Genomic DNA, 56,328 nt, shown 5'->3' with positions numbered 1-56,328 from the left:
AACTGCGTTATCACAGCATCATCATCATGACCGATGCCGACGTCGATGGCTCGCACATTCGTACGCTGCTGTTGACCTTCTTCTATCGTCAGATGCCGGAAATCGTTGAACGCGGCCACGTTTACATTGCACAGCCACCGCTGTACAAAGTGAAAAAAGGCAAGCAGGAACAGTACATTAAAGATGACGAAGCGATGGATCAGTATCAGATCTCTATCGCTCTGGATGGCGCAACGCTGCACATCAATGCCAACGCACCAGCCCTTTCAGGTGAGTCGTTAGAGAAACTGGTTTCTGAATACAACGCGACACAGAAAATGATTGGCCGTATGGAACGTCGTTTCCCGAAAGCGCTGCTGAAAGAGCTGGTTTATCAACCGACGCTGCCAGAATCCGATCTGGCTGATGAAGCGAAAGTTACGGCCTGGGTTTCCCAGTTGGTTAACGTGCTTAATGAAAACGAAATGCACGGCAGCACCTGGAATAGCTTCGTGCGTAAAGACGCTGAACTGAACCTGTTCGAACCGGTGATCCGGGTGCGTACCCACGGTGTCGATACTGACTATCCATTGGAACATGAATTTGTGACCGGTGGCGAGTACCATCGTATTTGTACGCTTGGCGAGAAGCTGCGTGGGCTGATCGAAGACGATGCGTTTATCGAACGTGGCGAGCGTCGCCAGCCGGTTGCCAGCTTTGAGCAGGCGCTGGAATGGCTGCAGAAAGAGTCTCGTCGTGGCCTCGCTATCCAGCGTTATAAAGGTCTGGGCGAGATGAACCCGGAACAGCTGTGGGAAACCACCATGGATCCGGAAAGCCGTCGTATGCTGCGCGTTACCGTGAAGGATGCGATTGCTGCCGACCAGCTGTTCACCACGCTGATGGGCGATGCCGTTGAACCGCGTCGCGCATTTATCGAAGAGAACGCCCTGAAAGCGGCGAACATCGATATTTAAGCCAATCTGTAGGCCGGATAAGGCGGTTTACGCCGCCATCCGGCAAGACGTTGTATTGTGCCTGATGGCGCGTTGCTTATCAGGCCTACAAACGACAACCAATCTACAAAAAGGGGAATCTCGATTCCCCTTTCTATCCCCCTTTTCGTAGCTGTTTTTTGAGCGGAATCGCGTTAGCATGAGGACGGACTCATTTAATCCGGGGAACTCATGGCTATCAAACTTATTGCTATCGACATGGATGGCACACTTCTGCTACCCGATCACACCATTTCACCAGCGGTCAAAACGGCGATTGCCGCGGCACGCGCGCGTGGCGTGAATGTGGTGCTGACCACGGGACGCCCGTATGCCGGCGTTCACAGCTATCTGAAAGAACTACATATGGAACAACCCGGTGACTACTGCATTACCTACAACGGTGCGCTGGTGCAGAAAGCAGGGGATGGCAGTACCGTGGCGCAAACCGCGCTGAGCTATGATGATTATCGTTACCTGGAGCAGCTCTCCCGGGAAGTTGGCTCGCATTTCCACGCCCTCGATCGCAATACGCTGTATACCGCGAACCGTGATATCAGCTACTACACGGTACACGAATCGTTTGTTGCGACGATTCCGTTGGTGTTCTGCGAAGCCGAGAAAATGGATCCTGCAACCCAGTTCCTGAAAGTGATGATGATTGACGAGCCGGAGATCCTCGATAAAGCTATCTCTCGTCTACCTGCGGAAGTAAAAGAGAAGTACACCGTGCTGAAAAGTGCGCCGTATTTCCTCGAAATCCTCGATAAACGCGTCAATAAAGGGACGGGCGTAAAATCGCTGGCCGATGCGTTAGGCATTAAAGCCGAAGAGGTGATGGCGATTGGCGATCAGGAAAACGACATTGCGATGATTGAATACGCAGGCGTGGGCGTTGCCATGGATAACGCTATTCCATCAGTCAAAGAAATCGCCAACTTCGTGACGAAATCTAACCTTGAAGATGGCGTCGCCTGGGCGATAGAGAAATACGTCCTTTCCTGATGCGTGTTATGCCTGGCCTCGGCTGGGCATTAACATTAAAATGTTATAAAACATATATTTATATTATCAGATGTGAAACCGCACATTAATACCTCCACATAGTACGTAACTTCTATACTCTCCCTTCTTCTTTTATATCTGGGCAATTCCTGCCTGCTACTAAACTTTCTTATGACAAACACAAGCATCCGCGTGGTGTTGATAACGTCTTCCTGTCTGGTTTTTCATGCCAGTGCCGCGACGGATTCCAGCTCAACTATTACACCTCTCTTTGGCTATCAGGATGACGGTCTGTCTGCGCCTGTACCGGAAAAAACGACGGTTAAACCTGCCGAAAACCACACCATTTTGCCCTTTTTAGGCGATGAAGCGCGTAAGCGCGGATATGAACTACCGGCACCGTTTGGCGTGAATATTAACTACATGAATATCCGACAAAATATTAATGTGGATAGTATTAACTTCAACGGTCTTTCCCTCGGTGGCCGCTCACTGGATAACGCGTTTAAAATTAGCGTCGGCAATACGCGTGAACGCAGTAAAACCGAAACGCTGAAGCTGGATGCCTGGCTGCTGCCGTTTATGAATGTCTATGGCTTGATTGGCTATACCGATGGCCACTCCGTTTCGCAAATAGGCGTCGGGATAAAAGGCCCCCTTAAAGACCGCACACCAAGCAGTTTGCAGAATCTGGCGTTTCAGCTCGACTTTAAAGGCACCACCTACGGCGTAGGGACGACGCTGGTTGGCGGTGTAGGCAACTGGTTTACTGCTTTTGATGCCAACTACACCCAGACGCGGTTCGATATTCTGGATGGGAGTATTGACGCCTTAACCCTTTCTCCGCGCATCGGTTATCGCTTTACCACCCCCGGTGTGGATGCGCTGCACCTGCCATCCGGAAAGTTGAATCTATGGGTTGGCAGTATGTACCAGGACGTGCAGCAAGAATTTAGCGGTAGCCTTAACGACCTCACCATGCCGTCTGAAACGCTGCAAAGACTCGTTGATATTGCCAACAAAGACGGTAATGGTCGCTTTGACGTTAAACAGCATCTCCAATCCCCCTGGAACGTGCTGGTGGGCGCACAGTATGAAATTACCCGGAACTTCAACGTCACGACCGAAATCGGCTTTGCTGAACGTAACAGTTTCTTCATGGCGGGAGAGTATCGCTTTTGAGCCGTCTTACCCTCTTCCTGCTGTTCAACCTGCTCTCCTGTACAGTGCGGGCAGCGTTGCCGAGCCGAGGCGAAGTTGACGGTTGGCTAAATAAGTTGGGTGCCAGTGATAGCTTTGACGCCAGCAAAGGCATTGACTGGGGCGTAATGCCGGGACCGTTTTATACCCCGGAGCTGGGGTTAGGGATCGGTACAGCGGTGGTGGGGATGTATCGCCCTGACCCGAATGATACGGTAAGCCAAAACTCGACGCTGACGCTCAGCGGCTATTTTAGCTCAACTGGCGCATTCGGTATCACGATGCAAAATTACGCATTTTTTGCCGACGATCGGTGGCGATTCTTTCTCAATGGCGCATTAACGGATACTCCAACCTACTACTGGGGGCAAGGTTTTAGCGCTGGGGATAAAGATAACCAAAAACAGCAATACACCGCTCAGGTTCTGGAGTTGCGTCCAACGTTGTATCGCCAGTTGGCACCCAATGTTTATCTGGGGCTTGGCTGGTCGCTGAACGCCCAGCACGCTACCCAAATGGACGATAACGATCCGCCCAACATTGAGCATACCGGGCAGGGGGCGTCGGTTCTCAGCTCCGGAAGTAGTGTCGAACTCAGCTGGGACGATCGTGATTTCGTTCCCAACCCGCGTAAAGGACAGTATGCCGATGTGCGCTATACCCGATTCACACCAGAGGTGGGAAGCGATACGCGATTTGATGAATATCAACTGCACTACAGCCGCTATCACTCGCTGGACGAGAACAATGTGCTTGCCTGGGAGATGGACGGCGCGTTTACCCAGGGCGATGTGCCGTGGAGCATGATGCCGCTGCTTGGCAGCAATCAGCGTATGCGCGGTTATTACGAAGGGCGCTACCGGGATAAAAACGCCGTCAGCGGGCAACTGGAGTATCGGCGGAAACTTGACTGGCGGCATGGTGTGGTTGGTTGGCTCGGTGCGGGCACGATGGGACCCTCTTTTCATGCGCTGGACGATGGACGCTGGTTACCGTCCGCCGGTGTGGGCTACCGCTTTGAATTTAAGCCCCGGGTGAATGTGCGTCTTGATTATGGGATTGGCAAAGGGAGCAGCGGTTTTTATTTTCAGGTTGGAGAGGCATTTTGATCAATAAGGTGGTGTTAATAGCGCTCTTATGGCTGGCAACGGCGATAGCCCGTGCGGCAATACCTGTAACTTTGCAGCTCGTTTCTACAGAGGATAAGGCCCAGGGTACTGCCTGGCCGGTAGTTTCGCCCCTCCCTGCACCTCAGGGATTACGTCCGTGCTGCGCGTTTGGCTACGACCTGCACGCACAGGTACTGCATATGCCGGTGCCATTTTATGAACTTGATAATGTTGTCACGATCGATAGCATCGGCGAGCACCGCTATAACGATAGCCTACTGTTAGGGCTAGCGAATCTGGCAGGGATCGGGCATGAGAATAACGGCATAGTGTATACCGCTCGCGGTGGCTTCATTGATACCGCACATGTCCGTGATACCGCAGACATGACGGCCTGGCTCTTTAGCCATCTTCTTCCACGGCTTGGTCAATCATTTACGCTGCGTCTGGATGATGAGCTTGCGCAACGGCATGTCGTATTTAACGCTTTCACACCCCCCACAGAGCCTGCTGATCGTTATGCGCTGGCGGCATGGATGGCCGCGCATCTGGCGTTTCAGCTCGCTGCCTGGCATGAAATTGCGCAATGGTATGGTTTTGAGTCTGTTCCAGGATTTTCGGAGGAGGTTTCTGCATTTTCCCCGGAAGATCTCTACTCAAATTTGTTGGGTGCCAGAATTGCGGTATCGCTGATCCTCAATGGGCAACTGGCAACAACGGAAATGTACGATGTGGCGATGAACAACGCGCTGCGCCAGGCGTTGATGCAATTGGGGGCAAAACCGGAAAAAATCACCCGCTTTCAGTTTGATATGCTGGATGGCAAATGGTGGAATAGCCAGCGCCGGGTACCAGAGAAATATTTGGTTCTGCACAGAAACTATGATGTGAGTGACTCGCGTTTACCGACGTCGGTACCGGGTGAACAAGCCTCGCCATTGAGACTGATGTTGCCACATCACTGGCGAGAATATTCCCTTGATGCGTTGGCACAACTCGAACTTTGGCCTGGCCGTACAATGGAGCGGCTGCCTACGCCAGGTTCCTGGTACACCGTCGCCAACTTTCCCGCGCTGGCTACAGTGGCACAAGGCCGTGACAGTGAGGTGAACTCAGTCCCTTAAAAAAACGCGCCATAATGTCATAGCCATACTACGTTTTCTCTCACGTTTTTCTTTCGCTGGCGGGCGGCTTTCTGATTTTGCCAAGGGAATATGCGCAACGCCGCTGCGCATAATCCATTTACGGGAAAATGCCGACGTCAGGGCCCGGCTTTTCAGGATTTTGCCATACAGTTTGAGACGTAACTTGTGGGTGGCTTTACGGTAAGCGTGATTCATATCTGGCGTATCCCGCAGCAGTACCGATTTGAGGATCTCCGCGCTGTCCAGCGCATAGCTAATCCCTTCCAGCGAGCTGGCGCTGATAAAACCGGCCGCTTCACCAATCAAAAATGCGTTGTCCTCGCCGCAGACGAAGTCTTTCCAGCGTGAGGGGAATAGCACCGTACATTTTTCACTTTTCACCGGTTTGCCGAACTGGAAATGGAACGCTTCCAGCTTCTCTTTCAGCGCGTCAAAGCGTGCCTGTCCGTCCTTCATGGGGTAGGCGCCACCAAAGATAAAATAGCCATCTTTGCTGATACTCCAGGAATAACAGTCAGTTGCATCGTTATCAAAAATACAGGAATAGAACGGTACGGGATGCTTTTCCGCAAACCATTGTTGAATAGCGACATATTTACGGATTTGGTGCTGTGGATAGAGATGACGGCGCACCAGTGAGTTCGCACCGTCTGCCCCCACCAGATAACGTGCAGTGATCTGCTGCTCCCAACCGTCGGCGCGGAAGATAACATGCCATTTATCGCCCTCGCGCCAGATTTTCCGACACAGGCTGTCGTGATACACCTGCACATCATCAGGGATGAGAGATTTAAGCCATAAATCAAAAGCATGGCGGTTGATATTAATGTAGCTGCGCTGGTAGTTACGCGTCAAAGAAGCGGCAACATCAACCGTTTTAACGCTAAAAATCTGCGGGTTGGCGATAACATCAACGGGTAAGGTTATCCCGTCGCGGATAAACGAACGCTGGGCGTCCGGGGCCAGCAGACCGCCGCAGGGTTTAGTGAAACCTTCGTTGCCGCACTGGCGTTTTTTATCCAACGCAATCACGCGCATTTTTCCGCTCAACTGTCGCGCCAGCGCTGCGCCTGCCGGACCTAAACCGATAATCGCTACGTCAAAATGTTCCATCTTTCTGTCCGCAAAAATGAAGATGGCGATACGCTAAAGCCTGAAAGTGAAGTGCTTGTGAAGTATGATTGTTTTAATCGTCTTGTATCAGGGCATCCCATGAAGCAAATCACCTTTACGCCGCGTAATCATCAGCTTACCAATATCAATACCTGGACACCGGACAGCCAGTGGCTGGTCTTTGATGTGCGCCCTTCCGGCGCCTCTTTTACCGGTGAAACAATTGAGCGCGTCAATATCCATACTGGCGAGCTGGAGGTGATTTACCGGGCTACTCAGGGATCGCACGTTGGTGTGGTGACCGTTCATCCAAAGTTGGAAAAATATGTCTTCATTCACGGGCCTGAAAATCCTGATGAAACATGGCATTACGACTTCCATCATCGTCGTGGGGTGATTGTCACGCAGGCTAGGGTGGAGAATCTGGATGCAATGGATATTACTGCGCCCTATACGCCAGGTGCGCTGCGCGGCGGGAGTCATGTGCATGTCTTTAGCCCGAACGGTGAGTTTGTCAGTTTCACCTATAACGACCATGTACTGCATGAGCGCTCTCCGGCGCTCGATTTACGCAACGTCGGTGTGGCTGCACCGTATGGTCCGGTGAAGGTCTCCGCGCAGCATCCGCGTGAATACAGTGGCAGCCATTGGTGCGTGCTGGTGAGCCAGACGACACCAACGCCAAAACCGGGTAGCGATGAGATTAACCGCGCCTATGAAGAGGGCTGGGTTGGAGAAAACAGGCTGGCGTTTATCGGTGATACGCTATCAGCCACTGGCGAGAAAGTACCGGAGCTGTTTATTGTTGATTTGCCACAGGATGAAAGTGGCTGGAAACAGCCGGGGGACGCGCCTCTGGAGGGGACTGACATGACCATGCCTGCGCCACCATCCGGTATTCGCCAACGCCGTCTGACGTTTACCCATGAGCGCGCCTTCCCGGGGCTGGTGAATCAGCCTCGCCACTGGGTACGCAGTAATCCAAAGGCATCAGAGATTGCGTTTTTAATGCGTGATGACAACGGTATTGTACAGCTTTGGCTGATTTCCCCACAGGGTGGAGCGCCGCGTCAGCTTACCCAGTGCGCTACGAATATTCAGTCAGCCTTTAACTGGCACCCATCGGGGAAATGGCTGGGATTTGTACTGGAGAACAGAATTGCCTGTTGTGATGTTCAAACGGGCGAGATTGATTTTTTAACGGAACGTCATGATAACCCGCCGTCGGCCGATGCGATCGTCTTCTCCCCTGATGGTCGACAGGTTGCGTGGATGGAAGACGTCGAGGGTTTCCGCCAGCTGTGGGTGACTGAAACCGGGCGTTAATTTATGGAGCAGACATTTCTGCCGGGGGAATAACGGCGTTCGTGGCCTGGGTTCTCTCCTCGCTCTTTTCTACGCGGGATCTCACCGAGTTATCTTTGCGAAAGAGATCCCAAGGTAGCAATACCGTATCGAGCACCGCGGTAAAAGGCATATCCAGAATCGCCAGCGACTTGGTTCCCCAGTTTGTATCACTTTCGCTAATCATTGTGGCACTGGCTCGCGTGCCAGGATACGTCCCTTCTTTACCACCTGTATGCGACATGATGCTGGAACAACCGCTTACAAACGCCATCCCACTACACATCGTCAGTGTTACCAACATTTTTTTAATCATCATTTATTCATCTGTATTTATCGTGTTTGCATGGTGAGTTAAAGCGATCCGTTGCGAAAATAACATCACCATTTCGTCGCACTGTGGCGGCCATCGCGATTTAACGAGAACAACTGCTCCCCCCAGTGTATGCAATAGACAACAAACTGCAAAAAAAGTGAGATGAATACGCTTGAAAAGTTTGTATTAAGACCCATTTTTAGAGTGTAGACAAATGAAGGGCATGCCTGATGGGTGTCCTGGCTACCTGACCTGTCCATGATGGAAGGTCAATATTCTCGCTGATTTCAGGAGCTATTGATTATGCGTAACTTTGATTTATCCCCGCTGTACCGTTCTGCTATTGGTTTTGACCGTCTGTTTAACCTGCTGGAAAACAATCAGGGCCAGAGCAATGGCGGCTACCCTCCGTACAACGTTGAGCTGGTAGACGAAAACCATTACCGCATTGCAATTGCCGTTGCCGGTTTTGCTGAAAGCGAACTGGAAATTACTGCCCAGGACAATCTGCTGGTGGTAAAAGGCGCCCATGCGGACGATCAAAAAGAACGTACTTACCTGTATCAGGGTATTGCCGAGCGCAACTTTGAACGCAAGTTCCAGTTAGCGGAGAACATTCATGTTCGCGGCGCAAACCTGGTAAATGGTCTGCTGTATATCGATCTTGAGCGCGTGATTCCTGAAGCGAACAAACCGCGCCGCATCGAAATTAACTAATTCTGTAGGCCGCTTCAGGCGGCCTTGCTAAGTCATCGGCTTGCCGTCAGGGAGCCGAAAGGTACCTACTCGCTTCTTAGAAGGAGATTATTATGCGTAACTACGATTTATCCCCACTGCTGCGTCAATGGATCGGTTTTGACAAACTGGCCAATGCCTTGCAAAACACCGGTGAAAGCCAGAGCTTCCCGCCTTATAACATCGAAAAGAGCGATGATAACCACTACCGCATTACCCTTGCGTTAGCCGGTTTCCGCCAGGAAGATCTGGATATTCAACTGGAAGGCACGCGCCTGACCGTGAAAGGTACGCCGCAGCAGCCGGAAAAAGAGACCAAATGGTTGCATCAGGGGCTGGTCACTCAGCCGTTCAGCCTGAGCTTTACGCTGGCTGAAAATATGGAGGTCTCCGGCGCAAGCTTCACTAACGGCTTGCTGCATATTGATTTGACCCGGAATGAACCTGAAACCATTGCTCCACAACGTATCGCCATCAGCGAACGTCCTGCATTAGATAGTTAAATAGCTCCATGCCTTTGCCCCGCCAGAAATGACGGGGCTTTTTTGTGCTTTACCACCCATACATTGCGACTGTACTCTGCGAGAATCCATTTACTTAATGATGTTATTCACAGGGAACAGGATATGAGTGATATAGCATTGACGGTCAGCGTTCTGGCATTAGTGGCAGTTGTCGGGTTATGGATCGGCAACATAAAAATACGTGGCGTGGGTTTTGGCATTGGAGGCGTGCTGTTCGGCGGTATTATCGTCGGGCATTTTGTCGATCAGGCAGGGATGACCCTGAGCGGCGACATGCTGCATTTTATTCAGGAATTTGGCCTGATTCTTTTCGTCTACACCATTGGTATTCAGGTGGGGCCGGGCTTTTTTGCTTCTCTGCGCGTTTCGGGCCTGCGGCTGAATCTGTTTGCTGTGCTGATTGTCATCATGGGTGGCCTGGTCACCGCGATCCTGCATAAGATTTTTGCCATTCCTCTCCCTGTGGTGCTGGGAATATTCTCTGGAGCGGTCACCAATACCCCGGCGTTAGGTGCGGGGCAGCAAATTCTGCGAGATTTAGGTACGCCTGGCGACGTAGTTGACCAGATGGGGATGAGCTATGCCATGGCTTATCCTTTCGGCATCTGCGGAATTTTACTGACCATGTGGCTGATGCGCCTTATTTTCCGCGTTAACGTCGATGCTGAAGCCCAGCAGCATGAATCCACGCTGACCAACGGGCACGCACTGATTCAGACGATGAACATCCGCGTGGAAAACCCAAACATCAACAATATGGCGATTCAAGATGTCCCGATTCTGAACAGCGACAAAATCATCTGCTCGCGTCTGAAACGTGACGAGACATTGATGGTGCCGTCGCCAGGGACGGTTATCCAGATGGGCGACCTGCTACACCTGGTCGGACAGCCTGCTGACCTGCATAACGCGCAGGTGGTGATTGGGCAGGAGGTAGACACATCGCTGTCTACGCGAGGTACCGATTTACGCGTCGAACGCGTGGTGGTGACTAACGAGCAGGTGCTGGGTAAACGTATCCGCGACCTGCACTTTAAAGAACGTTACGACGTGGTGATTTCCCGCCTGAACCGTGCGGGTGTTGAGCTGGTAGCCAGCAGTGACGCCAGCCTGCAATTCGGGGATATCCTCAATCTGGTGGGACGTCCTTCGTCCATTGATGCCGTTGCCAATGTTGTGGGTAACGCGCAGCAAAAACTGCAGCAGGTGCAGATGCTGCCGGTATTTATCGGTATCGGGCTGGGTGTTCTACTGGGTTCAATCCCGCTGTTCATCCCGGGGTTCCCGGTGGCGTTGAAACTGGGGTTGGCCGGCGGGCCGCTGATTATGGCCCTGATCCTGGGGCGTATTGGTAGCATCGGTAAGCTGTACTGGTTTATGCCTCCCAGCGCTAACCTGGCGTTGCGAGAGTTGGGTATCGTGCTGTTTCTTGCGGTGGTGGGACTGAAGTCAGGCGGTGATTTTGTCGATACCCTAACACAGGGAGATGGTCTGAGCTGGGTGGGCTACGGTATTTTCATTACCGCGATTCCGCTCATTACCGTGGGCTTGCTGGCGCGAATCTTTGCCAAAATGAACTATCTGACGCTGTGCGGCATGTTGGCTGGCTCAATGACCGATCCCCCGGCTCTGGCGTTTGCTAATAACCTGCATGCCACCAGCGGGGCGGCTGCGCTCTCCTACGCAACCGTTTATCCGCTGGTCATGTTCTTGAGGATTATCACCCCGCAACTGTTGGCGGTGCTCTTCTGGGGATTAGGTTAAAACTGACTTATCCGGCCTGCATCTCCTGTAGGCCGGATAAAACGCAACTCTCCATCCGGCATTACAAACACCCTCTCTCTTTCCCATTGTCTCATCACCCGACTCGCCCTCTCGTTTGAGAATCAGGTTCATACTCCTTAACTGTTCCGGTATAACGACCAGACAACAATATTTAAGGAGCTGTCATGAAGATTTCTCGCCTTGGAGAAGCACCGGATTATCGCTTCTCGCTGGCAAATGAGCGTACTTTTCTGGCGTGGATCCGCACCGCGCTCGGATTTCTGGCGGCGGGGGTTGGCCTTGATCAACTGGCCCCGGATTTTGCCACGCCGGTCATCCGTGAGGCGCTTGCCTTGTTGCTGTGTCTGTTTGCCGGCGGTCTGGCGATCTACGGCTACCTGCGCTGGCTACGTAACGAAAAGGCGATGCGACTGAAAGAGGACTTGCCCTACACCCACAGCCTGCTGATTATCAGCGTCATGCTGACTATTGTGGCGGTGATTGTCATGACGCTGGTGCTGTATGCCGGATAGCCGCAAATCCCGACGCATCGCTGACCCGGGGTTACAACCGGAGCGGACTTCACTGGCCTGGTTTCGCACGTTGTTGGGCTATGGCGCGTTAATGGCGCTGGCGATTAAGCACAACTGGCACCAGGCGGGAGTGTTGTTCTGGATATCGGTAGTTGTGCTGGCGATAGTGGCGATTATCCTCTGGCACTACACCCGCAGCCGTAATCTGATGGATGTGAGTCATAGCGATTTTTCTGAATCTCGCGCGGTGCGTGACAAATTTATGATCTCCCTCGCGGTGTTATCCCTCGCAATGCTGTTTGCTGTAACGCATGTTCGCCAACTTATCGTATTTATCGGGAATTTTGCATGACAGGATGTGAGAACATGGATGTTAGTGATGATGTTTTAAACGTGGTGATTGACCATCAGAAGTGTTTACAACCGGTTGAAGTGTACCGTGGTTTGCAACAAGGAAATGTTCGCCTGGTACAATTTATTCCGCTGGTTAAGCACGATGGTTCAGGTCATCTGACAGACGAATCGGTTACGTCTGAGGCATGGGGCCGATTTTTAATTACGATATTTGATATCTGGGTACGTGAAGATATTAATCAGATATCTATCCAGCTTTTCGATAAAACGCTTCGCCAGTGGTGTGGTCTGACGGCACAGATTGAACGACAGACCATGTCATCAATGAATACGCGTTGCCAGACATGCTCATTGTTTCAATATTACCACGGTGATTGTCCTGCGTACTGCGAGGAAAATGGAAAGGGCGTGCTGTGTGCAGGCTATCAGGCTTTCTTCAGCCATACCGCGCCGCATATGCGCGTGATGCGTGACCTGCTTAAGCAGCATCGCTCACCGATGGAGCTGATGGCGATGCTGCGTTAAGCTCAGCTGTATTTAACGTCCTTTGGCCAGATACTGCGCCATTTCATCTTCCGGGACCATTCCACCGCCGGTCGCCCACACCAGGTGGGTGGCGTTATTGAGCTGATCCGCGCTGAAGCCGTGCATGTGCTGATAGTCAGCAGAGGCGCAAACGTGTTGCGGACCGGCCATCCCTGCCAGCGCTGACGGTTCGAGGCGAATACCTTCTTCCTGCGCCAGCCAGCCCAGCATATCGTACATCGTCTGATCGTCCAGAGTGTACAGACCGTCGAGCAGACGTTCCATTGCCCGGCCAACAAAGCCAGACGCACGGCCGACAGCCAGCCCATCAGCCGCCGTCAGGTTGTCGATGCCAATATCCTGCACGGAAATCGTATCGTGCAGTCCGGTATAAATCCCCAGCAGCATGCACGGTGAATGGGTTGGTTCTGCGAAGAAGCAGTGCACGTTATCGCCAAACGCCAGCTTCAGGCCAAACGCCACGCCGCCAGGGCCACCGCCGACGCCGCATGGTAGGTAAACAAACAGTGGATGGTCTGCATCCACCACGCGCCCCTGCTGGGCAAACTGCGCCTTTAAGCGCTGTCCGGCCACCGCATAGCCTAAAAACAGCGTGCGGGAATTTTCATCATCGATAAAGAAGCAGTTTGGATCGGACTCCGCCGCCTTACGGCCCTGTTCAACCGCCACGCCGTAATCTTCTTCATACTCCACGACCGTCACACCGTGACTGCGCAGTTTGGCTTTTTTCCATGCGCGGGCGTCGGCCGACATATGCACCGTCACCTTAAAGCCGATACGGGCGCTCATAATGCCAATCGACATGCCGAGATTACCGGTGGAGCCTACTGCGATGCTGTACTGGCTAAAGAACTGTTTGAATTCGGGCGAAAGCAGAACGCTGTAATCGTCTTGTGTGGTCAGCAGACCGGCTTCCAGCGCCAGTTTTTCCGCGTGGGTCAGTACTTCATAAATGCCACCACGGGCTTTAATCGAGCCAGAAATTGGCAGGTGACTGTCTTTCTTCAGCAGAATTTCGCCATTGATGCGCTGCCCGTACTCTTTCTCCAGCCGCTTTTGCATGGCCGGAATCGCGGCCAGCTCAGATTCAATAATGCCGCCGGTGGCCGCGGTTTCCGGGAATGCCTTTGCCAGGTACGGCGCAAAGCGCGTCAGACGGGCGTGAGCATCCTGAACATCGTGTTCAGTCAGGCCAACATACGGTAAACCTTCCGCAAGAGAGGTGGTGCCAGGGTTAAACCAGGTTGTCTCCTTGAGAGCAACCAGATCTTCCACTAAAGGATACTGGGCGATAAGTGTTTGAATGTTTTCCATAGTCAGTCTCTTTGCGCTTAGATAATAAAGGAAAGCAGGAATGTGCAAGCCAGTGCAATCACGGACGCGATAAATGTCGCGGTCGTATAGTATTTAAACGTTTCATTCAGGGTGGCACCGCAGTATTGCTTCACCAGCCAGAAGAGGGAATCGGTAACGATCGTGCAGCCAATAGCGCCGGAACCGATAGCAATGGCGATGATCTCCGGGCTGACGTTGGGATAGAGCGGCAGCATCGGTGCAACGATTGCCGTGGCGCCCATCATTGCCACCGTGGCGGAACCCACCGCAGCATGCAGGATTAACGCCACCAGCCACGCCAGCAGAATCGGGTGCATATGCATGTTCGAGAGGATCAGCGCAAGAGTATCCGCCAGCCCACTGCTCTTGAGGATAGCGTTGAATGCGCCGCCTGCGCCGATAATCAACAGAATGTTAGCTATGGAGCCAAAACCGTTTTCAGTGTGGGTCAGCAACGTACCCATACCGATGTGCTGACGCAGGCCGAGAATGTAATAGGCAACGAAAACGGCAATAAACATCGCGGTGATCGGGTTACCAATAAACTCCAGCAGCGTATATACCGTGCTGCCTTTCGCCATGTTCAGCTCAGCGACGGTTTTTACCAGCATCAGGCCAATCGGCAGCAGAACGGTAAACAGCGTAGCACCCAGCGACGGCAGCGTACTTTCGTCACGCACTTTAAGGTCAGAAAACTCAGCCGGAACCGGTTTAAACGGCAGACGGTTACCCAGGAATTTCAGGTACAGAGGACCGCCGATCAGCGAGGCCATCAAGCCGACCAGTAAGCCGTAGACAATCACGGTGCCAATGTCTGCGCCCAGCTTGTTCGCCACGAACAGGGCAGCCGGATGCGGTGGTACCACGCAGTGCACCGCCATCAGCGCCGTACACAGCGGAATCGCCAGCTTCAGTAATGAAGTATTGGTTTTCTTGGCAATTGAAAAGGCCAGTGGAATCAACAGCACCACGCCGACTTCAACAAACAGCGTGATCCCGCAAATCAGCCCAACCAGAACCATAATGACGTCGGCGGATAGCCAGCGGCAGCGCTGCAGCGTCAGGCCAATGCGTTCGGCTGCGCCGGACACTTCCATCATTTTGCCCAGAATGGTCCCAAGGCCGATAACCGCGGCGAGGAAGCCCAGCGTACCGCCGATGCCACTCTCAATGGCATTGACCATATCCAACGGCCCCATGCCCATCATCGTACCCACGAAGAAGCTGGCTAACAGCAGCGCCAGAAACGGGTGGAATTTGAACTTCACGATGGTCAAAACGATTAACACGATGCTTATCAGCAGCGTGCTCACAACCCAGATTTGAGAGTGCATAACTCACCTTGCCCTGTGATTAATATAGGGTTATTGGACAAAAATAAGGCATGGTCTGACAAACGATATAAATCCCCATTCACATGAGCCAGATTGCATCAAATGAGTGATTTATGTCTAATTGCGCTTTGTTTATGCGATATGGTTCACTCTGATTCACCTTTGAGCTGATTTTTACAGCGAACTTTTTTACACTCCAGCGTATGAATCAGAAGGAAAGGAGGTGAGAATGGATCCCCTACGCGAAGTCAGAAACCGGCTGCTCAACGGCTGGCAGCTGTCAAAGCTGTATACTTTTGAAGTGGCGGCCCGGCATCAGTCGTTTGCGCTGGCGGCAGACGAGCTGTCATTGAGCCCCAGCGCCGTCAGCCATCGCATAAATCAGCTTGAAGATGAGCTTGGTATCCAATTATTTGTTCGTTCTCATCGCAAAGTGGAACTCACTCATGAGGGCAAACGGGTATTTTGGGCGCTGAAGTCGTCGCTGGACACGCTCAACCAGGAGATTCTTGATATTAAGAATCAGGAGCTCTCGGGGACGCTCACCGTCTACTCACGGCCTTCTATCGCCCAGTGCTGGCTGGTTCCGGCGCTCGGCGACTTTACCCGTCGCTACCCGTCAATTTCGCTAACCATGTTGACCGGGAACGACAACGTCAATCTACAGCGTGCGGGTATCGATCTCGCCATCTATTTTGACGATGCACCCTCCGCGCAACTCACGCATCACTTCCTGATGGATGAAGAGATCCTGCCGGTGTGCAGCCCGGACTACGCCCGCCGCCATGACCTTACCGGTTCGCTGGTGAATTTGCCGCACTGTACGTTGCTGCACGACAGGCAGGCCTGGAGTAACGATTCCGGGACCGATGAATGGCACAGTTGGGCGCAGCATTTTGCGGCGAATTTGCCGACATCGTCGGGGATTGGTTTTGATCGTTCGGATTTAGCAGTAATTGCGGCAATGAACCATATCGGCGTGGCGATGGGCCGAAAACGGCTGGTGCAAAAACGCCTCGACAGCGGAGAATTGATTGCGCCTTTTGGCGATATGGCACTGAAATGTCATCAGCATTACTACATCACCACGCTGCCCGGCAGGCAGTGGCCGAAAATCGAGGCGTTTATTGGCTGGCTACAGGAGCAGGTTAAATAAGCGGGTCGCGAATATTTTTTACGCTTTCGCTCTACACGGAAAGTGAAAAAGCGTGCTAAATACGTGATATCACTCCTGATGATTTGCGTAAGGACGACCGTGTTAAAGCCGATTGTTTCCCTTTTACTGTTGGCCAGCGCCACCGTGTGTGCCGCGCAACCTGCGTTGACGGCGGCGCAGTATGTGCAGCAGCTTGGGGTTGGGATGGACGTAGATTGGGCGCGTACCGATCGGGGCATCCGTGAATTCGATCCGCTGGTGGTGCGGGATTATAAGGCGAAAGGGTTGACCCACGTGCGCATTCGCGTGGCGGGTGAGCCTACGGAGGCGCGGCTCATTCATCTGCGCAAGCTGGTGGAAGCCTGCGAGCAGTATGGCGTGATCCCGATAATCGCCTATCAGGCTGACGAGTATAAAAAAGACCCCAGTGCCAGTAACGAAAAAGAGGTGGTTAACTGGTGGGTGGCGGTGGCGCATTACTTTGGCCAAAGCTCGCCGTTGCTGGGTTTCGACCTGATTTATGAACCTGCCGATAAGCTCAACCATAATCAGGCGTCGCTCAATAGGGTGTATGACAAAACCATCCGTACCATCCATGCCATCGATCCACAGCGAATGATATTTATCGCGCCGAAACTGCATGCCGCTCCTGAAGATTTGCCCAACCTAAAGTTGCCGCCGCAAAGTCAGAATACCGTGCTGGCACAATGGCATATTTTCCCGTGGGGGCCGCTGAAAAATAACGGTAAATACCCGTGGACCTCAGGGACAGCGGCAGAAAAGGCCGCCATTCGCGCCCGTATCAATACCGCCATTCACTGGCAGCAGAAAACCGGTCATGTTAGTTGGGTAGGAGGCTGGTCGCCGGGAGAAACCATCAGGAATGCGCCTTCTGCCTCGCAAATGGCGTTTGCCCGCTTTATGGCTTGCGAGCTGAAGAAAGCGAAAATTCCCTATGCTATCAATGCGGATACGCAGTTCTATGATGGTGAGGAAGGGGCATGGAGACCGGCGCTGGAGCCGTTGTTGAATACCATGATTGCCCCTGAGTGTGAAAAGCCCGGCGAGAAGCCGGGCCATCATACGCTTAAACCGCCTGTCCCTGATGCGACACGCGTGACGCCAGCGGAAGCCAGCAAACAAAAATCAACAGCCCCATAAGGGTCATCAGCAGGCCCAGACTGGCTTGCCCGGTCTGCGGCAGCATGGCAGAGAACCACGCCAGCACGCCGGAACCAATGTTCTGTAATCCACCAACCAGCGCACCAGCAGTACCGGCCAGGAACGGGAAAGGCTCCATTGCGCCGCTGGTTGCCAGCGGAAACAGCATCCCGGCGCCGAAGAAAAACAGTGCGGCGGGAACCAGTAGCGTCCAGACGTTCATCACGTCGAACAGACCAGGGATCCACATCATCAAACCGGCGACCAGACAGCAGATAACTGACTGCCACATTAGCGTCGAGAAACGCTTATTCGGGCGACCGGCGAACCAGGCACCAAAAAACGCCGCCGGAATGGGCAGAATAAACAGGATACTGACCACCATGCTGCTTAAGCCGAGACGCGCGCCTAACAACACCCCGGAACAGGCTTCGAAGACCGCAACGCCCGCCAGGCCGCCGATCAGCATCAGCACGTAACAGGTGAAAGAGCTGTTGCCAAACAGCGTTTTGTAGCTGGCGATAAGCCGTGGACGCGGCGCACCTGCGGGGCGCGTTTCCGGCATCCAGCGCGCCATGCTAAACGTAACGCCTGCGCACAGCACCAGCAGGAAGATGTAACAGGCACGCCAGTTCCACAGGGTATCCAGCATACCGCCAATCAATGGTGCCAGCAGTGGGCTGACTAGAATCCCCATGTTTAACAGGCTATTAGCGTGGCGTAACTGCGTGCCTTCATACAAATCGCGCGGTAACGTTCGCGCCATCACGCCGCCGACGCCCGTTCCCATCCCCTGGATTGCGCTGGCGATAATCAATACCGTCAGGCTGTGGGTGGTTATGGCGACCAGCGTAGCCAGCATAAAAATGGACATCCCGGCGAGGATCACCGGGCGGCGGCCAACGCGATCGGAAAGTGGGCCGTAAATCAGTTGTGACAGGCCGTAGGTCAACAGATAGGCGGCCATCACGCTTTGCACCGCCCCTTCGCGAACGTTCAGTTCACGCGCCATATCAGCAATCGCGGGGATATAAATGGTTTGCGCCATCTGACCTACCGCCACCAGTAATACCAACATCAACAACAAATTGACGCTTCTATGCCTTTTCATTTCGCTGATTACTTTTCAAAAAGTGAAAAAATAAGAATAAGGTGCTGCACTTTCCCGTAAATGCGCGTGGAATCTACCACAACAGAAAAAGAAGGCCAGATAGTGGGCTGGAATGTTTAAACGATGAACGGCAGGAAATGTAAACAAAAAGCGGCAACAAATGTTGCCGGATTGCATCGGGTTTACAGAGGTCATGATAAGCGTAGCAAAACTGCGCCTATGGCAATGCCTCCAGCCGCAACAAGACGTATTCCGGCAACCTTCTCTTTCAGTAGCAGCCACGCGAGCAGCGCGCCAAACAGGATGGAAGTTTCACGCAGCGCAGCGACTACCGCCAACGGAGCCTGAGTCATGGCCCACAGCGCCAGACCGTAAGAACCCATTGTGCCAATCCCGCCAAGAATACCTTTCTTCCACTGCTGTACCAGATAGCGCGACGCTTCCCGGCGTCGGGCAATCATCGCCCAGCCCAGCAGGCAGGAGCCGTTCAGAAAGAAGGTCCACAGCGTATAACCCAGCGCGGTTTCTGATAAACGTACGCCGGTGCCATCAACCAGCGTATATCCGGCGATAAAGCAGGCGTTAATGAGCGCCAGCACGATCCCGCGTTGCGAGCTGCTGCGTCCGTTAAACGCCATGCCGAGGATCGCCAGACAGATCGTGGCAATCCCCACCCAGGCTAGAACAGAGAGGCTATCGCCAAGAAACAGGACGCTGATAATTGCGACCAGCAGCGGCGCTGTGCCGCGCATTAACGGATAGGTCTGGCTCATATCCGAAACCTGATAGGTTTTGGCGACCAGGACGGTATATACAATTTGCAACGCAGTTGAGACAGCTAAAAATGGCAGGCTGGCGGCGGAAGGTTGCGGCGCAAAGGGTAAGAAAATCAATGCCATAATTGCGGCAGAACCGCTGACACCGATCGCTGAGTACAGTTTATCGTTTCCAGCTTTAACAATGGCATTCCAGCTGGCATGCAGCAGCGCGGCGAACAGCAAAATGCAGAAAACAGAAAGCGTCATGGTGGAATTCTTCCCTGAGAATGTCATAAAAACGTAACATATTGGCGCGACACAAGCACCAGGGAGAAGGTGAAAGGGGAGCGGAGTGTTACCCGCCCCCCTTAGGTGCGACTTGAATCCGAATTACTTAACGTATTTCAGAACGGCATCAAGTAGTTGCAGTGCTGCAACAATGAGTTTGAGGATAAGAATAGCGATATCCACGAGGCTCATACGCTCTCCTTTTGGTACAAGGAGCACGGTGCTGACGTACCTCGCCGCTGCCTGTTGCCAGCACCTTTGTTGACATAACACAGTGTGCTCACACGGGGGTTAAGGCGCTGACGGCACCACCCGTTTCAGCCAGGACTTTGATGCGCCGGTTTACGATGCGGCCCCCGCATAACACATTGCGTACCGAGACATTATAGATAAATACTGTATAAATTAACAGTATTTTATGGACGTTACGCTATTCATGTTCCATACTCAAAACCATCAAAATTCGTGCCGAAATTGCGTGTTCTTCGCAGAACGCGTATACTTTTTTCGTTGACATAACACAGTGTGTTCGGCGGCTACCAACCGCACAGCACTGAAAAAAACCTCGCTCCGGCGGGGTTTTTTGTTTTTCAGCAATGCACAACGAAATGTGATCGTTGACGCATTTTTATGCAGATGAAAATTTTTCCATTGTCACGCTGAAAAACCTGTGTTTGTATAAATCCAGTTAATCAACAAACAGACAGGTCCCTAATGAACCCTTCCATGCTGACTGCGACCCTACTAAAAACTGCGCCATCTCGCGCAGCGGTCGTCGTGCGTGTGGTGGTGGTCGTCGGCAATGCGCCGTAGGGTCCGAATCAACACACGATTCCAAAACCCCGCCGGCGCAAACCGGGCGGGGTTTTTCGTTTCAGAGACCTGCCCGGAGCAAAGGCCCAGAATAAAAGGACTGGAGCATGGCAAGTTCGGGCATAACATCCAAGCGTACGCGTTTTACGGGCGCAGAATTCATCGTTCATTTCCTGGAACGCCAGGGGATTCAGGTTGTTACCGGTATTCCCGGCGGATCGATTCTTCCCGTCTATGACGCCTTAAGTCAAAGCACGCAAATCCGTCATATCCTGGCGCGCCACGAGCAAGGAGCAGGGTTTATCGCGCAGGGAATGGCGAGAACCGATGGCAAACCCGCCGTTTGTATGGCCTGCAGCGGACCGGGCGCAACCAATCTGGTGACCGCCATTGCCGATGCGCGTCTGGATTCCATCCCGCTGGTGTGTATCACCGGGCAGGTTCCGGCTTCAATGATCGGCACCGACGCCTTCCAGGAAGTCGACACCTACGGCATCTCTATCCCCATCACTAAGCACAACTATCTGGTCCGCCATATCAGTGAATTACCGCAGGTCATGAGCGATGCGTTCCGCATTGCGCAGTCCGGACGTCCAGGCCCGGTGTGGATAGACATTCCTAAGGATATTCAAACCGCCGTTTTTGACATTGAAGAGATGCCGGAGCCTGCACAGAAAATGGAGGCACCAGCGTTCAGCCAGGACAGCATTCGCGATGCCGCAGCCATGATTAACGCCGCACAGCGTCCGGTGCTGTACCTCGGCGGCGGCGTGATTAACGCACCTGAGCGCGTACGTGAACTGGCGGAAAAAGCGATGCTGCCCACCACTATGACCTTAATGGCGCTCGGTATGTTGCCGAAAGCGCATCCGCTGTCGTTAGGCATGCTGGGCATGCACGGCGCGCGTAGCACTAACTTTATTCTGCAAGAAGCGGATTTATTGATTGTTCTGGGCGCACGTTTTGATGACCGGGCGATTGGTAAAACGGAGCAGTTCTGCCCGAACGCCAAAATCATTCACGTGGATATCGACCGCGCGGAGCTGGGTAAAATCAAACAACCGCACGTGGCGATTCAGGCGGATGTCGATGAGGTTCTGGCACAATTGATCCCATTAATTGACGCGCAGCCGCGAGAGTCGTGGCATCAGACGGTGGCCGATTTACAACGTGAATTCCCTTGCACTATTCCGCAGGAAAGCGACCCGCTCAGCCACTATGGATTGATCAACGCCGTGGCTGCCTGCGTAGACGATAGCGCCATTATCACCACCGACGTAGGCCAGCATCAGATGTGGGCGGCACAAGCTTATCCGCTGAACCGTCCGCGTCAGTGGCTGACCTCCGGCGGTCTGGGAACTATGGGCTTTGGCCTGCCAGCGGCAATTGGTGCAGCGCTGGCCAATCCAGACAAGAAAGTGCTGTGCTTCTCCGGCGACGGCAGCCTGATGATGAATATTCAGGAAATGGCGACAGCCAGCGAAAATCAGCTGGATATTAAAATCATCCTGATGAATAACGAAGCGTTGGGTCTTGTATATCAGCAGCAGAGTCTGTTCTATAAGCAGGGTGTTTTTGCCGCGACCTATCCGGGGATGATTAACTTTATGCAGATAGCCGCCGGGTTTGGTCTCGAAACCTGCGATCTGAATAACGAAGCGGACCCACAGGCAGCGTTGCAGGAGATTATTAATCGCCCTGGGCCTGCGCTGATCCACGTGCGCATCGATGCCGAACAAAAAGTGTACCCGATGGTGCCGCCGGGTGCGGCAAACACAGAAATGGTGGGGGAATAAGCCATGCAACAGCAGACACATGACAACGTAATCCTGGAACTCACCGTACGCAACCATCCGGGCGTAATGACTCACGTTTGCGGGCTGTTCGCCCGCCGCGCGTTCAACGTAGAAGGCATTCTCTGTCTACCGATTCAGGACAGCGATAAGAGCCGCATCTGGCTACTGGTCAACGACGATCAACGTCTTGAGCAGATGATAAGCCAGATCGACAAGCTGGAAGATGTGGTGAAAGTGGCCCGCAACCAGTCCGATCCGTCGATGTTTAACAAAATTACCGTGTTCTTTGAGTGAGTTAGTCGCCGTCTGAATCCGGGGTGATCACTTTGACAGAGCCGTTCCGGCAGTGGGTTGCGTAATCTGCCGGTAACGGACGGTCGCTTATCAGTACGTCAAAGGTGGAGAGTGGACCAATGCTGGCGGGGGCGACCTCATCGAACAGGGCGTGGCGCGTCAGCAGAATTTTGCGTAATCCGCGTTCCATCGCTTTGCGTTTTGTGGCCAGATCGTCCGGATTGAACCAGCTAACGCCGAAATGCTCATGGACTCCGCTGGCGGAGATAAAGACTTTCCGTGGGTTGAGTGCATCCAGCGGGGAGGGATTGCTGGTGTCGTAAAAGGCGTCACTTTTCGCCCGGTAGGTCCCCCCGCAAAGAATCGCTGTGGCGTTGGGCTTTTCATTTAGCGCTACGAACACCCGGTGCGAGTAGCAAATCCCGGTAAAGGAAATATCGTCCGGGATCATGCTGACCACCAACGGCATTTCCGCACCATTATCAAAAAAGACCAGATCATTTTCACTCACCAGTCCCGCAGCCAGAATGGCAACCGGTAAATCGTCGCGGTGATACTGTTTTTGCGCGGGGAGTGGCGCGTTAACGATGGCAGCAGGTTTGTTCACCATCACAATGTAACCACCGAGCAGCGTGAGTGGTAACGGTTCGTCATCCTGACTGAGATCCCGACGAATAGTCATCACGGAAACTTCCAGCATTCGTGCCGCCTCTTTCAGATGGATTCGGTCGGTCTTCTTCAACAATTCCATCAGACGTCGAATACGTTCTTTTTGCTTAGTTTCCATGTGCTTCTCCACGAATCATGTTCCCATGTTCCTTCAGTAACATTTTTGTGTTTCTGAGAACATGACATTGCCGCATTACTATACGTCTGACTAACCGGAAATAAAAGCGTGTTTTTTCACGTTTTATTGATTATAACCAGTTAATTTTCAGTCAATTGTAAGCAACTTCATCATTTGTATTGTGATGTGGGTGTAACATTTAGTGCAATAAATAAACAATAAAATGATCTTCCAATCGCGATCCTAGTCACAAATGATACGAAAGTAACATGATAATGTTATTTTAATATCATTGTTGTGTGATTGTTTCTGAGAGGTAGTAAAATGGATATCGCGGTTATTGGCTCCAACATGGTGGATCTCATCACCTACATCAACCAGATGCCCAAAGAAGGGGAAACGCTGGAAGCACCGGCGTTCAAAATTGGCTGCGGGGGCAAAGGCGCAAATCAGGCCGTTGCGGCCGCTAAGCTCAATTCCAAAGTGCTGATGCTGACAAAAGTCGGTGATGATATTTTTGCGGATAACACTATTCGCAATCTCGAATCCTGGGGAATTAATACCACCTATGTCGAAAAGGTACCCTGCACCAGCAGCGGTGTCGCACCGATCTTTGTTAATGCGAACTCCAGCAACAGTATTCTGATTATTAAAGGAGCGAACAAATTTCTCTCCCCGGAAGATATCGATCGTGCGGCGGAAGATCTGAAAAAATGTCAGCTTATTGTCCTGCAACTGGAAGTGCAGCTGGAAACTGTTTATCACGCGATTGAATTTGGCAAAAAACACGGTATTGAAGTGTTACTAAATCCCGCCCCTGCATTACGGGAATTAGATATGTCTTATGCCTGTAAATGTGATTTTTTTGTGCCGAATGAAACCGAGTTGGAAATATTAACCGGTATGCCAGTGGATACTTATGACCATATTCGCGCAGCAGCACGTTCTCTGGTTGATAAAGGTCTGAACAATATTATCGTCACCATGGGTGAGAAAGGTGCGCTGTGGATGACGCGTGACCAGGAAGTCCATGTTCCAGCGTTTAAAGTGAACGCTGTCGATACCAGTGGTGCAGGCGACGCTTTCATCGGTTGTTTTGCTCACTATTACGTTCAAAGCGGTGATGTGGAAGCCGCCATGAAAAAAGCCGCTCTCTTCGCTGCTTTCAGCGTTACCGGGAAAGGCACTCAATCATCTTATCCAAGCATCGAACAATTTAATGAGTTTCTTACCTTAAACGAATAATACTCCTGCACTGTAAAAGGTAGCACTATGAACGATAAAAACATCATTCAGATGCCTGACGGCTATTTGAATAAGACCCCTCTGTTCCAGTTTATTTTGTTATCCTGTTTATTCCCGTTATGGGGATGCGCAGCCGCATTAAATGATATTCTGATTACGCAATTCAAAAGCGTATTTTCACTCAGCAACTTTGCCTCGGCATTAGTTCAGAGTGCCTTTTATGGCGGTTATTTTTTAATTGCGATTCCGGCATCTCTGGTGATTAAAAAGACCAGTTATAAAGTCGCCATCTTAATGGGGCTGACCCTTTATATCGTTGGGTGTACGCTCTTTTTCCCAGCATCGCACATGGCCACCTACACCATGTTCCTTGCGGCGATTTTCGCGATTGCGATTGGTCTGAGCTTTCTGGAAACAGCAGCCAACACCTACAGCTCAATGATCGGCCCAAAAGCGTATGCCACTTTACGCCTGAACATCAGTCAGACTTTTTATCCTATTGGTGCGGCTGCTGGCATTCTGCTGGGTAAATATCTGGTCTTCTCTGAAGGCGAAAGCCTGGAAAAACAGATGGCCGGGATGAACGCTGAGCAGATCCATAACTTTAAAGTGTTGATGCTGGAAAATACCCTTGAGCCATACAAGTACATGATTATGGTACTGGTTGTGGTGATGGTGTTATTCCTCCTGACTCGCTTCCCGACCTGTAAAGTCGCGCAAACCACGAGTCATAAACGCCCGTCAGCGATGGATACACTGCGTTATCTGGCCAGCAATGCCCGTTTCCGTCGTGGAATTGTGGCGCAATTTCTTTATGTGGGGATGCAGGTCGCGGTGTGGTCATTCACCATCCGTCTGGCACTGGAATTAGGTGATATCAACGAGCGCGACGCCTCAACCTTCATGGTCTATAGCTTCGCCTGCTTCTTTATCGGCAAGTTTATCGCCAACATTTTGATGACGCGCTTCAATCCGGAAAAAGTGCTGATTCTCTATTCCATTATTGGTGCGCTGTTCCTCGTCTATGTTGCACTGGCGCCAAGCTTCAGCGCTGTGTATGTCGCAGTGCTGGTGAGTGTCCTGTTTGGACCCTGCTGGGCGACAATCTATGCTGGTACGCTTGATACCGTGGATAACGAACATACCGAAATGGCAGGTGCTGTCATTGTCATGGCGATTGTCGGTGCGGCGGTGGTTCCTGCGATTCAGGGCTATGTGGCCGATATGTTCCATTCATTGCAACTCTCGTTCTTGGTTTCCATGCTCTGTTTCGTGTACGTCGGGATCTACTTCTGGCGTGAAAGCAAAGTGCGCAACAACCTGGCTGAAGCGACCGTTTCCTGAGGAGAGCGATCATGACAACACGTATAACGCTGTGGCGAGAACTCTTTGCAGAGCATCCGCGAATCTTACTGAAGAATAACGACTTTACGGTTACCGCATTTCGTTACGCCAGCGGAGTGGAAGGGCTGAAGGTAGAAAACAGTCGTGGACATCTGGTTATTCTGCCCTGGATGGGGCAGATGATCTGGGATGCTCAGATTGATGGCCATGACCTGACCATGCGCAACATGTTCAGTCAGCCGAAACCGGCGGCGGAAGTGGTGGCGACCTACGGCTGTTTTGCCTTCCACTCAGGTCTGTTGGCAAATGGCTGCCCATCACCAGAGGATTCACATCCTTTGCACGGTGAAATGGCTTGTGCCGCGATGGATGAAGCCTGGCTGGAGCTGGAGGGTGAGAATTTGCGCGTGGCTGGACGCTATGAGTATGTGATGGGGTTCGGTCATCATTATCAGGCGCATCCTGCGGTGGTAATGCACAAAGCGAGCGCGCTGTTTGATATTCAGATGGCGGTTACCAACCTCGCCTCAGTGGCAATGCCGTTGCAGTACATGTGCCATATGAACTATGCCTACGTACCGGAAGCTACCTTCAGCCAGAATATTCCGGATGAGGCCATGAAGCTGCGTGAGTCGATACCCGCGCATGTTAAGCCGACTGAGCAGTGGCTGGCGTTTAATCAGCGGATTGTTCAGGGCGAGGCTTCTCTGGCGCGGCTCAATGAACCGCATTTTTACGATCCGGAAATTGTCTTCTTTGCTGACCAACTGGACAGGTACACAGATAAGCCAGAATTTAGCATGATCGCGCCTGATGGCACCACGTTCGTTACGCGTTTCTCCAGCACGGAGCTGAATTATGTGACGCGTTGGATCCTCTATAACGGCGATCAGCAGGTTGCGGCATTCGCCTTGCCTGCAACCTGTCGACCTGAAGGATTCCTGGCAGCACAACGCAATGGCACCTTGATTGAAATAGAACCGCAGCACACCCGGACATTTACAGTCACAACTGGCATAGCCTGATCGCTCAAGGCTTGAACACCAAAGCACTTATCGTTAAGGTAAGCGCTTTTGCTGGGTGGCGGCATTAATGCCTTATCCGGCCTACAACGGCACCCGCCCGTAGGCCTGATAAGCGTAGCGCCATCAGGCATGCCTTAGCGCCAGGATGAACCCATGATTACCGTTGCCCTTATTGACGACCACCTCATCGTCCGCTCCGGCTTTGCCCAACTGCTGGGGCTGGAACCTGATTTGCAGGTGGTCGCTGAGTTTGGCTCAGGTAGTGAGGCGCTGGCGGGATTACCGGGACGCGGCGTGCAGGTGTGTATCTGCGACATCTCGATGCCTGATATCTCCGGTCTTGAACTGTTAAGCCAGTTGCCAAAAGGAATGGCGATTATCATGCTCTCTGTCCACGACAGCCCGGCGCTGGTGGAGCAGGCGCTCAACGCGGGCGCGCGTGGTTTCCTTTCTAAACGTTGTAGCCCGGATGAGCTGATCGCGGCGGTGCATACCGTAGCGACTGGCGGCTGTTACCTGACGCCGGACATCGCCGTCAAACTGGCGGCTGGTCGTCAGGATCCTCTCACCAAACGTGAACGTCAGGTAGCGGAAAAACTGGCGCAAGGTATGGCGGTCAAAGAGATTGCCGCTGAACTGGGTCTGTCGCCGAAAACGGTGCACGTGCATCGCGCTAACTTGATGGAAAAGCTGGGGGTCAGCAACGACGTCGAACTGGCCCGCCGGATGTTTGACGGCTGGCAATGAACACGCTCTGTTCCCGGTTAATCACCGTTGTTGCCTGCTTTTTTATCTTCTCCGCCGCGTGGTTTTGCTTGTGGAGCATCAGCCTGCATCTGGTTGAGCGCCCGGAGCTGGCGGTACTGCTGTTTCCGTTTGGCCTGCGTCTGGGGTTGATGCTGCAATGTCCGCGCGGCTACTGGCCGGTGCTGCTGGGTGCGGAATGGCTGCTTCTTTTCTGGCTGGCGCAGGAAGTGGCGCTGGCCCATTTACCACTTTTGATGATCGGCAGCTTCCTCACGTTACTCCCGGTGATGTTGATTTCGCGATACCGCCATCAGCGCGACTGGCGCACGCTGTTGTTGCAGGGCGCGGCGCTCACGGCGGCGGCGTTGCTGCAATCGCTGCCCTGGCTTGGGCAAGGTGAAGAGGCGTGGAACGCGCTGCTGCTGACGCTCACCGGCGGATTAACGCTGGCGCCGATCTGCCTGGTGTTCTGGCACTATCTGACCAGCACGACCTGGCTGCCGCTGGGCCCGGCGGTGGTGTCGCAGCCGGTGAACTGGCGCGGGCGGCATCTGGTCTGGTACCTGCTGCTGTTTAGCGTCAGCCTGTGGCTACAGCTCGGTTTACCCGCCGAGCTTTCGCGCTTCACGCCGTTTTGCCTCGCGTTGCCGATCATTGCGCTGGCCTGGCACTACGGCTGGCAGGGGGCGCTGATTGCGACGCTGATGAACGCCATCGCGCTGATTGCCAGCCAGACCTGGCACGATCATCCCGTCGACCTGTTGCTCTCGCTGCTGGTGCAAAGCCTGACCGGGCTGCTGCTCGGCGCGGGTATTCAGCGTCTGCGCGAACTTAACCAGTCGCTGCAAAATGAATTAGCACGTAACCATCGTCTGGCGGAACGCCTGCTGGAAACCGAAGAGAGCGTGCGCCGGGATGTGGCGCGCGAACTGCACGATGATATAGGCCAGACCATCACCGCCATTCGCACCCAGGCGGGTATTGTTCAGCGGCTGGCGCCGGAAAACGCAGGGGTGAAGCGCAGCGGGGCGCACATCGAACAACTTTCTCTCGGCGTGTACGATTCGGTGCGTCGCCTGTTAGGCCGTCTGCGACCACGCCAGCTGGACGATCTTACGCTGGAGCAGGCCATCCGCTCACTGATGCGCGAAATGGAGCTGGAAAGTCGCGGTATCGTCAGCCATCTCGACTGGCGAATTGATGAATCTGCACTTAGCGAAAGCCAGCGGGTGACGCTGTTTCGCGTCTGTCAGGAAGGGCTGAACAACATCGTTAAGCACGCCAACGCCAGCGCGGTGACGCTTCAGGGCTGGCAACAGGATGAACGGCTAATGCTGGTGATTGAGGACGACGGCAGCGGCCTGCCGCCTGGGTCGAATCAACAGGGATTTGGCCTCACTGGGATGCGTGAACGGATTAGCGCCCTCGGCGGATCGCTCTCGATTTCCTGTACGCATGGCACGCGGGTCAGCGTGTCGTTACCCCAGCGATATGTGTAAGGCGCGGTCATGTTTTCGTTTTTAAAAGCTCCGGCCAGTGCGCCGCTCATTACTGATAAGCGTGAAGTGGATGCCCTCTACCGCTACTGGCGGCGGCATATCCTGACCACCATCTGGCTCGGCTACGCGCTGTTCTATTTCACACGCAAGAGCTTCAATGCCGCCGTACCGGATATCCTCACCAGCGGCGTGCTGACTCGCAGCGACATTGGGCTGCTGGCGACGCTGTTTTACATCACCTACGGCCTGTCGAAGTTTGTTTCCGGTATCGTCAGCGACCGATCCAACGCTCGCTATTTTATGGGCATCGGACTGATTGCCACCGGCGTGGTAAACATTCTGTTTGGATTCTCCACCTCGCTATGGGCCTTTGCGGTGCTGTGGGCGCTGAACGCCTTTTTCCAGGGCTGGGGATCGCCGGTCTGCGCGCGTTTATTGACCGCGTGGTATTCGCGTACTGAACGCGGCGGCTGGTGGGCGCTGTGGAACACCGCGCACAACGTCGGCGGGGCGCTGATCCCTATCGTGATGGCGGCGACAGCGCTGCACTACGGCTGGCGCGCCGGGATGATGATCGCCGGGCTGCTGGCGATTGTGGTGGGGGTTTTTCTCTGCTGGCGGCTGCGCGACAGGCCGCAGGCGATTGGTCTGCCGCCAATTGGCGACTGGCGGCATGATGAACTGGAAATTGCCCAACAGCAGGAAGGTGCTGGGCTAAGCCGCAAAGAGATCCTCACCCGTTATGTGCTACTGAATCCTTATATCTGGCTGCTGTCACTGTGTTATGTGCTGGTGTACGTGGTCCGTGCCGCGATTAACGACTGGGGCAATCTGTACATGTCGGAGACGCTCGGCGTTGATTTGGTCACTGCCAATACCGCCGTGACCATGTTCGAACTGGGCGGCTTCATCGGCGCGTTGGTCGCGGGCTGGGGCTCGGACAAGCTGTTTAACGGCAACCGCGGTCCAATGAACCTGATTTTCGCCGCCGGAATTTTGCTCTCCGTTGGCTCGCTGTGGCTAATGCCGTTCGCCAGCTATGTGATGCAGGCCGCGTGCTTCTTCACCACCGGATTCTTCGTCTTCGGCCCGCAGATGCTGATCGGCATGGCGGCGGCGGAGTGTTCGCACAAAGAGGCGGCGGGCGCGGCAACCGGATTTGTCGGGCTGTTTGCTTATCTGGGGGCATCGCTCTCCGGCTGGCCGCTGGCGAAGGTGATGGAGGTCTGGCACTGGACCGGATTCTTTGTGGTGATCGCTATTGCGGCGGGAATTTCCGCGCTGCTGCTGCTGCCGTTTTTAAACGCCCAGGCTCCGCGCGAACTCAACGAAGCGTGATGCACCTCACCTTTTTGCCCCGAGTGGAGCAAAACTAAGAAATTTTCCCGGTTTCACCTGGACGCTGTCTCAGGCGCGTCTTCCGGCTGATTTTTACAATGCCTGCTATTCGCAGGTATAAAAATTAGCTCGGGAGTGTCAAATGCTGGCCTTTCTAAACCAGGTGCGCAAGCCGACCCTGGATCTGCCGCTCGATGTGCGGCGCAAAATGTGGTTCAAACCATTCATGCAGTCCTATCTGGTGGTCTTTATCGGCTACCTGACCATGTACCTGATCCGCAAAAACTTCAACATCGCGCAGAACGACATGATCTCCACCTACGGGCTGAGCATGACGCAGCTGGGGATGATTGGCCTGGGCTTCTCCATCACCTACGGCGTGGGTAAAACGCTGGTTTCCTACTACGCGGACGGCAAAAACACCAAGCAGTTTCTGCCGTTTATGCTGATCCTCTCCGCCATCTGTATGCTCGGCTTCAGCGCCAGCATGGGCGCGGGTTCAACCAGCCTGTTTTTGATGATCGCTTTCTACGCGCTGAGCGGTTTCTTCCAGAGTACTGGCGGCTCATGTAGCTATTCCACCATTACTAAATGGACGCCGCGTCGCAAGCGGGGTTCCTACCTCGGCATGTGGAATATCTCCCACAACCTCGGCGGTGCGGGTGCGGCGGGCGTGGCGCTGTTTGGCGCTAACTATCTGTTCGACGGTCACGTCATCGGTATGTTTATCTTCCCGTCGATTATTGCTTTGATTGTTGGCTTTATCGGCCTGCGCTACGGCAGCGACTCCCCGGAATCTTATGGCCTCGGTAAAGCCGAAGAGCTGTTCGGTGAGGAGATCAGCGAAGAAGACAAAGAAACCGAAGAAAACGAGATGACCAAATGGCAGATCTTTGTTGAGTACGTGCTGAAAAACAAAGTGATCTGGCTGTTATGTTTCTCGAACATTTTCCTGTACGTAGTGCGTATCGGTATCGACCAGTGGTCCACCGTCTACGCTTTCCAGGAGCTGAAGCTCTCCAAAGAAGTGGCGATTCAGGGCTTTACCCTGTTTGAAGTGGGCGCGCTGGTTGGCACGCTGATGTGGGGTTGGCTCTCCGACCTGGCTAACGGTCGTCGTGCGCTGGTGGCCTGTGTAGCGCTGGCGTTGATTATCGCCACCCTGGGCGTTTATCAGCACGCCAGCAACCAGTACGTTTATCTGACTTCGCTGTTTGCGCTGGGCTTCCTGGTGTTTGGTCCACAGCTGTTAATTGGCGTTGCGGCAGTCGGATTTGTGCCGAAAAAAGCGATCGGCGCAGCCGATGGGATTAAAGGCACTTTCGCTTATCTGATTGGTGACAGCTTCGCCAAGCTCGGTTTGGGGATGATTGCCGACGGCACGCCGATTTTCGGGCTGACCGGCTGGGCAGGCACTTTCGCCGCGCTGGATGCTGCCGCTATCGGTTGTATCTGTTTGATGGCCATCGTGGCTGTGTTTGAAGAACGTAAAATTCGCCGCGAGAAAAAGATTCAACAATTGAAAGTAGCTTAAGTTAAGTGTGCATTGGTAACTTTTTCCCGCCTTAATGGCGGGCTTTTTTATGCTCTCAACTGGCTGGTTTCATGTACCAGATTGCGCAGCCACTGATGAGCGGCATCGCGGTGCGTGCGTTCATGCCAGGCCATGCTTTTTGTAAAACCGGTTATGGGCAGCGGGGGCGGTAAAACGTGCATACGGGTGTCGTCATACGCCAGACGGGCAGGAACAACGGCAATCATATCGCTGATGGCGAGGATGTCCGGCAAAACCAGGAAGCTGCTAACCGACAAACCAATCTGCCGTTGGCGTCCGACGCTTGCCAGTGCCTCATCGGTGACGCCCCAGAAACTTTCACCCTCATAAGAAACCAGCACATGCTCCAGCGCGCAGAAGCGATCGAGCGTCAGCGGTTGCCCCGCATCAGGATGCGCATGACGCATGAGACAAACGTACTCTTCATCATATAACGCCCGGCTATGCAGGTTGTTGGGCGTGGAATCCGGCGTCAGCAATGCCAGGTCGATTTTCCCCTGCTCAAACTGTGTGGTGAGCAGCACTGGCTCAACCGGGATCACTCGTACACGAATGCCCGGTGCGCGCACGCGAAGCGCGGCAATAAATGGCACGATAACCGCTTTGAGCGCGTAATCCGTAGCGGCGACGGTAAAGGTGAGCGCTGCGGTGAGCGGGTCAAACTGTGTCGGTTTAAGCAGGATATCGATGTCGCTGAGGATCTGTTTGACCGGGGCGGCCAACTGTTGGGCACGCAGCGTCGGAACAATGCCATGCGGTGTGCGACTAAACAGCGGATCGTCAAAATAGTCGCGCAGGCGGTTGAGCATACCGCTTACCGCAGGCTGGGTGAGCGACAGCCGCTGCGCCGCCCGGGTTACGCTGCGTTCATCCAGCAGGGCATCCAGCGTTTTTAACAGATTGAGATCGAGCGTTCTGATATCAGATTTCATGATGTCTGCCTGCGAGTTCGATAAGTCACATTATGACACGTTCAGTCGTCGACAGAGGTGAATTTGCCGCTATGATGGGCGTCCTGTCTGGTAATGGATGTGCGCATGATTTGGATAATGCTGGCCACGCTGGTGGTTGTTTTTGTGGTGGGATTTCGGGTGCTAACGTCCGGGTCGCGGCGGGCAATTCGCCGTCTGAGCGAGCGGCTGAACATTGATGTCGTGCCGGTAGAATCGATGATCGATCAGATGGGAAAAGTACAGGGTGAGGCTTTTTTACAGTACCTCCATCGTCCTGATGAATCGCATCTACAAAATGCTGCCCAGGTGCTGTTGATCTGGCAAATCGTTATTGTCGACGGCAGTGAGCAGAACTTGTTGCAATGGCACCGCTGGCTGCAAAAAGCCCGGCTGGCTGCACCGATTACCGACGCGCAGGTGCGTCTGGCGCTCGGTTTTCTGCGCGAGATGGAGCCGGATATGCAGGAGCTTAATGCGTTCCAGATGCGCTATAACGCCTTTTTCCAGCCCGAGGATGGCGTGCACTGGCTGCACTGATATCAAAATTTATGATGACGACTATTTTGAACCGTCATTATCTTTATATCTTACGCGAAAGCATGATGTACCTCGTTAACTCACACGACGAGGTACATCATGAATCAAGCGACTCAACAACGTGCAATTATCTGGCCTGCAGCGTATCTGCCGGGGACGACTGATAACTTTGCTTCAAATGAAATTATCGTTGCCGGACTGAGCGCCCGTGCCGTCTGGGCACAGCTTAATGACACAACGCGCTGGCCGACGTATTACAGCAACGTGGCGGATATCCGTTTTCACGACGGTTCCGGTCCATTGTTAAGCATGGATGCCCGTTTTCGTTTTACGACTTTTGGTTTCCCCATCGAAGCGCAAATCACCGAGTATGTGCCGCCGGTTGACGGCCAGGCCGCGCGTGTTGCCTGGCATGGCTGGGCGGAAGGCGATGCCACTACACGTCTGGATGTGATCCACGCCTGGCTCTTTGAGGATTTACCCGGCGGGCGCGTACGTATTCTGACCCAGGAATCACAAATTGGCGTTCCGGCACAAGAACTGGCACGTACGCTGCCCAATCCGATGATCAACGGTCACCAGGAGTGGATAACCGGCCTGGCCCGGGCTGCGCGTGACGCTTAATTGAGCCAGAAAGGGCTCTCTGTCCTGGACCGGATAAGGCGCAGCCGATCTCTGGTGAATAGTTGTCAAAACGTTAATTACGTCACAAATTTAATGTTACACTGCGTAACTTTTCTACAATAACCCCACGCAGGTAACAAAATGAGTGAAGCTGTTGAACAAAAATCCCGCGCTGAGGCAAATTCCCGACCTAACTGGTCGGCGGTATTTGCCGTGGCGTTCTGCGTTGCCTGCCTGATAACCGTTGAATTTCTCCCCGTTAGCCTGTTAACGCCGATGGCGCAGGATTTGGGGATTTCTGAAGGCGTGGCCGGGCAATCGGTGACCGTGACGGCATTTGTCGCCATGTTCGCCAGCCTGTTTGTGACGCAAATTATTCAGGCGACCGATCGTCGCTATGTGGTGATTCTGTTTTCGGTGCTACTGACGCTCTCCTGTCTGCTGGTTTCCTTTGCCAATTCTTTTTCGCTGCTGCTCGTTGGCCGCGCCTGCCTCGGTCTGGCGCTTGGCGGCTTCTGGGCGATGTCGGCGTCGCTGACCATGCGTCTGGTTCCTGCACGTACGGTGCCGAAAGCGCTGTCGGTTATTTTTGGCGCGGTCTCCATCGCGCTGGTAATTGCCGCGCCGCTGGGGAGCTTTTTGGGCGGCATTATCGGCTGGCGTAACGTGTTTAATGCGGCGGCGGTAATGGGCGTGCTGTGCACGATTTGGGTGGTGAGAGCGTTGCCTTCGCTGCCAGGTGAACCTTCGCATCAGAAACAAAACATGTTCAGCCTGTTGCAGCGTCCAGGGGTGATGGCCGGGATGATTGCCATCTTCATGTCCTTTGCTGGTCAGTTCGCCTTCTTTACCTATATTCGCCCGATCTATATGAATCTGGCGGGCTTTGACGTTGATGGCCTGACGCTGGTGCTGCTGAGCTTCGGTATTGCCAGTTTCGTTGGTACGTCGTTCTCGTCGATGATTTTGAAGCGTTCGGTCAAACTGGCGTTAGCCGGTGCGCCACTGGTGCTGGCGCTCAGTGCGCTGGTCCTGATCCTGTGGGGCAGCGACAAAGTGGTCGCGGCGGGTATTGCGATTATTTGGGGGCTGTTGTTTGCGCTGGTACCGGTCGGCTGGTCGACGTGGATCACCCGTTCGCTTGCCGATCAGGCAGAAAAAGCCGGATCCGTCCAGGTCGCCGTGATCCAGCTTGCCAATACCTGCGGGGCAGCGGTGGGAGGCTATGCGCTCGATACCCTCGGACTGCTGTCGCCCCTGATGCTTTCCGGCAGCCTGATGCTGCTGACGGCGCTTTTGGTGGCAGCGAAAGTTCGCATAAAAGGTATGCAATAATCTCGGTGTTGTTCGCCGGATAAGGCGTTCTCGCCGTATCCGGCACTTCACGACTCACTAATCAGAACCATGCTTCCCACATGGCACCAAGGTTAAAGTCGTCCAGCGTTTCATCCTGCGTGCCGTTGACCCGCGCGGTGCGATCGTTATCCACCTTGCCGCCGGTGACGTAGAAGCGCAGCATCGGGCGGAACTCCGGTCCCATGGCGATCGACATGTTCTGCGACAGCGTCAGTTTCCAGCCGTGGTTATCCCCGCCGTTGTCGTAATCTACGCGCTGATAGCCCGCTTCCAGCCAGGTGGAGTGAACGTCGTTCCAGAAGTACATTGGACGCACAATCGCGCCGTAGTTCTTACGGTTATCGCTCTTATCGGTGCTGTTGTCGTAATCATGGAACGCTAACAGGTATTCCACCTGCGCCTGGCGGGTAAACTTATGACTTCCCTCGAAGCTGGCGTAAACCGTAGTCAGGTCGTCGGTTTTGTTATAGACGCTGTTGTCGGAGTTATCAGAATAACGGGCAATCACTTTATTCACGCCGCTGTCGTTGGTGTGGCTCAGCACGAATGCGCCCTGCCAGGCTTTCAGGCGGTCATCGCTCTCGACGGCTTTGGAGTCAAAACCGTAGTTGGCGTAGATCTCCAGATCCAGCGGGCCCACTTTCATATTGTGAATTTTTGACGTCACAGCGTAGTTGCCTTTATCGCCGGTACCGGAACCGCCGGTACAGGTAATACGCGATGGGTTGGCTTCGTCTTCCATCACTTCCGGGCTGCACGATTCAACTGCGGCAACGGTGGCGACATCAAACTGTACGCCGCCGATGTCGAAGTTCTTCACCCCGGCGCCCTGGCCGTCGTGGTTCATCCAGAAGTAGTCGTTGATACCCTGTTGCGGACGCTGGTGGAAGTCGCGGCCTGCCCAGATATAGGCGTTGGGATTGGATTCCAGTACGTTGGTGACGCCCGCGTAGGCTTTTTTCAGGTTAACTTCGTCGCCCCAGTGGTCGATCATCACGTTGATGTCCCAGATGGCGCCGTTATCGCTTTTGAACGCTTTTGAGAGCTGGAACTCGCCGCCGTTGCCTTCGTTACCCAGGCGACCGATAGCGGAAGCACCGTTGTAGGAGCCATCAACGCCAACGTATTTCTGATCGCCGCTCTGGAAATGCGCGCCGTAACGCGCATAGCCGCTGAATTTCACACCGAACGGAATAGCCATATCCGGCGATTGCGCCGCACTTTGCGGCTCGTTAATGACATCGGTTTTTTTCGCCACGGCGGCGTCCATTTTTGCCTGACGCTCAGCCAGCGCTTTATCGACGGCTTTGGCAACGATGGCATCGATTTGTTCTTGTGTGAATTCCTGTGCGAGGACAGAAATTGGGCACAGCGCGGCGACGACCGCCAGCGTGACTGGAAGTTTTTTTATCATGTTCATGGTTATCTCATCGACACTTTACCCTTCAGTTTGCGTAGAGCATTCTGAATAAGTGTGTGCATTAATTTATTTTAAGATAATAACCATCCCGTCTCGGTTTAATTTGCTATCACCAAAACAAGTTGATTTGTCTATTTAATAACGGGTACAGGGCTGCTTTATTTAATCGTAATGCTTTCTCCGTTGTTGAATGTTTAATTAACGATTAACGCTGATACAGATGAATAATTTCTTCTGACAGTTCGCGGGCTAATAACGACGTCATTAAGTGATCCTGCGCATGCACCATAATTAATGTCATTGGTTGCCGGGCTTCCCCGGCGTCCTGTTCGATCAATTTGGTTTGCATGTGATGAGCCTGACGGGCGTAACCGTCAGCCTCACGAAGCAGGCTTTTTGCCTCGTCAATATTGCCGGCGCGCGCGGCATGCAGCGCTTCAAAGCACAGACTGCGGGATTGCCCGGCATTGACGATGATTTCCATTACTGCTTCTTCTAATGCAATCATGTTGTTCTCTTCCTAATCGAATCCGTTATTTTCGGCGGTCTGGGCAAACCATTCGCCGCTTTTTTTCACCGTACGTTTTTGCGTTGCTAAATCTAACTGAACAAAACCGTAACGGTTTTTATAGCCGTTAAGCCATGACCAGTTATCAATAAAGGTCCACATATGGTAGCCAAGACAATTACAGCCTTCGCTAATTCCTTTATGTAGCCATTTAAGATGCTCAGAGACAAATTCAATACGGTAGCTGTCGTTGATTTGCTCTTGCTGAATAAAACGCTGCTCATTCTCGACACCCATACCGTTTTCAGAAATAAAACAGCGCGGGTTGCCATAATTATCACGCAGATTGGTAATAATATCGTAAATACCCGGCTCATAAATTTCCCAGCCACGATAAGGGTTCATTTTCCGACCCGGCATTTCGTAATAATCAAACAGCCACTCCGGCATAAACGGTGCATCCGGGTTGACGGCGCTATCACGACATTTCACGCGACGCGGCTGATAGTAGTTGATGCCGAGCAGGTCGATTTTGCCCTCGGCGATTAACTGGCTGTCGCCTGGCTGGCATGTTGGTAACTGATCGTACTCCTTCAGCAGCTCAACCAGATCCGCCGGATATTCACCCTTCAGCACCGGGTCGAGGAAGCTGCGGTTAAACAGCAGATCCGCATAGTGTGCGGCTTTCACATCCGCCGGATTTTGTGAACGCGGGTAGGAAGGCGTTAAATTCAGCACCACGCCGATTTCACCATCATGATTTGCGGCACGATATGCCCGAACCGCCGTCGAATGCGCCAGTACGGTGTGATACGCCACGGTGGCTGCACGTTTGAAATCCACCACATTAGGGTAATGGAAGTCATACAGATAGCCGCCTTCAACCGGGACAATTGGCTCGTTAAAGGTAAACCAGTGCTTAACCCGGTTGCCGAACAATGTAAAACACGTTTGTGCATAGCGGCCAAACGCCTCGACCACTTCACGGTTTTCCCAGCCACCTTTCTCCTGCATCACCATCGGCATGTCGAAATGGAACAGGGTGATAAATGGCGTAATGCCTTGTGCCAGCAGCTCGTCGATGACGTTGTTATAGAACTCGACGGCTTCAGGATTAACCTCGCCGGTACCGTCCGGAATCAGGCGCGACCAGCTCAGAGACGTACGGAAGCTGTTATGCTTCAGCTGTTTGAGCAGTGCGATGTCCTGTTTCCAGTACTGATAAAAGGTCGAGGTAGTTGCCGGGCCAACTCCCTGATGGAAACGACCTGGCTGACGGTCGAACCACACGTCCCACGTGGTCTGGCTTTTGCCGCCGTTCAGGCTATCCCCTTCGGTTTGCAGCGCTGAGCAGGCACTGCCCCACCAGAAGTTTTCAGGAAAACGGTATCTCATTGTTCTGACTCCTTGATTCATTATGAGTTGCTACGGGCAGCGTTCGCCACGGAGACGGCATCCTGTGCTTTTTGCTCTTCGGTTTTCAGCAAAGAACGTTCGTAAGCACGCAGGAATGGAAGGTACATCAGCGCTGACATCGCCATACAGATAAAGCACATCACCACCGGACTTAATGCCCAGTTTGCGGCCCAGGAAGCACCGATTGGCGCAGGCGTAGTCCACGGCGTCAGTGAAACAACCTGTGCCAGCCAGCCGAGTTTGGTGGCGCTATAGGCCAGCACGGCGTTAACCAGCGGGACGCAGACAAACGGGATGAACAACATCGGGTTCATGATGATTGGCGCACCAAACAGAATAGGCTCATTGATATTAAAGAAACTAGGCACAATTCCCATTTTGCCGATAGTACGCAGATGCGCGACGCGACTGCGCAGCAGCAGGAATGCCAGCGGTAAAGTTGAACCGACGCCGCCAATCAGCAGGTAGTGATCCCAGAAACCTTGCAGATAGACATGGGGCAGCGCAGCGCCCGCTGCCAGAGCGGCCTGGTTAGCAGACAGGTTCGCCATCCAGAATGGGTTCATGATGCCGGTTACGATCAATGAGCCGTGAATGCCGGCAAACCAGAAAATCTGGCACAACAGCACAGAAAGCAGAATAGCGGGCAGTGAGTCAGAAGCGGAAACCAGCGGCTCCAGCAGGTGCATAATCGCCTGCGGGATGATCATCCCGGTTTGTGCTTCGATAAACAGGTTCAGCGGATGCAGGGTCGCAATCACCACCAGTACCGGAATGAGGATCTCGAATGAACGCGCGACGCCGGTCGGGACTTCCTTCGGCAGGCGGATTGTCACGTTATTCTGCTTCAGCCATGCATATATACGGGTGGAGTAAATGGCGGTGATGAGGGCGGTAAAGATACCCTGACCGGAAAGATACTGCGTCGAGATTTTACCGTCGGCATAGGGCGCAGCAACCAGTAAAAACGCCATAAAGGCCAGCAGGCCAGACATCACCGGATCGAGGTTAAACTGACGGCCCAGGCTGGCACCAATGCCCACGGAGATAAAGAACGTCATAACACCCATGCTGAGGTTAAACGGCAGCATCAGCTGTTCACGATAAGTTGCCGAGAAATCGAGCCAGCCCCGGGCAAAGCTGTTGGTAGTATCGGCAGAGAACGGCGGAAAAATAAACACCAGCATGAAGGAGCCGATGATCATAAACGGCAGCGCCGCCGTAAAACCGTCACGAATTGCAATCACATACTTCTGCTGCCCTAACTTGCCAGCGAGCGGGGTGATGGATTGTTCAATGACGGCAACCATTGACTGATATAACGAACTCATAATGACACCTTTCTAGTGTGTCGCTTCAATCAGCGACAGAGCATAATCCAGCACTTTGTCACCGCGTTGCATACCGTAATCCATCATATCTATGGCTTTTACGGGTATACCCTGGGTGGCAGCCTTTTCGGAGAGCGTATTAAGCATGTACTTTACCTGGGGGCCGAGTAGCACCACCTGGTAATTTGGAAACTGAATGTCAAATTCGGAAACGCCGTAGGCCTCAATCTTCACAGGCAATCCGCGAGACTCTGCCTCTTCAACCATTTTGCGAACCAGCAAGCTGGTGGACATCCCTGCCGAACAACACAACATAATCCTGAACATAGTGAACCATCCTTTAAATGTAAAAACTTATTGCGAGTCTGATTTGATATCATACGGAAACCGGTTTCCATCCATGGAAAACAGAACTGTGACAGCCATCAAGATCTTATTCTTATAAGGCTAATTATTTGGATTTAGCTCACGAAATTAGCTGTGAAGATCTCTTTTTGAGTCCAAATGGAAAATCGGTTTCCATGAAAAACGGAAACAGCTATACTGCGGATGGCGATTATTTGAGCCAATGTTAAATTCAGGATGGAAAGGGCCAGGCGGGTCCTGTCAGGGGAGAATGATGTCTACTATCAACGATGTATCGCGTTTGGCTGGCGTGTCAAAAGCCACTGTGTCACGCGTGTTGAGCGGATCGCGTGGCGTAAAAGAGGCCAGCCGCCTCGCCGTGTTGAAAGCGGTGGATGAACTCAATTATCGTCCGAACGTGATTGCGCAGTCGCTACTCAGCCAGTCTACGGGCTGTATCGGCGTGATATGCGCGCAGGACAACATTAATCAGACCACGGGTTATCTCTACGCGCTGGAAAAGCATCTTAGCCAGCATCAAAAGCACCTGCTGCTGCGTTTTGCCAATACCAAAGCGGAAGTCATGGGCGCTCTTGATGAATTAAGCTGCGGCTTGTGCGATGACGTCCTGATTATTGGCGCGCGTTTTCCGCTGAACATCAATCAGGAGAATGTCATTCTGGTGGATTGTCTGGATTCCGGCGATGACGTCAACAGCATCCAGTTCGATCATGAGTTCGCTACCGAAACCGCCTGTAACTACCTGATAAGTCAGAACCGACGCCAGATTGCTTTAATTCATCCGGACGGGATGGGTTTCTCCGATCAGGTGCTGTTGGGCTATAAACACGCGCTGGAAAAAAACTTCCTGCCGTTTAACCGTAACCTGGTATTTATGGCTGCAACGTCATCGTCAGTGGCCTTGCAGGAGCTGCTGAACAACGCGTCAACGCTGAATTTTAACGCGCTGCTGGTGGCGGATGAACAGCAGGCACAGCGGGTGATCCCGCAGTTGCAGGCGTTTAATAAATCAGTACCGCAAGATATTATGGTCTTTAGCCTGGCCGGTTCGCTGCATCTGCCGGGAATCCCTACGATCCCGGCGATTGAATATTCTATGGACGCCATGGCGGCGCGGATCGTCAGTTGGCTTAACGAGAAAACCCAGAGCGTGCTGGGGTCGTACGTGCTGCGCGGCGACTTAATTATTCCTCAGCGTTAACGCTTTCCCTCTGGCGTGGGGCTATTTCGCTTCACGCCTATAAATCCGGGCATTCAACTTTGCCAAGCGCTTCCCAGTAGTTGTTTTGATTGTTTCTTTGAATTGCCAGAATGGCTTCGCGGATGTGCTGCTGATTACGCGTATCAGCCATAATCGTTTTTTCCCACACCTCATCAGATGGCGACCCTTGCGGGGTGCAAATCTTACGTAAATCCTTCATAACAGTATTCTTTTCGTGTACAGCCTGCAGACTGCCATAAGCCGAGTCGGCTTGCGCCAGACCGGGTAGCGTGAAAAGGACGGCAATAATCGGAAAAATGACTCGTTTCATGATAATAATCCTTGTTGTCTATGCGCATCATCTCAAGAGTAAGTGTAGACGGCATACGACTCACTCATCACCCTGTGTTAATGTCTAAAAATAAATCAGCCAGAAGTTGTAGTTATTTCAGGAGGATAGGATGCAAATACAGATTACAGATACGATTACCGAAGACGATCAAAATGCCCTGCTTGCCGGATTGCGCGCTTACAACCGGCAGTTTCTCAGAACCACCAATTTTGGCGACCTGGCGGTGTATTGGCGCGATGAGCGCAATGACATTCTGGGTGGGCTGATCGGCAAAATCAAAGGCGAATGGCTGTGCATTGATTTTCTGTGGATGCATGACTCGCTGCGTAAAGGTGGTTACGGCACAAAATTGATGCAAACCGCAGAACAGACGGCGCGTGAGAGAGGATGCCTGCATGCGCTGGTGGATACCATGAGTTTCCAGGCGCTGCCGTTTTATCAGAAAAACGGCTATCAGCTGCAAATGACCCTCGATAACTTCCCGGAAACCGGTTCCGCGCGCCATTATTTGTCGAAAACGTTTTGATGACCGGAAGGTCTGGATGCCGCCTCACTTTCTTGCGCAGCATAATAGTGTATGTTCTGAACAATCATTTATTTCTTAAGCGGTAAAGAGATGAGACGGATTGAGATAATACTGGGAGAGCTGGAACGGCTGACGCGAGGACTGAATCTTGCCCATCTGGCGCAGGAAACGGCGTTCACGGCGGAGGCCATCGGCTTCAACCTCGGGCTGGCGCGCAACTCGGTCAGTAAAGATCTCAATCAGCTCTGGAACGACGGCCTGGCGATTAAAAGCCGCGGGCGCCCGGTATTCTTTCTGCATCGTCAGGCGATTGAAACGCTGCTGGGGCGCAAACTGGATGAGTCCGAGCGTGAAGTGCAAACCGTTGCCGACCTGTTGCCTGTTCAGGAAAACCAGGCGACAGACGATCCCTTTTCCAGCCTGATTGGTTACGATCGCAGCCTGCGCGATGCGGTGGAAAAAGGCCGCGCGGCGGTGCTGTATCCCCACGGGCTACATGTTCTGCTGACCGGTCCCTCCGGCGTGGGTAAAACCTTTTTTGCCGAACTGATGCACCGTTTCGCCTGCGAACGTGCACCAGGAACACCTCCACCGCTGGTCTATTTCAACTGCGCGGAATACGCGCATAACCCGGAGCTGCTCTCATCGCACCTGTTTGGTCATCGACAGGGAGCGTTTACCGGTGCAAACGAGAATAAACCCGGTCTGGTCGAACAGGCTGATGGCGGCTATCTCCTGCTCGATGAAGTGCATCGTCTGCCGTATGAAGGTCAGGAAAAGCTATTCTCTATTCTCGACAAAGGTGAATACCGGCCGCTGGGTTCCAGCGCCGTGGCGCGTTCAATCTCGGTTCGCCTGATATGTGCGACCACCGAACCGGTAAGTTCGGCGTTGCTGCGCACTTTCCAGCGACGTATTCAGGTATGTATCGATCTCCCCGGCATTCGCCAGCGTTCGGTGGAAGAGCAGGTTGAGCTGATCGTTGGTTTCTTACAGCGTGAGAGCCGCAAAATCGAGCGTACGATAAGCATCGACCGTACCCTGCTGCTCTGGCTGCTGAACAAGCCGCTGGAAGGCAATATTGGTCAGCTCAAGAGCGATATTCAGTTTCTCTGCGCCCAGGCCTGGGCCTCGGGAATGACGGAGCACAGCGATACGCTACAGCTGGATAAACGTCTGACCGAGATCCCCTTTAATGCCACACCGGAACAACGTCTGTTGGTTGGAGCGCTGTTCGAAGGCAAAGAGCACCTGAGCATCGATGCCCGCACGTTGCCGGCACTGAAAAATTCGCTGGCCACCGGAGCTGAAATTGAAGAGAGCGATCTCTTTTACAGCTTCCTGACCCGGGAATATATCAACCTGCGTAACAGCAACGTACCACCTGCTGAAACGCTGGCAATCCTCAAAAACAAACTCAGCTCGATTTTTGAATATGGTCTCTACAGCCGCGATAGTGTGGCGCATCCCCCGCGCTATGGCGATCAGATTGAAGAGCGAGTTACGCTGCTGATCGGCTGCGTTGAGCAGGTGCTTGGTTTTACGCTGCCGGAAAATCTGGTTAACCCGCTGCGCAAACACTTTCTGGCGCTGATTGGCTACGTGCAGCGCGGCCTTATTCCGCAACTTTATTCTTCCAGCCTGATCCTCGATCGCTGCAAAGATGAATACGAAAACGCCACGCTGTTATGCCGAAAAATCAATGAACTGCTGCATATTCAGTGTCCGGCGACGGAGGTGGTCTGGCTGTGCCTGTTCCTCAAAGAGTGTCGCCATTACCGCCAACGGATTGACGCCAGTCCTGACTGCGGGGTGATTTTGATTGCCCACGGCGCGACGACCGCCACAAGCCAGGCGCAGTACGTGAATCGCGTGCTGGAGCGCGAGGTGTTCAGCGCTATCGATATGCCTTTCGAGCAGTCGGTGCATGACACGCTGGAAGCCCTGACACAGATGATCCAGACCCGACAATATCGCCGATTGATCCTGATGGTAGATATTGGCTCGCTGGTCCATTTTGGCAGTACGATCAGCAAATTATTCCAGATAGACGTTCTGCTGATGCCCAACATCACGCTCACCAGTCTGCTGGAAATAGGGTTGGATTTAAGCTACGAAACCAGCGACTTGCCGCAACTGGCGGCGTTGATGCAGAGCAAAAATATTCCCTGTCAGCTCTGTACGCCACAGCAGGAAAACAGCGGTAAAGTGCTGGTCATTTCGTGCATCACCGGGATGGGAACAGCAGAAAAAATCAAAAAGGTGCTGGAAGAGAGCTTCGGTGAGTTGATGTCGCAGGATACACGGATGGTGATCCTCGATTACAACGAAGTTCGCAGCCTGGAGCGTGTTCAGCAGGCGATTAACGCCAGTGAACGTCTGGCGGGCATAGTGGGTACTTTCCAGCCAGGACTGCCGGATATTCCGTTTATCTCGCTCGAGGAGTTGTTCTCTGAGCAAGGCCCTGAGCTGGTGCTCAGCCTGCTGACGCCAGATCTCTCCAGCAGCGAACGCCGACTGGAGATGGAGCGTAGCGCGATGCGCTTTATCAGCGCGTTGACTATGGAGAGCATCATTAACCATATTTCGGTGCTCAACCCGCAGCGTATTCTGAAAGAGATGGAAGGCGTGCTGAATCATCTGACCGCTGCGCTGTCGCTCAAACCGAGCCGTCAGGTGACACTGCGCTTCCTGATCCATTGCTGCTGTATGGTCGAGCGTATCGTGATTAACCGCAAACCGTTACAGATGGCGCTGGAGAACAAGCCGGATCTGGATGTTCGTGCGTTTAGTGTCATTAAATCTGCTTTCCTGCCGATCGAAGAGGCCTATGCCATTCGCTTATCGGACGCGGAATATTTTTATATCTACGAACTGCTGTATAGCTAATCCCAAGACTTGCGGGGCTTTGCGCCCCGTCGGCATCCATAACTCCCCCGCGTGACACAAATTCTGGCACAGCCTTTGCTCTGTTTACCTATGTCTATGTAATCGAGCCAGGAGGCCATTTTGACTACCACTGAATCCTTGCCCCAGATCCTGCTGCTGACCCATGGCGGCTGGGGGCAACAGCTTTGCAACAGCCTGCGCATGGTGATGGGTGAAATCAAAGGCGTGACGGAAATTCCGCTAATGCCCGTTGATACGCTCGGCGAATTTTATCAGCGCGTCGAAGCCGTAGTGAAAACTATGCCGGAAGGCTCACTGATCCTGACTGATTTTATTGGCGGCACCACGTCTAACGTGGCGGCACGGCTGAGCGCCGATTACCCAGTGGCAGTGATTTCAGGGCTCAACGCCTCTTTGTTACTGGAGGCGCTCGACAAACGCGAGCATGGCCAACTGACCACCTGCGTGGCCGATCTGGTCGAGGCTGGGCGTAGTAGCTGCCTGGACGTTGTTGCCCACGTACGTCAATTACAACAATCACAATAAGGAATAAACATCATGGCAAACATCGTTTTATGTCGTATCGATAGCCGTCTGATTCATGGACAAGTGGTGACCAAATGGGTTGGGCAATCTCAGGCAAACCGGATTGCGGTGGTCAGCGATGAGCTGGATGCCGATCCGTTTATGAAAAACATCTACCTGATGGCCGCGCCGCCGAACATCAAAGTGGATTGCTTTGGTAACCAGAGTTTTGCCGCCGCATGGAAAGAAAACCAGCTTGGTGACGGCAAGGTTCTGGTGCTGTTCCCCTCTCTGGCGGCGGTTCAGGAAGCGGTCCAGTTGGGTTTTGATGTCACCACCATTCAGGTCGGTGGGCTGGGCGGTGGGCCAAACCGCAAAGCGGTATTCCAGAACATTACGCTGGATGAAAAAGACGTCGGCATTCTGAGCGACCTGAAAAATCGTGGGATTCAGGTGTTCTTCCAGACTATCCCGGAAGATAAGCCTCAGTCGTTGGACGATATCCTGAAAAAATTCTAATTCTTTGATAACAGGGTACTTAATTATGGATACTTTAGTCTTCGCAAGCCTGATGGGGTTGTATTACTGGTTTGCCCGATTACGCCTTGGCTACACCTTCTCCGCCATGCTGCTACAGCCAGTGGTGATTGCCGTATTCGTTGGTCTGCTGTTAGGCAACATGGAAACGGCGATGATCATCGGTGCAGGTATGCAGCTGGTTTATCTCGGCGTGACCTCCACGCCAGGCGGCAACGTCCCGTCGGATCCGGCGCTGGCTGCCTGCATTTCAATTCCTATCGCCGTGAAGGCCGGAATGGACCCGAACCTGGCTATCGCACTGGCGATCCCGTTTGGCGTTATCGGCGTGTTCCTCGACCAGTTGCGCCGCACGCTAAACGCGGCGTGGGTACATATGGCCGACAAGCATGCGGAAACGGCAAACATGGCGGGCATTATGCGCTGTGCGTTCCTCTACCCGGCGTTGCTCGGACTGGTACTGCGTTTCCCGGTGGTCTTCGCCGCCAACTATTTTGGTCAGGACGTTGTGGAAAGCTTCCTTAAGCTGATGCCGCATTGGCTGACGCACTCCTTTGAAATTATGGGCGGCATTCTGCCTGCGCTGGGCTTCGCCATCACCATTATGGTGATCGGTAAAAAGAGCCTGCTGCCATGGTTTATCGGCGGTTTCTTTGCGGTGCTGTACCTGAAGGTAGACATCATGGCGATGGCAATCTTTGGTACCTGTGTGGCCTTCCTCATTAAAGGTCTGGCGAAAAATGAAGGAGCAGCATGATGAGCAGCGATGTAATGCAGCATGAACTGGTGGAGCGCGCGCGTGAAAGCGGCACGTTGACCAAAGCAGACATCACCAAAGCCTGGTTTATCTATTGGCTAGGCGCGGAAGTTTCCAGCTCCTATGAGCGTTTGCAAAGCCTTATTTTCTGCGCCTCAATGACGCCGATCATCAAAAAACTCTACCCGCAAAAAGAGGAGCAGGTTGAAGCGCTGAAACGCCATTTGAACTTCTTCAACTCGGAGCAGACGTTCGGGGCGGTGATTCAGGGGATCTCCATTGCGATGGAGGAACAGAAAACCCGCGGCGAGCCGATCAGCGACGCCTCAATTACCGGGATTAAAACCGGGTTGATGGGACCACTGGCCGGGATGGGGGACTCCATCATCTGGGCCGCCGTGATGCCGCTGTTAATTGCTATATTCATCCCGTTTGCGGCGAATGGCAGCGCGATGGGCGGAATTGTACCGTTAATTCTCTATCCTGCTATTACGCTGGCAATCAGCTATGGCATGGTTCACAAAGGCTATACGCTGGGGCGTGACTCGATAATTGGGCTGCTGCAGGGAGGGCGAATAAAGGAACTTATCTACGGCGCTAACGTGCTGGGTTTGATCATGATGGGCGCGCTTTCTGCAAGCTACGTCAAGATCACCACGCCGTTAAAACTTAGCGCCCTGAAAGGCTCTGAAGTGGTGGTCCAGCAAATCCTCGACTCTATTGCCCCCGGCCTGTTGCCGCTGGCGGCGGTGTTCGCCATCTATTTCTATCTGGTGAAGAAAGGGCCGCGTTACACCACGATTTTACTGTCGATTGTCGCGCTCAGCGTGGTCTGTTCGCTGCTGGGAGTGCTGTAAGCCATGACACAGAATATCTACCAACAATTGGGGCTAAAACAGGTCATTAACGCCTGCGGCAAGATGACGATTCTGGGGGTTTCCAGCGTAGCGCCGGAAGTAATGCAGGCCACCGCGCGGGCTGCTTCAGCCTTTGTTGAAATTGATCGGCTGGTGGACAGAACTGGAGAACTGGTTTCCCGCTACACCGGGGCTGAAGACAGCTATGTCACCTCCTGTGCATCGGCGGGCATTGCTATCGCTGTTGCCGCCGCCATTACCCGTGGTGACCAGGCGCGAGTCTCGCTGATGCCGGACAGCGCAGGTATGGCCAATGAAGTGGTCATGCTGCGCGGGCATAACGTTGACTACGGTGCGCCTATCACCAGCGCCATCCGTTTGGGCGGCGGGAGGGTGGTGGAGGTTGGCTCAAGTAATCTGGCGGCCCGCTGGCAGCTGGAGAGCGCGATTACCGATAGCACCGCCGCGCTGCTGTACGTGAAATCGCACCACTGCGTGCAGAAGGGGATGTTGAGCATTGCGGATTTTGTGCAGATCGCGCAGGTTCACAACCTGCCGCTGATTGTCGATGCTGCCGCCGAGGAGGATTTACACGCATGGGTGGCGAGCGGGGCGGATATGGTGGTCTACAGCGGGGCAAAAGCTTTTAACGCGCCGACCTCCGGATTTATCACCGGGAAGAAACAGTGGATTGCCGCGTGTAAAGCGCAGCACCACGGGATTGCCCGGGCGATGAAAATCGGCAAAGAGAATATGGTTGGGTTGGTGTATGCCCTGGAAAACTACCATCAGGGACAAACCGTAGTCACCACCGAAGAGCTCCGCCCCGTGGCGCAGGCGATTTCAGAGATTCGCGGACTGGATGCGGATATCGAGCAGGATGAGGCCGGACGCGATATCTGGCGGATTCGTATTCGGGTGAATGCGCAGGTGCTGGGAATGGATGCTTACGCTGTAGAAGCGCACCTGCGTGAGGGCGATATCGCGATCTACGCTCGCCGTTACAACCTTCATCAGGGCGTCTTTAGTCTTGACCCGCGTACGGTCGCAGAAGGGGAAATGGCGCTGATCGTGGCCCGATTAAAGGAGATTGCAGAACATGCAGCACATTAATTTTTATCGTAATAAAGTGGCTATTAACGTGCTGGCGAAGGATATCGCCAATGCGCGGGAAATCTATGATGCTGCCGAAGGCCACGCGGTGATTGGCATTCTTTCGGCGCAGTTTTCCTCGGTTGAGGAAGGGGTTCTGGAAGTAAAACGTTGGATGAACGACGTGCCGTCGATTTCTGTGGGGTTGGGGGCCGGTGACCCGGCGCAGTATTACAAAGCGGCGATGATTGCCTCACAGGTACATCCAGCACACGTCAACCAGACCTTTACCGGTTGCGGGTTTGCGGCAGGCGCCTTGGCGGCAACGGGCGGTGAACAGACCCATATCAACGCGTTAGTCAGTCCCACTGGCACGCCGGGGGACGTGTTGATCTCGACCGGCGTCAGAAGCAGCCGGGGCACGCCAGCCCGCGTTTCCTGCGAGGCAGCGGTCCGTATGATGTTGGATTCAGGAGCCCATGCGGCGAAGTTCTTCCCAATGGGCGGTGAACAGTCGCTGCCTGAGCTATACGCACTGGCGACGACTGCAGCACGAAACGGCATGACGCTGATTGAACCGACCGGCGGTATCGATCTCGATAACTTCGGCGTTATCCTGCAATCCTGTCTGGAGGCGGGAGTACCGCGCGTCATGCCGCATGTTTACAGCTCGATTATCGACCCACAGACCGGTAATACCCGGCCTGCAGACGTCGTCAGGTTGATGGAGATAGTTAAAACCCTGGTGTGATGTTGCTATCGCCGGATGGCACTTCGCTTATCCGGCCTACAGATAACCTCATGTCACCAGCCCGGTCAGCGTAAGCGCTATCGGGCATTTTGACGTATATAAAGGACACGCTAATGACAGTCAGGTAGAAACGCTATTTAATTACCTGGTGCAGTCTGGCAGCGCACCGCGTTTTGAGGCGTTTATTCGAGAGGTTGCTCTGCGCGTTCCCCAGCATAAGGAGAGATTAATGACGATTGCAGAATGCTTACGTGAGTCGGGACGAAGGACAGGGTTGCTAGAGGGCAAACGCGAGGGAAAAAAGGACGAAGCGTTGCGGATAGCCCATGCCATGCTTGAGAAGGGGATCGATCGTGAACTGGTGCTAATTATTACCGGGCTTGCAATTGATGAACTAACAGTATCTTCCGACTAATTTATCTTAGCCCCATTATGCTTTTTTCTTCTTGCTGATGCTTTTTCGTTTTTTAAACCGCAGCGGCCTTCCCGCTATAGTCATTTCATTACTCATCAGGCGGTTATTGCAAAAGGATAAAACGTGAAGCTGAAGATACCTTATTTCGGGGCCGGGGCGGCGGTATTACTGGCGGGATTATTGCTGGCAGGATGCGATCAACAGAGCAGTGATGCAAAGCATATAAAAGTGGGTGTAATTAACGGTGCTGAGCAGGATGTAGCGGAGGTCGCGAAGAAAGTCGCTAAAGAAAAATATGGTCTGGAGGTTGAACTGGTGGGTTTTAGCGGTTCTCTGTTGCCCAACGATGCCACCAATCATGGTGAGCTGGATGCCAACGTCTTCCAGCATCGCCCGTTCCTTGAACAAGATAATAAAGCACACGACTATAAGCTGGTTGCGGTGGGCAATACCTTTGTGTTCCCGATGGCTGGTTATTCGAAGAAAATCAAAACTGTCGCTGAACTAAAAGACGGTGCAACGATTGCGATACCTAACGATCCAACCAACCTGGGCCGGGCACTGTTGCTACTGCAAAAAGAGAAGTTAATTACGCTGAAAGCGGATACCGGCCTGCTGCCAACAGCGTTGGATATTACTGATAATCCGCGGCATCTGAAAATTATGGAACTGGAAGGTGCGCAGTTGCCGCGTGTGCTGGACGATCAGAAAGTGGATGTGGCGATTATCAGTACCACCTACATCCAGCAAACCGGGCTTTCCCCGGTACATGACAGCGTATTTATTGAAGACAAAAACTCACCGTACGTGAACATTCTGGTGGCGCGAGAAGACAATAAAGATGCCGAGAATGTGAAAGAGTTCCTGGAATCTTATCAGTCACCGGAAGTGGCAAAGGCGGCAGAAACTATCTTTAACGGTGGCGCGGTTCCGGGCTGGTAATCATGACCTTTTGCCGCGCCGGTTGGTGTTAAACCGCTCTGGCGCGGCGACGTGAGTCCATTGAGATAAGTATTACCGAAGAGAGGATCAAAAGCGTGCCCAGCCAGTCTGGCAGGGTAAAGGTAATACCTAACAGCAGCAGGGATAGTAATGCGCTGCTCAACGGTTCCGCGCAGCTTAAAATGCTCGCTTTCGGTCCACCAATCATCTGCGCGCCTTTCAGGTACAGGCTAAACGTCAGCGATGTGCCGATGACCACCAGATAGAAAAACGCCAGAATCAAACTGCCATTCACCACGAAATTAGTGCCCTGTCCGGCATAAAACGGCAGCAGGATCATGCCGCCGATTAACATACTCCAGCCGACGACCGGCAGCGTGCCGTAGCGCGCGATAAGCGTTGAGGGGTAGGTGGTGTAGAACGCGGCGGCAAACGCCGAGGCAATTCCCCAGAACAGCGCGGCAGGTGAGATAGACAGCGACGTCGGGTTACCGTGGGTGACCAGCAAGAAGGTGCCGATAAGCGATGTGAAGATCGCAGTCAGCACTAAAATCCCCGGTCGTGCTTTGCGCACCACGGAAAACCACGCCACGATTATGGTCGGTGACAAAAATTGCAGCACCGTCGCGGTAGCGGCGTTGGATTTTTCAATAGTCAGCAGAAAAGTTAGCTGTACGGTGAGCGCCCCAACCACGGAAAAAATCAGCAGGCTGATGGCGTCTTTGCGGTTTTTGATAATGGAGAACACTTTGTCGCCGTGAACGAAAGAGAGCATCAGCAGAATGAGCCCGGCGAAAATCAGGCGCGTCATGGTCAGAAACTGCGACGACATCTGGCTTTGCTCCATGATGTATTGCGCGCAAACGCCTGAACTTCCCCACAATACGGCGGCAATCAGGACGTTCATCATCCCTCTTCTGGTGGAACTCATCTTTCCCTCGGCATGTTGTTTTGTTTTATTTGTGTGCAGGCATCATAGCAGAGATGGTTGTGATTTCTGCCAGCACATCCGCAATCAACCAGTCATTAAAGACTTTTACCTCCGGGCGCATTACCGCGTGCTGTGGCGTAACAATGTAGTAAGACCACGCCAGAGGCCAGCGGGTGTTGGGATGAAGCTGAACCAGTTGTCCGTCTGTCAGTAACTGCTGCACCAATGCCCTACGCACAATGGCGACACCTTGACCGCTGAGCGCCGCCAGAATCACTGCAGAGGTAGAGTTGATGTGCAATCCACTGTCGCGAACGGCAGGTGCCTGGGTGGCGGTCAGGACATCATTCCAGCCCGGGAAATTGGCGCCGGGGTGGGGAGTGTCATCATGGATAAGCTTCTGTGCGGCCAACCATTCTCCACAGGATATTTTATCTACTGGCACAATACGTGGGCTACAAACCAGAACCGCTTCTTCATCCATCAGCCAGGTTTTATTTACCCCAGGCCAGTCGCCTTTACCGCAACGTACGCCCAGATCCGCTTCGCCATGAGCAACATCCATCAGCTTTTCCGTCACGTTCAAGCGTAATTCTATGTTTTCATGCGCTTGTGAGAAACGATTGAGGCGGCTCATCAGCCAGTTCATCACCAGTACCTGAGAGGCCGTGATGATCACCACCGAGCGCGCCCGTCGGCCGCGTAACTTGTTCAGCCCAGATTCTAGGCTATCCAGTCCTTGGGTTATTTCACGCAACGCGTCCTGTGCTTCGCTGACCAGCGTGAGACGCTCTTTGCCTGAACGGGTTCGATGCAGCAGCGGGTGGCCAACCCAGTCTTCCAGCGCACGAACCAGTTGCCCAACGGCAGCCGGAGTGACCCCCAGTTCCTGCGCCGCACCAGTAAAACTGCCGTGGCGGGCTGTGGCCTCAAAAGCGTGTAACCATTTAAGCCGATTAAGCGAGCGCATCAGGTCATTTCCCGTTTTGTGAATATCTTCAGTATATGCCATCGAGATAGATTTTCTTTCTCGGTTCGCTATTTCTTCTCATTCGTCAGCGCCTCAGGGGAGTGGCATTGTTAGCGCATTAACGAATACGTGAAACGAGGCTAGCGATGAACACATTATTTGTCGGCAAAAAACTGTTAGTGGTGGGCGGTACCAGTGGTATCGGATTTGAAACCGCAAAACTGATCCTCCAGGGTGGTGGTCGAGTGGTGCTGGTTGGCAATCGCGCCGAGAAAGCGGAACGGGCCCGTCAGGCGTTGTCGGAGCTGGGTGACGTCTCTGTCATTGTGGCGGATCTGATGTCAGAAGCGGGCGTTAAGCAGGTGATGGCAACGGTGAATGCTGAGCACAAAGACATCAACCTGTTAGTAAATGCAGCTGGGGTTTTCTTCCCAAAACCTTTCACTGATCATGAAGTTGAAGATTATGAACTGTACATGAGCCTCAACCGCGCGACGTTTTTTATCACCCGCGATGTCGTGCGCAATATGGTGGCGGCTAACATCCAGGGTGCCATCGTGAATATTGGTTCGATGTGGGCGCAACAGGCAATTGGCGCAACACCTTCTTCTGCGTACTCAATGGCAAAAGCGGGCCTGCATGCATTAACTAAAAATCTGGCCATCGAGCTGGGGGCGAATGGGATCCGCGTCAATGCCGTTTCGCCAGCAGTCGTGCATACACCTATCTACGAAGGATTTATCCCGAAAGAAGACGTACAAGGTGTGATGAGTAGCTTTGACAGCTTCCATCCGATTGGTCGGGTTGGTACGCCGCGTGATGTGGCTGAATCCGTCGCCTTCCTGTTGTCAGACAAAGCGCAATGGGTAACTGGCGCCATCTGGGATGTGGATGGCGGTGTTATGGCCGGACGTAATGGCTGATGGAAATCCCCCGCATAGCTGCGGGGGAGCGTCGAGACATTAAGGCTCAATCGGCGTCAGATAATCCAGCCGTAGCGGTTCGGCTAGCAGATCGTTCATTTGTAGAATGAACGCCTGGAAATGTGGCAGAGCGATATGCTCATCCAGACCGGCCTGACCGCGCCAGGATTCGCGCACGTAGAACACATCCGGCGTGTCGCGTAACTGGAACAGGGCATATTCAATATTGCCCGGCTCCCGGCGTGTGGGCAGCAGCAGAGCTTGTAGCGCCTGTTTCAGCGCGTCGATTTTCCCCGGTTTGGCTTTCAGTACCGCAATAATTGAAATCACGTCAGAATCAGACATGTTAAAACCCCTCCAGCACAATCTTGCCGACCGAGCGACCGGTTTCAATTTGCGTGTGGGCTTTTTGCAGATTTGCCGCGGTAATCGCGCCAAAATGTTCGCCCAGCGTGGTACGGAGGATGCTGTCGTCGATCAGCTGCGCCACGCGGGTCAGTAACTGATGCTGAGCAATGATGTCGTGGGTGGTAAACATCGAACGGGTAAACATAAACTCCCAGTGCAGCGAAATGCTTTTGGCCTTCAGCGGGCGCGCATCAAGAGTTTGCGGATCGTCAATCAGCGCCAGTTTGCCCTGCGGCGCCAGTGCGGCAATAATTTGCGAATAGTGCTGCTCGGTATTGTTCAGGCTGGCAACGTGCGTCACCTCTTTAATGCCTATCCGTGCCAGCTCTTCCGTCAACGGCTTGCTGTGGTCAATCACATGATGAGCGCCCGCTTCACGTACCCATTTCTGGCTCTGCGGACGCGATGCGGTACCGATGACGGTCATTTTGGTCAGCTTACTGGCCAGTTGTGTCAGAATAGAACCGACGCCGCCAGCCGCGCCAACAATCAATAATACATCATCTTCATTGCCATTTTCCTCAACGCCCAGACGGTCGAACAGCATTTCCCAGGCGGTGATAGCTGTCAGTGGCAGCGCCGCAGCAGAAGCATTATCCAGTGTTTTTGGCTTCAGCGCGGTAATACGTTCATCAATCAGCTGAAATTCACTGTTACTGCCAGCGCGGCCGAGCGCTCCGGCGTACCAGACTTCATCACCGGGTGCGAACAGGGTGACGGCTTCGCCCACGGACTTCACCACGCCAACGGCGTCCCAGCCTAGCACACGCGGCACATCAGCGTTAAAACCTTCGCGGACCTTGGTATCAACGGGGTTGACGGAAATGGCTTTCACTTCAACCAGCAGATCGTGCCCGGTAGCAACTGGCATGGGCAGGTCAATCTCTTGTAAAAATTCAATGTTATTGCCGTCGGTCGCGGCGCGGGTAATGGCGATGGCTTTCATATTCTCTCCGGTCACAGGAATCAGTTTATACCCGTCATACTTCAAGCTGCATGTGCGTTGGCTACGTTCGCTCACCCCAGTCACATAGTTTGCTATGCTCCTGGAGATTCACTCTCTTGCTGCCTTCATGCAACTCGAATTATTTAGGGTATATCTGTTGATATAATTTGATGGTAAACCGGTAACAGAACGGGAAAAATAGCCCTATGGCGACAGGACTTATACTCGGGGAGTGAAAATGTTCCGGCTTGAAGATCTCACGTTGTTTGTCCGCGCCGCGGCGCTGAATAGTTTTAGTGATGCCGCGCGCGAAGTCGGCGTTCAGCCTGCTCAGGTCAGTTCAGCTATCAAGCGCCTGGAGTCTACGTTGGCTATCCGCTTGTTCGCTCGCTCCACGCGCAGCCTGCGCCTGACGCCAGAAGGTGAAGTCTGGTTACCCTATGCCCGCCAGATGCTGGATGTAATGCATGCCGGGCTGCAAAAAATTCAGACCCCGGAAGATGAAGTGTCAGGCACGCTGCAAATCGCTGTGCCTTCCGATCTCGGT

Annotated in this window: 58 protein-coding genes, 1 pseudogene and 1 other annotated feature (2 of these 60 running past the window's edge); of the genes and pseudogenes, 40 read left to right on the top strand and 19 right to left on the bottom strand. The window is 53.3% G+C overall.

What is annotated here, in order from left to right:
- From gyrB to OGX90_RS18045, 5 genes are all read left to right on the top strand, one after another.
- A protein-coding gene (gene gyrB, locus OGX90_RS18065) for a DNA topoisomerase (ATP-hydrolyzing) subunit B (RefSeq protein WP_286624429.1) crosses the window boundary here: on the top strand, positions 1-956 show its 3' end. Its footprint begins 1,459 nt before the window's first position; only the last 956 of its 2,415 coding nucleotides appear in the window; its start codon lies beyond the left edge, outside the window; it ends in the stop codon at positions 954-956.
- 210 nt (positions 957-1,166) lie between these two features.
- Positions 1,167-1,979: a sugar-phosphatase gene (yidA, locus tag OGX90_RS18060; protein WP_008786541.1), complete on the top strand. Its 813-nt coding sequence runs from the start codon at positions 1,167-1,169 to the stop codon at positions 1,977-1,979.
- A gap of 171 nt (positions 1,980-2,150) precedes the next feature.
- Positions 2,151-3,161 carry a hypothetical protein gene (locus OGX90_RS18055; RefSeq protein WP_286582253.1) on the top strand — a complete coding sequence of 337 codons (1,011 nt, stop codon included), beginning with the start codon at positions 2,151-2,153 and terminating at the stop codon, positions 3,159-3,161.
- Positions 3,158-4,288: a BamA/TamA family outer membrane protein gene (locus tag OGX90_RS18050; RefSeq protein WP_410198798.1), complete on the top strand. Its 1,131-nt coding sequence runs from the start codon at positions 3,158-3,160 to the stop codon at positions 4,286-4,288. The genes OGX90_RS18055 and OGX90_RS18050 overlap by 4 nt, the downstream gene beginning before the upstream one ends.
- Complete coding sequence (locus OGX90_RS18045) at positions 4,285-5,412, top strand: DUF4056 domain-containing protein (RefSeq protein WP_286624427.1); 1,128 nt, start codon at positions 4,285-4,287, stop codon at positions 5,410-5,412. The genes OGX90_RS18050 and OGX90_RS18045 overlap by 4 nt, the downstream gene beginning before the upstream one ends.
- On the opposite strand, the gene cbrA is transcribed toward OGX90_RS18045, so the two are convergent.
- A complete protein-coding gene (gene cbrA / locus OGX90_RS18040) occupies positions 5,401-6,546 on the bottom strand; it encodes a colicin M resistance lipid reductase CbrA (RefSeq protein ID WP_286624425.1) in 1,146 nt (381 codons plus the stop codon). The two genes, OGX90_RS18045 and cbrA, sit on opposite strands and share 12 nt — an antisense overlap.
- 99 nt (positions 6,547-6,645) lie before the next feature.
- Between cbrA and OGX90_RS18035 the strand changes: the two genes are divergently transcribed.
- Complete coding sequence (locus OGX90_RS18035) at positions 6,646-7,872, top strand: YidR family protein (RefSeq protein ID WP_286624422.1); 1,227 nt, start codon at positions 6,646-6,648, stop codon at positions 7,870-7,872.
- Position 7,873: 1 nt separating this feature from the next.
- On the opposite strand, the gene OGX90_RS18030 is transcribed toward OGX90_RS18035, so the two are convergent.
- Entirely contained in the window at positions 7,874-8,206 is a 333-nt protein-coding gene (locus OGX90_RS18030; protein ID WP_003023879.1) for a YceK/YidQ family lipoprotein, read from the bottom strand.
- Between the two features lie 238 nt (positions 8,207-8,444).
- Positions 8,445-8,516: a sequence feature (ROSE (Repression Of Heat Shock gene Expression) occurs in the 5'-region of heat shock genes and acts as an RNA thermometer to modulate expression.), on the top strand.
- On the opposite strand from OGX90_RS18030, the gene ibpA reads away from it, so the two are divergent.
- The 6 genes from ibpA to OGX90_RS18000 all read left to right on the top strand — a co-directional run bounded on the left by ibpA (position 8,510) and on the right by OGX90_RS18000 (position 12,641).
- On the top strand, positions 8,510-8,923 hold the full coding sequence (gene ibpA, locus OGX90_RS18025; protein WP_003023882.1) for a small heat shock chaperone IbpA: 414 nt from the start codon (positions 8,510-8,512) through the stop codon (positions 8,921-8,923). (Overlaps the previous feature by 7 nt.)
- A gap of 92 nt (positions 8,924-9,015) precedes the next feature.
- Positions 9,016-9,444 (top strand): small heat shock chaperone IbpB, encoded by a 429-nt coding sequence (gene ibpB / locus OGX90_RS18020; protein WP_003827096.1) that lies wholly within the window; start codon positions 9,016-9,018, stop codon positions 9,442-9,444.
- A gap of 123 nt (positions 9,445-9,567) precedes the next feature.
- Complete coding sequence (locus tag OGX90_RS18015; protein WP_048237049.1) at positions 9,568-11,229, top strand: putative transporter; 1,662 nt, start codon at positions 9,568-9,570, stop codon at positions 11,227-11,229.
- Positions 11,230-11,414: 185 nt separating this feature from the next.
- Positions 11,415-11,762, top strand: a complete 348-nt coding sequence (locus tag OGX90_RS18010; protein ID WP_003023888.1) for a YidH family protein — start codon at positions 11,415-11,417, stop codon at positions 11,760-11,762.
- On the top strand, positions 11,752-12,114 hold the full coding sequence (locus OGX90_RS18005) for a DUF202 domain-containing protein (RefSeq protein WP_079934376.1): 363 nt from the start codon (positions 11,752-11,754) through the stop codon (positions 12,112-12,114). The genes OGX90_RS18010 and OGX90_RS18005 overlap by 11 nt, the downstream gene beginning before the upstream one ends.
- A 14-nt stretch (positions 12,115-12,128) precedes the next feature.
- Entirely contained in the window at positions 12,129-12,641 is a 513-nt protein-coding gene (locus OGX90_RS18000; protein WP_003827104.1) for a radical SAM protein, read from the top strand.
- A gap of 12 nt (positions 12,642-12,653) precedes the next feature.
- On the opposite strand, the gene dsdA is transcribed toward OGX90_RS18000, so the two are convergent.
- The gene (gene dsdA, locus OGX90_RS17995) at positions 12,654-13,976 is read right to left on the bottom strand and encodes a D-serine ammonia-lyase (RefSeq protein ID WP_003827105.1); all 1,323 of its coding nucleotides are present in this window, start codon (positions 13,974-13,976) and stop codon (positions 12,654-12,656) included.
- A gap of 17 nt (positions 13,977-13,993) precedes the next feature.
- Positions 13,994-15,331, bottom strand: a complete 1,338-nt coding sequence (gene dsdX / locus OGX90_RS17990; protein ID WP_003827107.1) for a D-serine transporter DsdX — start codon at positions 15,329-15,331, stop codon at positions 13,994-13,996.
- A gap of 229 nt (positions 15,332-15,560) precedes the next feature.
- On the opposite strand from dsdX, the gene dsdC reads away from it, so the two are divergent.
- Positions 15,561-16,487 carry a DNA-binding transcriptional regulator DsdC gene (gene dsdC / locus OGX90_RS17985; RefSeq protein WP_003827110.1) on the top strand — a complete coding sequence of 309 codons (927 nt, stop codon included), beginning with the start codon at positions 15,561-15,563 and terminating at the stop codon, positions 16,485-16,487.
- Positions 16,488-16,565: 78 nt separating this feature from the next.
- The gene (locus tag OGX90_RS17980; protein ID WP_032945440.1) at positions 16,566-17,648 is read left to right on the top strand and encodes a cellulase family glycosylhydrolase; all 1,083 of its coding nucleotides are present in this window, start codon (positions 16,566-16,568) and stop codon (positions 17,646-17,648) included.
- On the opposite strand, the gene emrD is transcribed toward OGX90_RS17980, so the two are convergent.
- The 3 genes from emrD to tisB form a co-directional block, all read right to left on the bottom strand.
- On the bottom strand, positions 17,575-18,759 hold the full coding sequence (emrD, locus tag OGX90_RS17975) for a multidrug efflux MFS transporter EmrD (RefSeq protein ID WP_032934162.1): 1,185 nt from the start codon (positions 18,757-18,759) through the stop codon (positions 17,575-17,577). The two genes, OGX90_RS17980 and emrD, sit on opposite strands and share 74 nt — an antisense overlap.
- 191 nt (positions 18,760-18,950) lie before the next feature.
- Positions 18,951-19,784, bottom strand: coding sequence for an EamA family transporter (locus OGX90_RS17970; RefSeq protein WP_079934375.1), 834 nt, complete (start codon positions 19,782-19,784; stop codon positions 18,951-18,953).
- A gap of 123 nt (positions 19,785-19,907) precedes the next feature.
- A complete protein-coding gene (gene tisB / locus OGX90_RS17965; protein ID WP_003023909.1) occupies positions 19,908-19,997 on the bottom strand; it encodes a type I toxin-antitoxin system toxin TisB in 90 nt (29 codons plus the stop codon).
- Between the two features lie 522 nt (positions 19,998-20,519).
- Here tisB and ivbL point away from each other — a divergent pair.
- The 3 genes from ivbL to ilvN all read left to right on the top strand — a co-directional run bounded on the left by ivbL (position 20,520) and on the right by ilvN (position 22,708).
- On the top strand, positions 20,520-20,618 hold the full coding sequence (gene ivbL / locus OGX90_RS17960; RefSeq protein WP_003827118.1) for an ilvB operon leader peptide IvbL: 99 nt from the start codon (positions 20,520-20,522) through the stop codon (positions 20,616-20,618).
- Between the two features lie 107 nt (positions 20,619-20,725).
- Positions 20,726-22,414: an acetolactate synthase large subunit gene (ilvB, locus tag OGX90_RS17955; protein WP_032945438.1), complete on the top strand. Its 1,689-nt coding sequence runs from the start codon at positions 20,726-20,728 to the stop codon at positions 22,412-22,414.
- Between the two features lie 3 nt (positions 22,415-22,417).
- Entirely contained in the window at positions 22,418-22,708 is a 291-nt protein-coding gene (ilvN, locus tag OGX90_RS17950; protein WP_003023914.1) for an acetolactate synthase small subunit, read from the top strand.
- A gap of 1 nt (position 22,709) precedes the next feature.
- Here the strand turns inward: ilvN and OGX90_RS17945 are convergent, their stop codons facing one another.
- Positions 22,710-23,495 carry a DeoR family transcriptional regulator gene (locus OGX90_RS17945; RefSeq protein ID WP_003827122.1) on the bottom strand — a complete coding sequence of 262 codons (786 nt, stop codon included), beginning with the start codon at positions 23,493-23,495 and terminating at the stop codon, positions 22,710-22,712.
- Between the two features lie 324 nt (positions 23,496-23,819).
- Between OGX90_RS17945 and rbsK the strand changes: the two genes are divergently transcribed.
- The 7 genes from rbsK (at position 23,820) to uhpT (ending at position 32,227) form a co-directional block, all read left to right on the top strand.
- Positions 23,820-24,740, top strand: a complete 921-nt coding sequence (gene rbsK, locus OGX90_RS17940) for a ribokinase (protein WP_003827124.1) — start codon at positions 23,820-23,822, stop codon at positions 24,738-24,740.
- 27 nt (positions 24,741-24,767) lie between these two features.
- On the top strand, positions 24,768-26,084 hold the full coding sequence (gene fucP, locus OGX90_RS17935) for an L-fucose:H+ symporter permease (protein ID WP_003827126.1): 1,317 nt from the start codon (positions 24,768-24,770) through the stop codon (positions 26,082-26,084).
- 11 nt (positions 26,085-26,095) lie between these two features.
- Entirely contained in the window at positions 26,096-27,109 is a 1,014-nt protein-coding gene (locus tag OGX90_RS17930) for an aldose 1-epimerase family protein (RefSeq protein WP_286624420.1), read from the top strand.
- Between the two features lie 153 nt (positions 27,110-27,262).
- On the top strand, positions 27,263-27,856 hold the full coding sequence (gene uhpA, locus OGX90_RS17925; RefSeq protein WP_003023923.1) for a response regulator transcription factor UhpA: 594 nt from the start codon (positions 27,263-27,265) through the stop codon (positions 27,854-27,856).
- Complete coding sequence (uhpB, locus tag OGX90_RS17920) at positions 27,853-29,355, top strand: signal transduction histidine-protein kinase/phosphatase UhpB (protein WP_057066455.1); 1,503 nt, start codon at positions 27,853-27,855, stop codon at positions 29,353-29,355. The genes uhpA and uhpB overlap by 4 nt, the downstream gene beginning before the upstream one ends.
- A gap of 9 nt (positions 29,356-29,364) precedes the next feature.
- A complete protein-coding gene (locus OGX90_RS17915; protein WP_267454386.1) occupies positions 29,365-30,693 on the top strand; it encodes an MFS transporter in 1,329 nt (442 codons plus the stop codon).
- Positions 30,694-30,835: 142 nt separating this feature from the next.
- Positions 30,836-32,227 carry a hexose-6-phosphate:phosphate antiporter UhpT gene (gene uhpT / locus OGX90_RS17910; RefSeq protein ID WP_008786520.1) on the top strand — a complete coding sequence of 464 codons (1,392 nt, stop codon included), beginning with the start codon at positions 30,836-30,838 and terminating at the stop codon, positions 32,225-32,227.
- Between the two features lie 47 nt (positions 32,228-32,274).
- On the opposite strand, the gene OGX90_RS17905 is transcribed toward uhpT, so the two are convergent.
- Positions 32,275-33,180 (bottom strand): LysR family transcriptional regulator, encoded by a 906-nt coding sequence (locus tag OGX90_RS17905; RefSeq protein ID WP_286624418.1) that lies wholly within the window; start codon positions 33,178-33,180, stop codon positions 32,275-32,277.
- 105 nt (positions 33,181-33,285) lie between these two features.
- Here OGX90_RS17905 and OGX90_RS17900 point away from each other — a divergent pair, with 105 nt between their 5' ends.
- The 3 genes from OGX90_RS17900 to nepI all read left to right on the top strand — a co-directional run bounded on the left by OGX90_RS17900 (position 33,286) and on the right by nepI (position 35,697).
- On the top strand, positions 33,286-33,738 hold the full coding sequence (locus tag OGX90_RS17900) for a DUF1198 family protein (RefSeq protein WP_003827141.1): 453 nt from the start codon (positions 33,286-33,288) through the stop codon (positions 33,736-33,738).
- 99 nt (positions 33,739-33,837) lie between these two features.
- The gene (locus OGX90_RS17895; RefSeq protein WP_003827143.1) at positions 33,838-34,362 is read left to right on the top strand and encodes an SRPBCC domain-containing protein; all 525 of its coding nucleotides are present in this window, start codon (positions 33,838-33,840) and stop codon (positions 34,360-34,362) included.
- Between the two features lie 141 nt (positions 34,363-34,503).
- Positions 34,504-35,697 carry a purine ribonucleoside efflux pump NepI gene (nepI, locus tag OGX90_RS17890; protein ID WP_008786516.1) on the top strand — a complete coding sequence of 398 codons (1,194 nt, stop codon included), beginning with the start codon at positions 34,504-34,506 and terminating at the stop codon, positions 35,695-35,697.
- A 61-nt stretch (positions 35,698-35,758) separates the two neighbouring features.
- On the opposite strand, the gene OGX90_RS17885 is transcribed toward nepI, so the two are convergent.
- The 5 genes from OGX90_RS17885 to OGX90_RS17865 form a co-directional block, all read right to left on the bottom strand.
- Positions 35,759-37,138, bottom strand: a complete 1,380-nt coding sequence (locus OGX90_RS17885; RefSeq protein ID WP_008786515.1) for a carbohydrate porin — start codon at positions 37,136-37,138, stop codon at positions 35,759-35,761.
- A 205-nt stretch (positions 37,139-37,343) separates the two neighbouring features.
- Positions 37,344-37,646 carry a PTS lactose/cellobiose transporter subunit IIA gene (locus tag OGX90_RS17880; RefSeq protein ID WP_008786514.1) on the bottom strand — a complete coding sequence of 101 codons (303 nt, stop codon included), beginning with the start codon at positions 37,644-37,646 and terminating at the stop codon, positions 37,344-37,346.
- Positions 37,647-37,658: 12 nt separating this feature from the next.
- On the bottom strand, positions 37,659-39,041 hold the full coding sequence (gene gmuD, locus OGX90_RS17875) for a 6-phospho-beta-glucosidase GmuD (protein WP_286624416.1): 1,383 nt from the start codon (positions 39,039-39,041) through the stop codon (positions 37,659-37,661).
- Positions 39,042-39,061: 20 nt separating this feature from the next.
- Positions 39,062-40,393 carry a PTS cellobiose transporter subunit IIC gene (locus tag OGX90_RS17870; protein ID WP_008786512.1) on the bottom strand — a complete coding sequence of 444 codons (1,332 nt, stop codon included), beginning with the start codon at positions 40,391-40,393 and terminating at the stop codon, positions 39,062-39,064.
- Positions 40,394-40,405: 12 nt separating this feature from the next.
- Positions 40,406-40,720 (bottom strand): PTS sugar transporter subunit IIB, encoded by a 315-nt coding sequence (locus tag OGX90_RS17865; RefSeq protein WP_008786511.1) that lies wholly within the window; start codon positions 40,718-40,720, stop codon positions 40,406-40,408.
- Between the two features lie 292 nt (positions 40,721-41,012).
- On the opposite strand from OGX90_RS17865, the gene OGX90_RS17860 reads away from it, so the two are divergent.
- Positions 41,013-41,960, top strand: coding sequence for a LacI family DNA-binding transcriptional regulator (locus OGX90_RS17860; protein ID WP_286624414.1), 948 nt, complete (start codon positions 41,013-41,015; stop codon positions 41,958-41,960).
- Positions 41,961-41,997: 37 nt separating this feature from the next.
- On the opposite strand, the gene OGX90_RS17855 is transcribed toward OGX90_RS17860, so the two are convergent.
- Positions 41,998-42,291 (bottom strand): YicS family protein, encoded by a 294-nt coding sequence (locus OGX90_RS17855; RefSeq protein WP_003827149.1) that lies wholly within the window; start codon positions 42,289-42,291, stop codon positions 41,998-42,000.
- A gap of 130 nt (positions 42,292-42,421) precedes the next feature.
- On the opposite strand from OGX90_RS17855, the gene OGX90_RS17850 reads away from it, so the two are divergent.
- The 10 genes and pseudogenes from OGX90_RS17850 (at position 42,422) to nlpA (ending at position 51,603) form a co-directional block, all read left to right on the top strand.
- Complete coding sequence (locus tag OGX90_RS17850; RefSeq protein WP_286624412.1) at positions 42,422-42,838, top strand: GNAT family N-acetyltransferase; 417 nt, start codon at positions 42,422-42,424, stop codon at positions 42,836-42,838.
- Between the two features lie 90 nt (positions 42,839-42,928).
- Positions 42,929-45,727 carry a transcriptional regulator DagR gene (gene dagR, locus OGX90_RS17845; RefSeq protein ID WP_032945425.1) on the top strand — a complete coding sequence of 933 codons (2,799 nt, stop codon included), beginning with the start codon at positions 42,929-42,931 and terminating at the stop codon, positions 45,725-45,727.
- A gap of 120 nt (positions 45,728-45,847) precedes the next feature.
- The gene (locus OGX90_RS17840; protein ID WP_032945423.1) at positions 45,848-46,273 is read left to right on the top strand and encodes a PTS sugar transporter subunit IIA; all 426 of its coding nucleotides are present in this window, start codon (positions 45,848-45,850) and stop codon (positions 46,271-46,273) included.
- Between the two features lie 12 nt (positions 46,274-46,285).
- On the top strand, positions 46,286-46,771 hold the full coding sequence (locus OGX90_RS17835) for a PTS sugar transporter subunit IIB (protein WP_003023959.1): 486 nt from the start codon (positions 46,286-46,288) through the stop codon (positions 46,769-46,771).
- 25 nt (positions 46,772-46,796) lie between these two features.
- The gene (locus OGX90_RS17830; RefSeq protein WP_003023960.1) at positions 46,797-47,546 is read left to right on the top strand and encodes a PTS mannose/fructose/sorbose/N-acetylgalactosamine transporter subunit IIC; all 750 of its coding nucleotides are present in this window, start codon (positions 46,797-46,799) and stop codon (positions 47,544-47,546) included.
- Complete coding sequence (locus tag OGX90_RS17825; protein ID WP_005121522.1) at positions 47,543-48,403, top strand: PTS system mannose/fructose/sorbose family transporter subunit IID; 861 nt, start codon at positions 47,543-47,545, stop codon at positions 48,401-48,403. The genes OGX90_RS17830 and OGX90_RS17825 overlap by 4 nt, the downstream gene beginning before the upstream one ends.
- Before the next feature lie 3 nt (positions 48,404-48,406).
- Positions 48,407-49,516: a D-glucosaminate-6-phosphate ammonia lyase gene (gene dgaE / locus OGX90_RS17820; protein WP_125363066.1), complete on the top strand. Its 1,110-nt coding sequence runs from the start codon at positions 48,407-48,409 to the stop codon at positions 49,514-49,516.
- Complete coding sequence (gene dagF / locus OGX90_RS17815; RefSeq protein ID WP_286624410.1) at positions 49,503-50,246, top strand: 2-dehydro-3-deoxy-phosphogluconate aldolase; 744 nt, start codon at positions 49,503-49,505, stop codon at positions 50,244-50,246. Before dgaE ends, dagF begins: the two co-directional genes overlap by 14 nt.
- Before the next feature lie 100 nt (positions 50,247-50,346).
- Positions 50,347-50,661: pseudogene (locus tag OGX90_RS17810) on the top strand (Rpn/YhgA-type helix-turn-helix domain-containing protein); the annotation flags it as partial.
- A gap of 123 nt (positions 50,662-50,784) precedes the next feature.
- Positions 50,785-51,603, top strand: coding sequence for a lipoprotein NlpA (nlpA, locus tag OGX90_RS17805; protein WP_048237034.1), 819 nt, complete (start codon positions 50,785-50,787; stop codon positions 51,601-51,603).
- A 28-nt stretch (positions 51,604-51,631) separates the two neighbouring features.
- Here the strand turns inward: nlpA and OGX90_RS17800 are convergent, their stop codons facing one another.
- Together OGX90_RS17800 and OGX90_RS17795 are read right to left on the bottom strand one after the other, a co-directional pair.
- The gene (locus OGX90_RS17800) at positions 51,632-52,534 is read right to left on the bottom strand and encodes a carboxylate/amino acid/amine transporter (RefSeq protein WP_003827166.1); all 903 of its coding nucleotides are present in this window, start codon (positions 52,532-52,534) and stop codon (positions 51,632-51,634) included.
- A 25-nt stretch (positions 52,535-52,559) separates the two neighbouring features.
- Positions 52,560-53,504 carry a LysR substrate-binding domain-containing protein gene (locus OGX90_RS17795; protein WP_048227379.1) on the bottom strand — a complete coding sequence of 315 codons (945 nt, stop codon included), beginning with the start codon at positions 53,502-53,504 and terminating at the stop codon, positions 52,560-52,562.
- 146 nt (positions 53,505-53,650) lie between these two features.
- Between OGX90_RS17795 and OGX90_RS17790 the strand changes: the two genes are divergently transcribed.
- The gene (locus tag OGX90_RS17790; RefSeq protein WP_125363063.1) at positions 53,651-54,427 is read left to right on the top strand and encodes an SDR family NAD(P)-dependent oxidoreductase; all 777 of its coding nucleotides are present in this window, start codon (positions 53,651-53,653) and stop codon (positions 54,425-54,427) included.
- Positions 54,428-54,466: 39 nt separating this feature from the next.
- On the opposite strand, the gene OGX90_RS17785 is transcribed toward OGX90_RS17790, so the two are convergent.
- The gene (locus OGX90_RS17785; protein ID WP_162623446.1) at positions 54,467-54,757 is read right to left on the bottom strand and encodes a putative quinol monooxygenase; all 291 of its coding nucleotides are present in this window, start codon (positions 54,755-54,757) and stop codon (positions 54,467-54,469) included.
- A gap of 16 nt (positions 54,758-54,773) precedes the next feature.
- Positions 54,774-55,781 carry a zinc-binding alcohol dehydrogenase family protein gene (locus OGX90_RS17780; RefSeq protein WP_286624409.1) on the bottom strand — a complete coding sequence of 336 codons (1,008 nt, stop codon included), beginning with the start codon at positions 55,779-55,781 and terminating at the stop codon, positions 54,774-54,776.
- Positions 55,782-56,019: 238 nt separating this feature from the next.
- Between OGX90_RS17780 and OGX90_RS17775 the strand changes: the two genes are divergently transcribed.
- Positions 56,020-56,328: the 5' portion of a LysR family transcriptional regulator gene (locus OGX90_RS17775; protein WP_048215260.1), read on the top strand. The gene runs 594 nt beyond the window's last position; the window shows 309 of its 903 coding nt (coding positions 1-309); it begins with the start codon at positions 56,020-56,022; its stop codon lies beyond the right edge, outside the window.

The organism is Citrobacter sp. Cpo012, assembly GCF_030333015.1.
Taxonomy (GTDB): Bacteria; Pseudomonadota; Gammaproteobacteria; order Enterobacterales; family Enterobacteriaceae; genus Citrobacter; species Citrobacter portucalensis.
The sequence above is the reverse complement of the archived record's forward strand: the minus strand, read 5'-3'. Positions and strand labels throughout refer to the sequence as shown.

Bases quoted from the DNA above. Each gene is read 5' to 3' on its own strand.
- OGX90_RS17855 (WP_003827149.1), bottom strand. From the start codon at position 42,291: ATGAAACGAGTCATTTTTCCGATTATTGCCGTCCTTTTCACGCTACCC.
- OGX90_RS18015 (WP_048237049.1), top strand. From the start codon at position 9,568: ATGAGTGATATAGCATTGACGGTCAGCGTTCTGGCATTAGTGGCAGTT.
- OGX90_RS17885 (WP_008786515.1), bottom strand. From the start codon at position 37,138: ATGAACATGATAAAAAAACTTCCAGTCACGCTGGCGGTCGTCGCCGCG.
- OGX90_RS18055 (WP_286582253.1), top strand. From the start codon at position 2,151: ATGACAAACACAAGCATCCGCGTGGTGTTGATAACGTCTTCCTGTCTG.
- OGX90_RS17850 (WP_286624412.1), top strand. From the start codon at position 42,422: ATGCAAATACAGATTACAGATACGATTACCGAAGACGATCAAAATGCC.
- fucP (WP_003827126.1), top strand. From the start codon at position 24,768: ATGAACGATAAAAACATCATTCAGATGCCTGACGGCTATTTGAATAAG.
- OGX90_RS17945 (WP_003827122.1), bottom strand. From the start codon at position 23,495: ATGGAAACTAAGCAAAAAGAACGTATTCGACGTCTGATGGAATTGTTG.
- dgaE (WP_125363066.1), top strand. From the start codon at position 48,407: ATGACACAGAATATCTACCAACAATTGGGGCTAAAACAGGTCATTAAC.
- OGX90_RS18035 (WP_286624422.1), top strand. From the start codon at position 6,646: ATGAAGCAAATCACCTTTACGCCGCGTAATCATCAGCTTACCAATATC.
- tisB (WP_003023909.1), bottom strand. From the start codon at position 19,997: ATGAGCCTCGTGGATATCGCTATTCTTATCCTCAAACTCATTGTTGCA.
- OGX90_RS17830 (WP_003023960.1), top strand. From the start codon at position 46,797: ATGGATACTTTAGTCTTCGCAAGCCTGATGGGGTTGTATTACTGGTTT.
- uhpT (WP_008786520.1), top strand. From the start codon at position 30,836: ATGCTGGCCTTTCTAAACCAGGTGCGCAAGCCGACCCTGGATCTGCCG.
- dagF (WP_286624410.1), top strand. From the start codon at position 49,503: ATGCAGCACATTAATTTTTATCGTAATAAAGTGGCTATTAACGTGCTG.
- OGX90_RS17780 (WP_286624409.1), bottom strand. From the start codon at position 55,781: ATGAAAGCCATCGCCATTACCCGCGCCGCGACCGACGGCAATAACATT.
- OGX90_RS17900 (WP_003827141.1), top strand. From the start codon at position 33,286: ATGATTTGGATAATGCTGGCCACGCTGGTGGTTGTTTTTGTGGTGGGA.
- ibpB (WP_003827096.1), top strand. From the start codon at position 9,016: ATGCGTAACTACGATTTATCCCCACTGCTGCGTCAATGGATCGGTTTT.
- OGX90_RS17970 (WP_079934375.1), bottom strand. From the start codon at position 19,784: ATGACGCTTTCTGTTTTCTGCATTTTGCTGTTCGCCGCGCTGCTGCAT.
- ibpA (WP_003023882.1), top strand. From the start codon at position 8,510: ATGCGTAACTTTGATTTATCCCCGCTGTACCGTTCTGCTATTGGTTTT.
- dsdC (WP_003827110.1), top strand. From the start codon at position 15,561: ATGGATCCCCTACGCGAAGTCAGAAACCGGCTGCTCAACGGCTGGCAG.
- cbrA (WP_286624425.1), bottom strand. From the start codon at position 6,546: ATGGAACATTTTGACGTAGCGATTATCGGTTTAGGTCCGGCAGGCGCA.
- OGX90_RS17865 (WP_008786511.1), bottom strand. From the start codon at position 40,720: ATGTTCAGGATTATGTTGTGTTGTTCGGCAGGGATGTCCACCAGCTTG.
- OGX90_RS18005 (WP_079934376.1), top strand. From the start codon at position 11,752: ATGCCGGATAGCCGCAAATCCCGACGCATCGCTGACCCGGGGTTACAA.
- OGX90_RS17795 (WP_048227379.1), bottom strand. From the start codon at position 53,504: ATGCGCTCGCTTAATCGGCTTAAATGGTTACACGCTTTTGAGGCCACA.
- OGX90_RS17880 (WP_008786514.1), bottom strand. From the start codon at position 37,646: ATGATTGCATTAGAAGAAGCAGTAATGGAAATCATCGTCAATGCCGGG.
- dsdA (WP_003827105.1), bottom strand. From the start codon at position 13,976: ATGGAAAACATTCAAACACTTATCGCCCAGTATCCTTTAGTGGAAGAT.
- uhpA (WP_003023923.1), top strand. From the start codon at position 27,263: ATGATTACCGTTGCCCTTATTGACGACCACCTCATCGTCCGCTCCGGC.
- OGX90_RS17915 (WP_267454386.1), top strand. From the start codon at position 29,365: ATGTTTTCGTTTTTAAAAGCTCCGGCCAGTGCGCCGCTCATTACTGAT.
- OGX90_RS18010 (WP_003023888.1), top strand. From the start codon at position 11,415: ATGAAGATTTCTCGCCTTGGAGAAGCACCGGATTATCGCTTCTCGCTG.
- OGX90_RS17895 (WP_003827143.1), top strand. From the start codon at position 33,838: ATGAATCAAGCGACTCAACAACGTGCAATTATCTGGCCTGCAGCGTAT.
- OGX90_RS17905 (WP_286624418.1), bottom strand. From the start codon at position 33,180: ATGAAATCTGATATCAGAACGCTCGATCTCAATCTGTTAAAAACGCTG.
- dagR (WP_032945425.1), top strand. From the start codon at position 42,929: ATGAGACGGATTGAGATAATACTGGGAGAGCTGGAACGGCTGACGCGA.
- OGX90_RS18000 (WP_003827104.1), top strand. From the start codon at position 12,129: ATGGATGTTAGTGATGATGTTTTAAACGTGGTGATTGACCATCAGAAG.
- OGX90_RS17825 (WP_005121522.1), top strand. From the start codon at position 47,543: ATGATGAGCAGCGATGTAATGCAGCATGAACTGGTGGAGCGCGCGCGT.
- ivbL (WP_003827118.1), top strand. From the start codon at position 20,520: ATGAACCCTTCCATGCTGACTGCGACCCTACTAAAAACTGCGCCATCT.
- OGX90_RS17870 (WP_008786512.1), bottom strand. From the start codon at position 40,393: ATGAGTTCGTTATATCAGTCAATGGTTGCCGTCATTGAACAATCCATC.
- dsdX (WP_003827107.1), bottom strand. From the start codon at position 15,331: ATGCACTCTCAAATCTGGGTTGTGAGCACGCTGCTGATAAGCATCGTG.
- OGX90_RS17930 (WP_286624420.1), top strand. From the start codon at position 26,096: ATGACAACACGTATAACGCTGTGGCGAGAACTCTTTGCAGAGCATCCG.
- OGX90_RS17800 (WP_003827166.1), bottom strand. From the start codon at position 52,534: ATGAGTTCCACCAGAAGAGGGATGATGAACGTCCTGATTGCCGCCGTA.
- OGX90_RS18030 (WP_003023879.1), bottom strand. From the start codon at position 8,206: ATGATTAAAAAAATGTTGGTAACACTGACGATGTGTAGTGGGATGGCG.
- OGX90_RS17790 (WP_125363063.1), top strand. From the start codon at position 53,651: ATGAACACATTATTTGTCGGCAAAAAACTGTTAGTGGTGGGCGGTACC.
- OGX90_RS17980 (WP_032945440.1), top strand. From the start codon at position 16,566: ATGATTTGCGTAAGGACGACCGTGTTAAAGCCGATTGTTTCCCTTTTA.
- ilvB (WP_032945438.1), top strand. From the start codon at position 20,726: ATGGCAAGTTCGGGCATAACATCCAAGCGTACGCGTTTTACGGGCGCA.
- OGX90_RS17860 (WP_286624414.1), top strand. From the start codon at position 41,013: ATGTCTACTATCAACGATGTATCGCGTTTGGCTGGCGTGTCAAAAGCC.
- rbsK (WP_003827124.1), top strand. From the start codon at position 23,820: ATGGATATCGCGGTTATTGGCTCCAACATGGTGGATCTCATCACCTAC.
- ilvN (WP_003023914.1), top strand. From the start codon at position 22,418: ATGCAACAGCAGACACATGACAACGTAATCCTGGAACTCACCGTACGC.
- nepI (WP_008786516.1), top strand. From the start codon at position 34,504: ATGAGTGAAGCTGTTGAACAAAAATCCCGCGCTGAGGCAAATTCCCGA.
- emrD (WP_032934162.1), bottom strand. From the start codon at position 18,759: ATGAAAAGGCATAGAAGCGTCAATTTGTTGTTGATGTTGGTATTACTG.
- OGX90_RS17835 (WP_003023959.1), top strand. From the start codon at position 46,286: ATGGCAAACATCGTTTTATGTCGTATCGATAGCCGTCTGATTCATGGA.
- gmuD (WP_286624416.1), bottom strand. From the start codon at position 39,041: ATGAGATACCGTTTTCCTGAAAACTTCTGGTGGGGCAGTGCCTGCTCA.
- yidA (WP_008786541.1), top strand. From the start codon at position 1,167: ATGGCTATCAAACTTATTGCTATCGACATGGATGGCACACTTCTGCTA.
- uhpB (WP_057066455.1), top strand. From the start codon at position 27,853: ATGAACACGCTCTGTTCCCGGTTAATCACCGTTGTTGCCTGCTTTTTT.